We start from the raw sequence: 48598 nt of genomic DNA on the forward strand, positions 1-48598 counted from the left end.
GTCCACGGCCATCACCTTCGAGAAGGGCCACCGGATCGCCGTCCACATCACGTCTTCGAACGCGCCGCGTTTTGAAGTGAATCCCAATACCGGCGAAGCGCCGGGCAAGCAGAGCCAGACGCCGCGGGTGGCGACCAACAGCGTCTATATGGACGCGAGCCGTCCCTCGGCCCTGGTCTTGCCGGTGATCTATCCGGAGGCGAAGTAGGATTCAGGCCCGTTTTGCGGCGACGGTGGTCTCGTAGACCATGACGTCGGAAGCGTCATCGGCGTCCATGACCTTCAGCAGTTTGGCTCGGGCGCGGTTCACCCGGCTCTTGATGGTGCCGACCGCACAGCCGCAGACTTCAGCGGCCTCATCGTAGGAAAGGCCTGCCGCGCCGACCAGGATCAGCGCCTCACGGTGCTCGACGGGCAGGTGCTTCAGCGCCGCCTGCATGTCGTGCATGGCCACGCTCCAGTCCTGGGTCGGCGGCGTCTTCAACGCCCCGGCATACTCGCCGAGCTCATCGCGCACCTCGCGGCGGCGACGAATGACCTGAGTGTAATAGGTGTTGCGAAGGATCGTGAACAGCCACGCCCGAAGGTTGGTGCCTGGCTCGAACTTGTCGCGGTTGGTCCAGGCCTTGATCAAGGTGTCCTGCACCAGATCGTCGGCATCGGAACCATTGTGGGAGAGAGACCACCCGAAGGCTCGAAGAGCCGGGATCATACGCACGACGTCGTCACGCCATTTGGAGTCGTCGCTCATACGTCCCTCAATCCGCCCGCCACCTCCACTTGTGATCCAACGCCGTCAGACTCCGTCTGTTCCGGCTTGCGTCGGCGCGTGGACGACCCAATCTAAGGAACGAAGAACCGGGTTCGGCGTTTGCCGAAGCTTACGGGCGGGTTTCGCCGTGGCGCTGCCATGGCCGTTGGGCGCCCCAGTTTGCTCAGGAGTATCCCATGGCGCCGTCCGACGACGCAGGCCCTATGCCCGCACCGCTTCGCAGCGCCCTCGCCCAGCCGGCCGCGCGATATCACCGGACCCGCCAAGCCAGCGAAGACCTGGTGCGTCACCTGTCGCCCGAGGACATGGCAGCCCAGTCCATGCCCGATGCGAGCCCCGCCAAATGGCATCTGGCCCACACGAGTTGGTTCTTCGAGACCTTCCTGCTGAAGCCCAACCTGACGGGCTACCGCGCCTTCGACGCGCGCTATGCCTATCTGTTCAACTCCTACTACGAGGCGCTTGGGCCCCGTCAGCCCCGTCCCGAGCGCGGCCTGCTCACCCGGCCGTCCCGCGACGAGATACTGGCCTATCGCGCTCATGTGGATGAGGCGATGCACCGGCTGCTCTCCTCGGATATCACCGGGCTCGCCGACCTTCTGGATCTGGGCCTGGCCCATGAGGAGCAGCACCAGGAGCTGATCCTCATGGACATCCTCCACCTTTTCGCCCAGTCGCCGCTGAAGCCCGCCTATGCCCCCACCACCGCGCTGCCCGTGAGCGGGGATCCAGGGCCTGCCGGGGTGATCGCCTTCGATGGCGGCCTCGTGGAGGTTGGCCATTCAGGGACGGGATTCGCCTTCGACAACGAGGGTCCGCGCCACCAGGTCTTCCTGGCGCCCTTCAAGCTCGCCGACCGGCTGGTGAGCAATGGCGAGTGGCTGGCCTTCATGGCTGACGGCGGATACGCCAAGCCCGAACTCTGGCTCGCCGAGGGATGGGCGCAGGTCCAGGCCGAGGGGTGGAGCGCGCCGCTTTACTGGCAGCAAGGCGAGCACGGCTGGCTGGCCATGACCCTGCAGGGCCTGCGCGCCATCGCGCCTCATGCCCCTGTCACCCACATCAGCTTCTACGAGGCCGACGCCTACGCGACCTGGGCCGGAGCGCGGCTTCCCACCGAGGCCGAGTGGGAGCACGCCGGCGCGAGCCTGCCGGTGAAAGGCAACTTCATGGGCTCGGGCCAACTTGGTCCGGCCGCCGCCACGGCAGGTTTGGGGCTGCGGCAAATGTTCGGCGACGTCTGGGAATGGACCCGCAGCGCCTACGGCCCCTATCCCGGTTTCCAACCGGCGCCTGGCGCGGTGGGTGAGTACAACGGCAAATTCATGAGCGGCCAGATGGTGCTGCGCGGCGGCTGTCACGCCACGCCGCAGGGCCATATGCGGGCGACCTACCGGAACTTCTTCCATCCCGATAAGCGCTGGATGTTCTCCGGCCTGCGCCTGGCCTGGGACGGTGAACCTCGGGTGGCGATCCAGACCGATGGCAGTTTCGCCGCCGACGTATTGGCGGGCCTGGCCCGCTCTCAGAAGACAATTCCCGCCAAGTATTTCTACGACGCTGAGGGGTCGCGCCTATTCGAGGAGATTTGCGACCTGCCGGAATACTATCCCACCCGCACCGAGGCTGCTCTGCTGCGCGCCAAGGCCGGTGAGATGGCCACCGCCATTCCCACGGGCTCGGCCCTGGTGGAATTCGGTAGCGGGGCCAGCACCAAGACCCGCCTGCTGCTGGACGCCGCCCCACAGCTGGCGGTCTACGTCCCCATCGACATCAGCAAGTCCGCCCTCGACGATGCGGCCCAGGCCATCACTCGAGACTATCCGAACCTGGTGGTGGCGCCGCTGGTGGACGACTTCACCACGGCGCTGAGGCTGCCGGCCGAGGCCGATGGCTTGACCAGTGTCGGCTTCTTTCCCGGCTCCACGATCGGCAACTTCCGGCCCGATGAGGCGGTGACCTTTCTGGCCAGCGCCCGGCGGTTGCTGGGGCACGGCGCGGCGTTCCTGGTGGGCATGGACATTGTCAAGGATGAGGCGGTCCTCGTGGCCGCGTACGACGACGCCCAAGGCGTCACGGCGGCCTTCAACCTGAACCTGTTGGCCCGCATCAACTGCGAACTCGGCGGCGACTTTGACCTCACCGCCTTCCAGCACCGCGCCGTGTGGAATGCTGTCGAGAGCCGAATGGAGATGCATCTGGTCAGCCGCCGCGATCAGGTGGTCCAGGTCGCGGGGCGCACTTTCCACTTTGCCGCCGGAGAGAGCCTGCACACGGAGAACTCCTACAAGTTCACGGTCGAGAGTTTCGGCAAGTTGGCGGCGGCGGCCGGCTGGCGTCTGGAGAGCCAGTGGGAAAGCGCTGAGCCTGCCTTCGCCATGGTGCTGCTGCGGGCATAGGCGCCTCAGGTTCAGCTGAGGCTCGCCAACCTGCCGACGCGGGCGCTTTTCAAGCAAACGGCCCCGAGGGGGATCGGGGCCGTGGCTTCGTTGGGTCGAGGGTGGAGGACTTATTCCTCGAGCGGACCGCGGGTGCGACCGCCGCCGCGAGAGGATTCGCCGCCCTTGCGGCCGGCCGAGGCCGCGAGGTCACGGTCCTTGGCGAAGCTGCGTTTTTCACCCGGTACGCTCGCGCCACCTTTGCGGGCGATCTCGCGCCGGCGCTCGGGGTTCATGGCGGCGAATCCGCGACGGGACTTCGGCTTGGCGTTGGGATCGAGGTCCATGAGGTTGCTCCTGCTGTGCGGGCCTTGAGGAGATGCGGGGGCTGCATCCACTACGGTTACGCTCAGACAACCCTCAAGACGCCGGAGAGGTTGCGAGAAATCTTGCGAGCCGTTCGCGGCGTTGGGGTGGCGGAGGCTCGAATCCCGGCGGATGGCCGAAGCCCGCCATCAACAGTCTAGGAAGTCCGAACCGCGACGGCGGAGTCTAAAGCGGGAGGTTGACCCGGGACGTCAGGCCGCCGCCGGGCCGGTTGACCATGACCACGTCGCCGCCATGACCTCGAGCCACGGACCGCACCACCGCCAGGCCCAGACCGATGCCGCCGGTCTGGCGGCTGCGGGAGGGCTCGCGTCGGTAAAAGGGCTCGAACACCCGTTCGGCGTCCTCCGGGGGAATTCCCGGGCCATCATCCTCGATCTCGACATAGGCGCTGGCGGCGTCGCGATAGACTCGCGCGCGAGCCCGGCCGCCGAACTTCACTGCATTTTCCAGCAGGTTAGTGAACAGCCTGCGCAGGGCCACGGGATCGCCCTCAATGATGACCTTCTCGCCGCGCGCCACCTGGGTGTCGCTGCCGGTCTCGGCCATCTCGTCGCAGACGCTTTCCAGCAGGGAGGAAAGCTCCAAGGGCGTCCGCTCGGCAGGCCCGCTGGCGTCGCGCACGAAGGTCAGGGCCGCGGAGATCATTTCCTCCATCTGGTCCAGATCTCCCGCCATCTTGGCGCGGGTCTCCTCCGGTACGTTCTCAATGCGAAAACGCAGCCGGGTGAGGGGCGTGCGCAAGTCGTGGGCGATGGCGCCTACCATGGCGGTGCGATCCTCCACGTAGCGGCGCAGTCGATCCTGCATTTCGTTGAAGGCGCTGACCGCGACATTGATCTCCGCCGTTCCCTTCAGAGACACGGGTAGCCGGGCGCCTCGGGGATCGCGGCCAAGCTGCTCCGCCGCCTCGGCGAACAGTTGGAAGGGGTGGGTCAATCGCCGCGCGAAGATATAGGCCACCGGCGCCAGAAGGGCGGCTGAGAGCAGCAGCCAGAGCACAATGCGCAGTTGCCAAGGATCAAGCCCAAGCCGCGGGGTTGGATGTACCATGTCCCAGCGGCCGTCGGCGCGCTGCACGGCCACGTCGAAGGGGGCGATCAGGAAGTGCTCCTCCTGCGCGCCGCCGTCGCGGGCTATGCGGTCGCGGATGATGCGGAACACCCGGCGGTCGGATACGGGCAGCCGGGACGGCGCGGCGAACACGACCCGGGACTCAACGACACCCAACTCGCGGGCAAGCTCGGCGCGCATGTCGGGCACCATGCGGCCCTCCATGGTCGGCGCGGGCGCCTTGGCGACGATCTTCATTTCCAGAGGCCGCCGTTCGATCAGGGTGGGCGCCCGGCCCTTGAACGTCTGCGCCACCTCGCTCAGCCGGTAAAAGTCCGGCGCGGGAGGCGGCAGGACAAAGATCATCGTCAAGATGATCACCTGCGACGCCACGAGGGTGATGCCGATCAAGGTCAGCAGGCGGGCGAACAGCGAGGCGGTAGGCCGACCTGACCAGGGCGGCGTCATGTGCGCTTCACCTTGGCGGTGAACATGTAACCCTCGTTCCGGATCGTGCGGATCAGGTCGGTGCCGCCACCGCCGTCGTCCAGCTTGCGGCGGAGGCGGCTGATCTGAACATCGATGGCCCGGTCGAAGGCGTCGGAGTCGGGGCCGCGAGCGAAGTCCAGGAGCTGGTCACGGGTCAGCACGCGCTGCGGGCGTTCGACGAAGGCGCGCAGCAGGGAGAACTCGCCCGAGGACAGGTTGACCACCACGCCGGGAGGGGAGCGCAGTTCGCGCCGCACGAGGTCCAGCCGCCAGCCGGCGAATTCGCAGCCTGCGCCTATGTTGTTGGCCTGGCCGCGCTGCTCGGCGCGCCGCAGAACGGCGCGGACCCGCGCCAGCAGCTCCCGCGGATTGCAGGGCTTCGCCAGGTAGTCGTCGGCGCCGAGCTCCAGGCCAATGATGCGGTCTGTGTCCTCGCCTATGGCCGAGAGCATGATGATGGGAGGGCCTTCGCCGCTCAGGCGCTTGGCTATGGAGAGGCCATCTTCGCCCGGCAGCATGACGTCGAGCACGATCAGATCGACGGGGCCACGCTCCAGAGCCTGCTCCATCTCGCGAGCATCCCCGGCGGTCTCCACCAGATAACCGTGCTTGCCCAGGAAGTCAGAGACGACGTCGAGGATTCCCGGGTCGTCGTCGACCATCAGGATACGGGCGGTCGCGGGGACCTGTTCGGTGCTGGGTTCCATTCGCGCCATCTTCCGCCCTTCGCGTAACACACAGATTTCACGGCTGAAATTGGCCTAATCACCCGCAAGAACATCGTCGGCGACATAGCCGTTGGTTTTCCGTTCGATGCCGAACCGCGACATAGGTCCATGCCCGGAGACGAAGGCGACGTCGTCCCCCATCGGCCAAAGTTTTCCGGTGATGGAGTCGATCAGTTGCTGGAAATTGCCGCGCGGGAAGTCTGTGCGGCCGATGGATCCCTGGAACAGCACGTCGCCGACCTGGGCGAAGCGCGCCTCACGGTGGAAGAACACGACGTGGCCCGGCGTATGGCCGGGGCAGTGATAGACCTCGAAGCTCGTCTCCCCAAGCGTGACCACGTCGCCGTCGTCCAGCCACCGGTCGGGCGTGAAGCATTTCGCCTCAGGCATCCCCCACTTGGCGCCGCTCTCTTCCATCTGGTCGATCCAGAAGGCGTCGTCGCGATGTGGGCCTTCGATCGGGACGCCGGTGATCAACTTCAGGGCCGCCGTGCCGCCGGCGTGGTCCAGGTGCCCGTGGGTGATCCAAATCTTCTCCAGCGTTAGATCGTGGGCCGCCAGCGCCGCCAAGAGCCGGGGAATCTCGCCACCTGGATCGATGATCGCCGCCCTGTTGGTCTTCGTACACCAGACGATGGTGCAGTTCTGCGCCAGGGGGGTGACTGGGGCGATGATCGCGCGGATGGGGGAGGCGGTCTCGGACATGCCCAAGCATCGGCGCTCAGCCGACATAAGAAAAGGCCCGGGATGGGATCCCGGGCCTCTCCCTTGTCGTCGTGTCGGCTACTTCGGACCGGGCATTGGCGGCACCGAGTCCGGCGGGACGTCCGGTGACAACTCGGGCACCTCGACGATGCCCTTGGCCATGTGGCTGTTGCGGAAGCCATAGAGGAAATAGACCACCAGACCGATGGCCGCCCAGATCAAGAACATCAGCTTCGTCTCGTGCCCGAGGCTGAAGAACAAGAAGGTGCAGCCCAAGATCGCTACCGGCGCTACGAGCCAGACCGCCGGGGTCCGGAAAGGCCGCTTGCGACCGGGATCGGTTCGCCGCAGCACCATCACCGTGATCGCCACCATGGCGAAGGCGAACAGGGTGCCGGAGTTCGAGATGTCGGCCAGCACACCCACCGGGAAGAAGGCCGCGAAAGCCGAGACACAGACCCCGGTGATGATGGTGATGACGTGCGGGGTGTGGAACTTCGGGTGAATCTTGGAAAGACCCGAGGGAAGCAGTCCGTCGCGGCTCATGACGAAGAAGATGCGGGTCTGGCCGAACATCATCATCAGGATGACCGAGGGCAGGGCGAGGCCGGCGGCGAGGCCGATCAGGTTGCCGATTTGGGTCCACCCGATCTTGCGAAGGGTCCAGGCGAGCGCCTCCTTGGAGCAGACCACGTGGTCGGCGGCCAGGGTGGAGCAGGCGGCGGTCATCTCCGGGCTGCCGGGACGCAGCCCGTTGCCCGCAGCGTCAAAGACCGGCTGGGCGCCGACCGTGCCGATCACGCCAGAGGCCACCAGGATGTAGAAGATGGTGCAGATCACCAGCGAACCGATCAGGCCGATGGGCATGTTGCGTTGCGGGTTCTTTGTTTCCTCGGCCGCCGTTGAGACGGCGTCGAAGCCTACGTAGGCGAAGAAGATAGAACCGGCTGCAGCGGCCACCCCTGCAAACCCTAAGGGCGCGAAAGGTATGAAGTTTTCCGTTTTGATCACCGGAATGGCCAGGACGCAGAAGAGGGTCAAGGCCGAGACCTTCACTAGCACCAGGATCGCGTTGACGGCGGCCGACTCTCTGGTGCCGATCACCAGCAGGGCTGTCACCACCAGGGCGATGCCGGCGGCGGGCAGGTTGACGATCCCGCCATCCATCGGGCCCAGCACCAAGGCGTTGGGGATGTCGATGCTGAAGGCGTTCTCGATGAGGCCAACCACATAGCCCGACCAGCCCACGGACACCGCGCCAGCGGCGACGGCGTATTCCAGGATCAGGGCCCAGCCCACCATCCAGGCGATCATCTCGCCCATGACGGCGTAGCTGTAGGTGTAGGCGGAGCCGGAAACCGGCACCATGGCTGACATCTCGGAGTAGCAGAGCGCCGCCACGGCGCAGACGAAACCCGCGATGATGAAGGCCGCGATCATGCCGGGGCCTGCCTTCTGGGCGGCCTCGGCGGTCAGGACGAAGATGCCGGTGCCGATAATGGCCCCGACGCCCAGCATGGTGAGCTGGAAGGCTCCCAGGGAGCGGTGCAGTGATTTTTTTTCAGCGGTCGCGAGGATCGCGTCGAGCGGCTTTACACGCCACATGTTCCCTCCCAATCGCGGCGGTCCCCCCGCCGCGCGAATTAAGCTTGCGCGGAACCTGCGGTCTGCTCACCCAGCGGTCAAGCGGCAAGGCTTGGCGCGGCCCCTAGGCGCGGATAGACCCCCTGCATGCTGCCTGTTGAGGAAATCCTGCCTGCCTTGCAGGCGGCCCTGGTGCAAAACACCGCCGCCGTGCTGGTGGCGCCGCCCGGAGCGGGTAAGACGACCCTCGTTCCCCTGCGGTTGCTGGACGCCGCCTGGCTGGCGGGCGCCAAGATCATCATGCTGGAGCCTCGCCGCTTGGCCGCCCGCGCCGCCGCGGATCGGATGGCCAAGACGCTGGGCGAGCAGGTGGGGGACACCGTCGGCTATCGCGTCCGTATGCAGTCGCGGGTTTCGGCCCGGACCCGAATTGAGGTGGTGACGGAGGGGGTCTTCAGCCGGATGATTCTGAGCGACCCCACCCTTGAGGGGGTCGGCCTCGTCATCTTCGACGAATTCCACGAGCGCAGCCTCGATGCCGACCTGGGACTAGCCCTGGCGCGCGACGCCCAGGGCCTATTGCGTGATGACCTGCGCCTGCTGGTCATGTCGGCCACCCTGGACGGCGCCGCCGTCGCCCGCCTGCTGGGCGCGCCGGTCGTGGAGAGCCAGGGCCGCGCCTTCCCAGTCGACACCCGCTATCTAGGCCGCGATGACCGCCAGCGCCTGGAGGAGCGCACGGTCCGCGCCGTGGAGCGGGCGCTCGCCGAGGAAACCGGCAGTGTCCTGGTGTTCCTGCCGGGGCAGGGGGAGATCCGCCGCACCGCCGACCTGCTGGCCGAGCGCCTCCGCCGCACGGATGTGCTGATCGCGCCGCTCTACGGCGCCCTCGACCCCGCCGAGCAGGACCGCGCCATCTCGCCGGCGCCAACGGGTGTGCGCAAGGTGGTCCTGGCCACCTCCATCGCCGAGACCAGCCTGACCATCGAAGGGGTCCGGGTGGTGATCGATTCCGGCGTGGCCCGCGTGCCGCGCTTCGACCCCGCCAGCGGTCTGACCCGCCTGGCTACGGTGCGGGTCAGCCGCGCCGCCGCGGACCAGCGCCGGGGCCGGGCGGGGCGCACCGAGCCCGGCGTCGCCTACCGCCTGTGGGACGAGGCGGAGACGCGCGCCCTTCCGGCCTATGCCGACCCGGAAATCCTCGACGCCGATCTCTCGGGGCTGGCGCTGGATCTCGCTCGTTGGGGCGCCAAGGATGTGGGGACGATGGCCTTCCTGGACGCCCCGCCGATCGCGGCCTTCGCCGAGGCTCGCACCCTGCTGCGGCGGCTGGAGGCCCTGACCGAGGACGGTGTGCTGACCAAGCATGGCGAAGCACTCAGTGAAATGCCACTGGCGCCGCGCCTGGCCCACATGATCCTCAAGGCAGCCGAGACGGGGCAGGCGCCGCGCGCCGCGCGCATCGCGGCCTTGGCCACAGAGCGCAATCTCGGTGGCCGGGACGCTGACCTGCGCCACCGCCTGGCGAGTTTCGACCGCGACCGCTCGCCCCGCGCTCGCGACGCCAAGCTGCTCGCCGACCGCTGGGCCGGGATGGCTGGAAGGGCCGGGAAGGGAGCGCCCCTGGAGGACGGCCTGCTGCTGGCCTTCGCCTATCCTGAGCGCATTGCAAAGGCTCGCGGTCCCACCGGCGAGTTTCAGCTGGTCAGCGGGCGTGGCGCATTCCTCGAGGCCACCGACGCCCTGGCCCGCGAGAAGTGGCTGGCGATCGCCGAACTGGGCGGCGGCGATCGCCGTGACCGAATCCTGCTGGCCGCGCCTCTGGAAGAAGCCGAACTGATCGCAGCCTTTTCTGACCAGTTGCTTATTGAGAGCAGTCTGGAGGAGAGCGGCGGCGGTCGCCTGCGCGCCAAGCAGATCACTCGCCTGGGTCGGCTGACCTTGCGCGAGCAGATCGACGAGAACCCCGACCCCTTGCTGATCGCCGCCGCCTTGGCCGACCGGGTCCGGAATGAGGGGCTTGGCAGCCTCAACTGGGGGCCGGCCGCCGAGGCCCTGCGCGCCAGGGTCGGTTTCCTGCGCGCCTCCGGCGGCGACTGGCCCGACCTATCCGATGTGGCGCTTCTCGGAAACCTGGACGACTGGCTGGTCCCGCTGCTGCCGGGCTTGCGTTCCCTGGCCGCTCTCAAGCCCGACGCCCTCGACGGCGCCCTGCGCGCCTTGATCCCCTGGGAGCAGCAACGCCGCCTGGACGTGGCCGCCCCCCTTCGATGGACCGCGCCCACCGGCAACGCCTTCACCATTGACTACACCGCCGAGAGCGGCCCGCGTGTCGATGTCCGGGTGCAGGAGGTGTTCGGCTTGAAGGAACATCCCACCGTCGCCGGCGGCGTGGCCCTGACCTTGTCCCTGCTCTCGCCCGGCCACCGTCCGGTTCAGACCACCAAGGACCTGCCGGGATTCTGGAGGGGCTCCTGGAAGGATGTCCGCTCCGACATGCGAGGCCGCTATCCCAAGCACGTCTGGCCCGAGGACCCGGCCAACACGGCGCCGACCGCCCGTGCCAAGCCGCGGGGGACCTGAAGTCGGCGTTCTAGGCGGTGGCCGCGTAGATCATGACCCCGGTGGCCACCGACAGGTTCAGGCTGTCGGCCCGGCCACGCATCGGGATCTTGACGTTGATGTCGCAGAGGGCGGCCATCTCAGGCGTCAGGCCTTGCTGCTCGTTGCCCATGAAGACCAGCGCGGGCTTCGCGTAGGCCGCCTCGTGGTGCGCTGTGCCGGCGGTCAGCAGGGTGCCGATCACAGACCCCGGCCACCGGGCGCGCCACGCGGCGAAGGCGTCTTCCGTCGCACGCACGATCGGCACGGCGAAGATCGAGCCCATGGTGGCCCGCACCGCCTCCACTGAGAACGGATCGCAGCATTCTCCCACCAGGATCACCGCGCCACAGCCCGCCGCGTCGGCGGTGCGCACAATGGTCCCCAGATTGCCGGGGTCGCGCACCCGATGCAGGGCCACGAAGCAGGGCGCGACTCTAGGGTTCAGGCCTTCGAGCGCGGTGAACACCTGGTGGAAAACCCCCACCACCGCCTGGGGATTGTCTCGCCGCGACACCTTGGCGAGGATTTCGGGGGTGACTTCGATGACCTCGCCGCCGCCGGCCGTGGTGGCGGTGATAGCCTGGCGGAGCAGGGGGTGTCCGTCGGCCTCGCGGCCATACATCAGGATGGCGGGCGCATGGCCGGTCTCCACCGCCTCGGTGACGATCTTCAGACCCTCGGCGACGAACAGGCCGGTTTCGTCGCGTTCCTTGCGCAAATGCAGCGCACGGACAGCCTTGACCGTCGGATTGGTCAGAGAGGTGACGGCGCGATCGCTCACGGCGCCCACCGGGCGTAGAAGGACATGCCAATCTGGCGTTCGCCGTCCTGCTGCACGAGGGCCAGTTCTCCCCATTCGATGCGACCGCCGCGATTTTTCAGCTTCTCAGACAGCAGTCCGGCCAGGGCCGCGCCCGAGATACGCTCCGCATAGGCGTTGAGCAGTAGAAATTCTGCATTATCCGAAAGAAGTTCAGCACATAGGGTCGAAAGCTCAGGCAAATTGTCAAATAGCTTCCAGACCTCGCCGTCCGGGCCCCGGCCGTATTTCGGCGGATCGAGGATGATGCCCTCGTACTTTGACCCTCGCCGCACCTCGCGCTGTACGTAGCGGCGGGCATCCTCGCAGATCCAGCGGATCGGCTTGTCGGCCAGGCCCGAGGCCTCGGCGTTTTCCCGGGCCCAGCCAATGGCCTTCTTCGAGGCGTCGACATGGGTCACCGCGGCTCCTGCCGCCGCGCAGACCAGGCTGGCCACGCCGGTATAGCCGAACAGGTTCAGCACCTTGGGCTGGCCCTGGGCCGCGCGCACCTTCTGATCCAGCCACGCCCAATTGGCGGCCTGCTCAGGGAAGAAGGCCAGGTGGCGGAAGGCGGTGAATCGGGCCTTGAAGGTCACGTCCTGCCACGACAGCGGCCAGGTGTCCTTCGGCTGCTCCCGGAAACGCCAGCGGCCGGCGTCTTCCTCGTCGGTGGGATCGAACACCGCGTCGGCGCCCGCCCAGACGTCCTCGCCGAGGGACGGCGTCCAGAGGCATTGTGGTTCTGGCCGCACCACCGAATAGCGCCCGTAGCGCTCCAGCTTGCGCCCATGGCCTGAGTCCAGCAGGGCGTAGTCAGCCCAGCCGGTGGTGCGCATGACGCCGGGTGCTTCGGCGACGGTGGGGGCAGGCTTGCTCATATCCCTGGCCTTACCCGTTCCTGCGTCGCGGCGTCCAGTCGGGCCGACACCGTCTGATAGGTCGGGTATGGAAGACCGGGTATGGCGCGGGGCGCCTTGATGACGCATTGTTACAGGTCTGACTTGCGCCGGCTGGCCTTTTGGTTTCCGCTGCAAGCTGTTCGGATGACGAAAGGATTCCCGTGACGACGGCAGTGACCACAAGGCGCTCGGCGCGTAAGCCCAAGGGCGATGGCCACCTTCGGAGGGCGGAAATCCTCGAGGCTGCGGAACGCATCTTCGTCGCCGAAGGCTATGAAGGCGCAACCATACGCAAGATCGCCGACGAGGTCGGGGTTTCCTCCACAGCTCTCTACATGCACTTCCCCGACAAGGGGGGCATCCTGCTGGAGATCTGCGAGCGGACCATTATCCAGCTTCTGGAACGCAACGCCGCCATCGCCGCGAAGCCGCTGGACGCGGTCACTCGCGTCAAACAGATGCTGGATTCCTATTTGCGTTGGGGTTTCGAGCACCCGAACGCCTATCTGCTTGTGTTCGCCGGCATTCACCCCGTATCGACCGTCTGGCACGAAGGCACGGCCGACATGAGCGCGCGATGCTACGAAATCTTCAGCGGCGCGGTGCGCGAGATCGCAGCCGAGGGACGGCTGCGGACCGGCACGGGCGACAGCGCCGCCCAGGCTCTTTGGGCCGCTTGCCATGGCGTGGTGGCGCTGATGAACGGCCGCCCCAACTTCGACTGGGCGCCGGTGGACGAGGTGATCGAAGTCACCCTGGAAAGCCTGATGCACGGCCTCGTCATCGACTGATCGCGACTGTCGTCGCGTCCCTGGCCTTCGCCGGCGTCGCGCAGGCGAATCCACGCGTGCTCTCCCTGGACCAATGCGCCGACCAGTACGTCCTGGCGCTCAGCCCGCGCGAGGCGATCGTCGGGCTCTCAACCCGCGCCGACGATGCGGATTCTCGCCTGCGTGACCTGGCGCGGGGACTGCCCCTGCTCCGCACCACCCTGGAATCGACCTTGGGCGCCCGGCCGGAGCTCGTCGTCCGGTACTGGGGCGGGGATCCGCGCCTCGTCGCCCAGCTCGAGAAGCGCGGCGCGCGGGTCGTGACCATTCAGGAAGCGTCGGACTTCGGCGGGGTGCGGGCCAATGTCCGCCGGGTGGCGACCGCCATGCAGCGCCAGGCGCAGGGGGAGGCGGTGATCGCGAAGATGGACGCGCGCCTACATAGGTCCGCCGGCGCATGGCGGGGAGCCACTGCGCTCTATATCACTCCGGGCGGCTTTACCGGCGGGGAGGGGACCCTGGTGCATCAGATCCTGAAGTCCGCCGGACTGACCCCCACGCCGCCCGGACCGGGCTTCCAACCCATCTCTCTGGAGCAGATGGCGCTCAACCCGCCGCGCGCCGTGGTGTTGGGCTTTTTCAGAGACTTGATGGCCAACAATCATTGGAGCCTGGGTCGCCACCACGTGATGCGCCGACTCGCCGCCGAGCGCACGGTCGCCAGCCTGCCGGGCGCCATGCTGGGCTGCCCGGATCCGTCGGCCGCCGAGGCCGTGGAAATCCTGGCCGCCAAGGCGCCACGATGAAGTTGAATCTGGGTCTTATCGCCGCCCTGCTGGTCCTGCTGGCGCTCGGGCTGCTGCTGGGGGAGACGGCGTTTGGCGCCGCCCAGTATGCCCAGGCCTTTCGCGAGCCCTCGTCAGGCCCCGGCGAAGTGCTCTGGTCGATCCGCGCGCCCCGCGTCGTGGCCGCCGCCGTGGTGGGGGGGGGGCTGGGGCTGGCTGGAGCGGTGATGCAGGGCTTGCTCCGCAATCCCCTGGCTGACCCTGGGGTGCTGGGGGTTTCGGCGGGCGCCGGTCTCGGCGCGTCCCTGGCCATCGCCCTGGGTCTCGCCGCGGTTCCCGGCGGGACGGAGGCCGCGGCCCTGGTGGCGGCGCTGGCCACCGGCTTGCTGCTGACCGTGCTCGCCGCCCGGTTCAAGGAGCCCGAGACCCTAATCTTGTTCGGCGTGGCGCTGTCGGCCTTCGCCGGGGCGCTGACCTCGTTGATCTTCAACCTCTCGCCTTCGCCGGTGACCACGGCGGAAATCCTGTCGTGGTTGATGGGGTCGGTGGCCAACAGGAGTTGGAGCGACATCGGATGGGAACTGGCGCCCATGGCCCTTGGCGCCGGGCTCTGCGTCTACGCGGCGCGCGGGCTGGTCATGCTGACTCTGGGAGAGGAAGCCGCCGCCATGTCCGGCCTGCCAATGGGACGCCTGCGGGCCGCGGCCGTGTCCGGGGCGTCCCTGCTCACCGGAGCCGCTGTCGCCATGGCCGGCATCATCGGTTTCGTGGGCCTGGCCGCCCCTCACCTGGTCCGCGCCGGGGCCGGCGCCGATCCCGGCAAGGCCCTGGCCCCTTCGGCTCTGGCCGGCGCCATCCTGCTGACCGCCGCCGATATCGCCGCCCGCATGATCCCCACCGACCAGGAGCTGAAGCTCGGAGTCGTCACCGCCCTGTTCGGGGCCCCATTGTTCGCCCTCATCGCCTGGCGCGCTGCGCGGAGTTGGCGCGCGTGACCGCCGCCCTCTTCCTGCACGACGCCTCGGTCCGCCGCGGCGATGCCGAGGTGCTCTCGCGGGCCAACCTGAGCGTCCGGGCTGGAGAACTCGTGGGTGTCGTTGGCCCCAACGGCGCGGGGAAGACCACTCTGCTGCGCGCGGCCCTGGGCCTGGCCAAGTTGTCGTCAGGCCGCGCGGAGCTTGCGGGGCGTGACGTGGCGGGTCTCGATGACGGCTCCCGAGCGGCCCTGGCAGGTTACCTGCCTCAGGAACGCCGGGTCGGGTGGAACCTGCCGGCCTGGCGCATCGCCAGTCTCGGCGCGGTTCAGAAACCGCCGGTGCTCGCCCAGGCCGGGGCCATGGACGCCCTGGCGCGGGTGGGCCTTTCCAACGTCGCTGAGCGCGGCGTGCTGGATCTATCCGGAGGCGAGCGCGCGCGTGTGCTGCTGGCCCGTTTGCTGGTGACCGCCGCGCCCCTGCTTGTGGCCGACGAACCCGCCGCCGGACTGGATCCCGACGCTCAGCTCCTGTCCCTGGAGTTGTTCCGCCAGGAAGCCACGCGCGGCGCCGCCGTCGTCCTTACCCTGCATGACCTGGGCCTCGCCGCTCGGGCCTGCGACCGGGTGGTGGTGGTGGACTCAGGACGCATCGTCGCCGACGGGGCGCCCCGCGACGCCCTCACTTCGGACATCCTGCGAGAGGTCTTCGTCCTGGATGGCGGACTGGAAGAAACCTCGGCAGGCCTCACCCTGGCGGCGCGGAGATATCGGCCATGAGGGTGCTCGGACTACCCGGCCGTAAACCGGAAACCCTGGCCCAGATGCAGGGTCTGATCGACCGGCTGGAGATCGGTCAAACCGCAACCGTCGTGCGGCCTCACAGCTTCTGGGAACGCGCCGATGTCAGCAATCCCGATGTGTCTCCCGACGTTCTGGCGGTCGGTGGCAGCGACGCGGACCTGGTCATTTCCAAGTCGATCGGCAACCTGATCGTCATGCTGGCTCGAGACCGGCATGGGTTTGCGCCTCAGGCCTGTGTCTTCCTGGGAACGCCGCTGGCGCGGCTCGTTCCGAGGGATGGATGCCCTTGTTGGAAGAGCACTGCGCGGCGGTTCCGACGCTCTTCATTCAGCAGACCGCGGACTACAACGGCGCGTACCGCGACCTGGCCGCGGTCGTGGACAAGCACCCGCTCTGCACGGTGGTCGAGATCCCTGGCGATGACCATCGCTATGAGCATCTCGACCTCATCGCCCCGCTGATCGAAACCTGGGTGAACGAGTCCTAGTTGGGGATCGGCTGCATGCCACCGGCCGCCCGGGTCGGGGCGGGGTTCTGGGTCTCCCCCATGGCCCCGGACGGCGTATATCCCGATCCGTAGCTGCCCCGCTTCAGGTCCGCGGAGAGGGTGATCGGCGCCGTGCCGCCGTTCAGCCGGGCGCGATAGACCTGCATGCCTTCCATCACGCGCATGACGTAGTTGCGGGTTTCCGAGAAGGGGATGCATTCGATGAAGTCGATCGGGTCCGTCGCCGCTCCGCGCGGGTCCCCGCAGAAGGCTGTCCAGCTGGCGGGCCGTCCGGGTCCGGCGTTGTAAGCGGCGATGGCCATGGGGTAGGAGCCTGAGAAATTCCCCACCATCTGGCCCAGATAGCTGGAGCCGAGCCGCATATTGTACTCGGGATCGTCCAGCATGCCGGGGGAATAGCCCACCCCCATGCGTCGGGCGACGGCGGAGGCGGTGGCCGGCATCAGCTGCATCATGCCGCGCGCGCCGGCGCCCGACCGGATCATCGGGTCAAAGCCGCTCTCCTGGCGGGTGATCCCCAACACCAGAGCAGGTTCCGGGGCTCCTCCGACGTTCGGCGTCGATCGAACAGGATACCCCCGTTCGGGCAGGATGAAGCCGCGTTGGGCGGCGGCACGGACCACTTTCATGCCGGTGTCGATGTCGCCATAGCCGCGGACCATGTCCACCAGCAGGGCCTCTTCCTCAGCGGTGGGTAGGACATCGTCCAGAGTCAGGACGAAGGTTTTGAACAGGTCCTTGTTGCCGATCTCGTAGAGCATCCGAGCCGCGCGGACGGCGTCGCGACCCTCGAAGCGGTTGCGGTCTGACTGGGTGATGGCGGGGTCGCGGCCCAGATTCATCTTGTGGGCGCCGACTTTCTCACCGGCTAGCTGACCGTAGAAGGTGGTGTTGTGCTTGGAGGCCGCGCCATAGAAGCCCTGGGCGCGGTCATGCTGGCCACGGGCCTCCGCCGCCCGGCCTCGCCAGTAGAGGGCGCGGCCGCGGGTGATCGGCGAGGACCCGATCTTCTCGATGGCCGCGAAGTGACGGTCGGCGTCCTCCGGGCGCTTCAGGCGGGTCAGCGCGATCCAGCCGGCGTAGAATTCGGCCTCGGCGGCGTCGGCGCCCTCCGTCAGGCCGGTATTGGCCGCGGCCAGGTAAGCGCCCTGCGAGTCACTGTTGCGCAGCGAGGTGATGACCAGTTGGTAGCGCTCATCCCAGATCCGCGCGCCCATCTCAGGGAAGGCGATTTCGGTGGGGAAACTTCGCACCAGTCCCAAGGCCACCTGGTCCATGCCCCGGCGGCGCATATAGGCCGCACGCTCGAAGGCCAGGCCCGAAGAATTGGAGACGCTGGCCGGCAGGTTGTTCACCAGGGCGATGGCGGATGCTGAGTTCTGCCGCAGGGCCATGCGGGCCTGGGCGAGTTGAGCCTGGTCGGCGGGCAGCAGGGGGATCATATCCCGCGCGGCGGGCCCCTGGCTGCCGAAGAGAATGATGTCGGCGCGCCGGACATGATCGTCCACGGTCAGCACGTCGCCGAACCGGGCCAGCATCGAACGCTGCGGGTCAGCTTCGAACAGCTTGTTGCGCCAGGTGTTACGAATGAGGAGCGTGGCTTCCTTGTTGCGGCCGGTGGCGCGATAGGCTTGGGCCAGGGCCATGGCGCCCTCGGCGGTGGCGGGGTCCGAGCCGCCAAACCAGTCGATGGTCCGTTGCGGACTGAGGCCCCCGGTTTCCAGAAGCTTTTCGGCCGCCACCTGCCGGCGAGAGGCGCGCGGCCAGCCGGCCAGATCGCGGCGGGCTTGGTCGATCTCGAAGAAACTCAGCGAATCGGCCGCAGAATCGGCCATGGCCCAGATAGCGATCTTCTTGGCGATCGGGTCGTTGATCATGGCGATGGCGGTGCGCGCGCCGGTGACGTCGGCTCGTTTGGCCGAATCCAGCGCGCTACGCAGGGCTGCGCCGTCAGCATCCGACAATCCGCGGCGGTAGGTCACCGGCTGGGTCTGGGTCAGTTCGATGGGGGGTGGCGGTCCTTCGTAGGGCGGATGCCCCTGCGTCGGCTGTTGCGCCTCGGCCACGCCGGTCAACAGAACGGCTGCGGCTGCGGTGAAGAGTGCCTTGCGGGCTTTGGACGCCAAAACGAATATCTCCGGATCATCGAAATACGGAACAAGTCTGGTTGCGGCTTAGGGCCTGCCCGCCATATTGTCCGGCCAAATCTTGAGGCCGCAACAATAGGCCTCGCTTTCACGGCTTTTTGCAGACCATGTCCGAACCTTTGTTCAAGGGCGTCATGCCGGCCCTCGTGACGCCGTTTCGCGACGGGGCGATCGATGAGCAGGCGTTTGTCGCCCTTGTCGAACGCCAGATCGCAGGCGGTGTCCACGGCCTGGTGCCCGTCGGCACTACAGGCGAAACCGCGACGCTGAGCCACGACGAACACCGTCGGGTTGTGGAGCTTTGCGTCGCCACCGCTGCGGGGCGTGTGCCGATTATCGCCGGCGCGGGCTCCAATTCGACGGCCGAGGCCATCGAACTGGTGCGCCACGCCAAGACCGTCGGCGCCGACGCGGCCCTGGTGGTGACTCCCTATTACAATCGTCCGAGCCAGGAAGGTCTCTACGCCCATTACGCGGCGATCAACGACGCGGTGCAACTGCCGGTCCTGGTCTACAACGTACCGAGCCGCACCAGCATCGACATCGCCGACGCGACGCTTGGCCGCCTCTCCAAGCTGCCGAATATCGTCGGCATCAAGGACGCCACCGGCGACATGACCCGGGCCACCATGCAGCGCCTGCTGTGCGGTCCGGACTGGGTGATGCTCTCGGGCGATGATCCCACGGCGCTCGGCTACATGGCCCACGGGGGCCACGGCTGCATCTCGGTGTCGTCCAATGTCGCGCCGGACCTGTGCTCCGCCTTCTATAACGCCGCGCTCGGCGACGACTGGAAGACGGCGCTCTACTGGCAGGATCGCCTGCTGCTGCTGCACAAGTCGCTGTTCTCAGACGCCTCGCCGTCGCCCACCAAGTTCGCCCTGGCCCATCTGGGCCTCTGCCGGGAAGATGTCCGCCTTCCGATCACGGCCTGCTCGGAAGCCGCCCGGCAGGAGGTTCTCGCCGCGCTGCGGGAAACCGGCCTCATCTGATGGCCGGCAAGCTGATCGCCGAAAACCGTCGGGCGCGGTACGACTACTTCCTCGAAGAGACCTTCGAGGCGGGCCTCATGCTGACCGGCACGGAGGTCAAATCTCTGCGTGTCGGCCGGGCCAACATCGCGGAGTCCTACGCCTCGGTGGAAGGTCGCGAGATCGTGCTGATCAACGCCGACATCCCGCCTTATGGGCAGGCTAACCGCTTCAACCATGAGCCGCGTCGGCACCGGAAACTGCTGCTGCACAAGAAACAGATCGATAAATTGATCGGCGCGGTGCAGCGCGAGGGCCGCACCCTCATTCCGATGAAGCTCTATTGGAACGAGAAGGGTCTCGCCAAGCTGGAGATCGCGTTGGCCAAGGGCAAGCAGAACCACGACAAGCGCCAGGCCACCGCCGACCGTGACTGGCAGCGCGATAAGGCCCGGCTGCTGCGCGACCGGGGCTGATGACCGAGGCCGCTCAGATCGAGGCCATCGAGCGGGCGACCCTGGCCGCCGTCGCGCCTGACGAAGTGCTGGAGATCGAGGGCTGGCTGGTAGGGCTCGATCCCGGCTCGATCCGGCGCGCGGCCAGCGCCGTGCCCCTGCGCCATGACCTCTCCGCCGATCCGGCTGTCATCGACCAGATCGAGGCAGCCTATGCCGAGCGGGGCCTGACAGCCGCTTTCCGGATCGCCGATGGTCCCGGTCTGGAGGGCGTTCGCGCCGAATTGTCCCGTCGGGGCTACGGCTTTGAGCAGCCCACCCTGGTCAAGACCTCAGCGACCGCCGCCATAACCGCCGTCACCGATCGCCCCCCCGCCGACATCGCCGAACGCCCCGACGACGCCTGGGCCGCTGTCTTCCTGGGGGAGGGGTTCGATCCCATCGACGGCGCCTATCGGGTCAAGGCGCTTAGCCGCGCGCCGGGCGGGCGGTTCGGCATGGTGCGAGACGGTGACAAGACCATCGCTGTGGGCTGCGGATCGTTCGGCCACGGCTGGGTCAGTTTCCATGGGATGCGCACCGACCTCAGCCGCCGGGGGGAAGGTCTGGCGGGCCGCGTGCTAGCGGGTCTGGCCAACGAGGCGCTGGCTCGCGGCATCGACCGAGCCTTCCTGCAGGTGGAAGAGAAGAACGCGCCCGCCCGGGCCCTCTATCGCCGCGCGGGCTTCGAGCAGGCCTGGCGCTACTTTTACTGGAGCAAGCCCAGCTAGGCTTCGATCAGTTCGCGGGCGCGGCGGAATACCGCCTCAAACATCGCCGCCGTCAGGCGCCCGGTGTTCGTATTGAGCCGGGAGCAGTGATAGCTGTTGAGGATCATGTAGGGACCCGCCTGGAACTCGGTCCCGTGGCCGGGCGGTCCCGCCGAGGCTTTTAGTCCGAGAGCCTTCAGTACATTGCGCCGGGACACATCCCCCAAGGTGACGATCACCTTCAGTCGGGGCAGGGCGGCCAGCCGCGCGGTGAGGAACGGGCGACAGGTGTTCTCTTCGCTGGTTTCAGGCTTGTTCAGCGGCGGCGCGCAGCGCACCGCGTTGGTGATCATGCAGTCTGTCAGCTCCAGCCCATCGTCGGGCCGCGCCTGATAGACGCCGCGCGCGAAGCCGGTCTTCAGCAGGGTCTCGTACAGCATCACCCCGGCGCCATCGCCGGTGAAGGGCCGCCCCGTGCGATTGGCGCCGGTGCGGCCAGGCGCCAGGCCCGCCACCAGCAGGCGGGCGTTCTCGTCGCCGAAGGAAGGGGCGGGGCCGTTCCACCAGTCGGGATGTTCGGCGCGGTTGACCATCCGATAGGCCACCAGGCGGGGGCAGAGCGGGCAGTCCCGTGGCGGCTCGGCCACGGTGGTGGCGACGTGGGTCAAGCTTCGGCGTCCGCCTCGCGGTCGGCGCCGGTGCGGCTTTCCTGGATGAAGCGCGGCAGCCGCGAAGGACGCCCGATGATGTCGGCAAGATCGGAGAGGTCGATGAAATGGTCGGCCTGACGGCGCAGGTCGTCGCTGGCCATCGGCGGCTGGGACTTGACGGTGGAGATGACCGTCACCCGCGCGCCTTTGCGCTGGACAGCCTCCACCAGGCAGCGGAAGTCGCCGTCGCCGGAGAACAGCAGCAGGTGGTCGGCGTGGGCGGCCATTTCCAGCATGTCGACGGCGATCTCGACATCCATGTCGCCGCGCCAGCGCTTGCGCCCCTGGGCGTCGGTGTATTCCCGGGCCGGCTTCGTCACCAGGCGGAAGCCGTTATAGTCCAGCCAGTCCACCAGAGGGCGGATGGGTGAATACTCCTGATCCTCCACCAGGGCGGTGTAGTAGTAGGCGCGCACCAGGATGCCGCGCGTGCGGAATTCTTCCAGCAGCTTGCGATAGTCGATATCGAAGCCGAGCCCCTTGGCGGCGGAATACAGGTTCGCACCGTCAATGAAGAGCGCCAGCCTGTCCGTGGGGTAAAATGTCATCGGGATCGGAAATCCAAAAAGGGGGCGGGGGGCGCATGGACCTGGACGGGGCCGTCATCGTCGCGCTGGGCGGTAATATGGCCGGCGACTATGGTTCGTCCGAGGCTCTTCTTGAGGCGGCGCTCGCTCGTTTCGCCCAGGCGGGATTGCCTGTGGTTCGCCGGTCGTCCTGGTGGAGCTCTGCCGCCTGGCCGGACCCGACCGCCAACGAGTATCGCAACGGCGTCGCGGTTGTCGAGACGAAGCTGGCCCCGCTGGAAGCTCTGCATACCCTTTTTTCAATCGAAACCCAGTTTGGTCGCCTGCGGAGCGAGAAAAACGCAGCCCGGACGCTGGACCTCGATCTGATCGCCTACGGCCAGGCCGTTCAGGCCGCTGATGACCTGATCCTGCCCCATCCTCGCGCGCATGAGCGGCTGTTCGTCATGGGGCCGCTCGCGGAAATTGCGCCGAACTGGCGCCATCCGACCCTCGGAAAGACCGCGCGCGAGCTTGCGGAAGGCGCCTCGGTGGGCCTCGACGCCCGTCCGGTCTCGAAAAAGGCGCAAGGCGGGCCGATCTGACGCGCCATGCGGCGTTGCACAACGCCGTCAAACCCTCTATTTTGTTCGGTTCTACCCCCGACTTGAGGATTCCATGGCCCGCGTCACCGTCGAAGATTGCATCGAACGAGTTCCGAACCGCTTCAGCCTCGTGCTGTTGGCGGCCCACCGGGCCCGCGCCATTTCGGCCGGCTCGGCTATCCTGGTCGATCGCGACAACGACAAGAACCCCGTCGTCTCTCTGCGCGAGATCGCCGATGACGTGGTGGACGCGGAGGAACTGCGCGAGACCCTGATCGGGACCCTGCAGCGCGTTGATGAGCGTTCGGAAGCCGAGGAAGAGGCCGAAACCCTCGCCCTGCTGGCCGATCCGACGCACATGCAGATGAGCGAACTGGAATTGGTTCGCGCCCTGCAGAGCGACCGTGACGGCGGTCAGGAGGAGCGGTACTGAGCCCGGAAGGCTCAGAACCCCTCACGCTTACGGCGGCGCCTGAACCCGCCGCCGACCAAAGGACTGCGCCGCCGACTCCATCCCGGCCCCCGCGCATGCTCCGCCAGTATGAGCTGATCGAGAAGGTCCGCTCCTACGATCCGACCGCCGACGAGGCGATCCTGAATCGCGCCTATGTCTACGCCATGCGCATGCATGGCTCGCAGAAGCGCGCCTCGGGCGACCCCTACTTCGCCCACCCCATCGAGGTGGCGGGCATCCTCACCGACTACCGGCTCGACACCGCGACCATCGTCACGGCGCTGCTGCACGACGTGATCGAGGACACCCCGGTCAGCGCCCAGGACATCACCGACCTGTTCGGGAGCGAGATCAGCGAACTGGTGGAGGGGGTCACCAAGCTCACCAAGCTGGAGCTGAACAGCGAGCACACCAAGCAGGCCGAGAACCTGCGCAAGTTCATCCTGGCCATCTCCAAGGACGTCCGCGTCCTGATGGTCAAGCTGGCCGACCGCCTGCACAACATGCGGACGCTGCATTACATCAAGAGCCCGGCCAAGCGCGAGCGGATCGCCCGCGAGACCCTGGACATCTACGCCCCGCTGGCCCGTTCCATCGGCTGTCACCGCATCTGTTCGGAGCTGGAGGAGCTGGCCTTCGAGCATCTGAACCCGGTGGCCCGCGACGCCATCGGCCGTCGGTTGGAAGCCCTGCGGATCGAGCAGGGCGGGGCGGTCGCCGTGGTTTCGGCTGAAATCGCCGCCAAGCTGGAGGTGGGCGGGCTCTCCGCACGGGTCTTTGGCCGCGAGAAGAACCCCTACTCGATCTGGCGCAAGCTGCAGCGCAAGTCGATCGGCTTCTCCCAACTCTCCGACATCTACGCCTTCCGGGTGATCGTCGACTCCGAGGAGGACTGCTACCGCGCGCTCGGCGTGATCCACCGCGCCTGGCCCAGCGTGCCTGAACGGTTCAAGGATTTCATCTCCACGCCCAAGCGCAACAACTACCGCTCCATTCACTCCACCGTGGTCGGGCCGCGTGGGATGCGCATCGAGATGCAGATCCGCACCGAGGCGATGGACCGGGTGGCCGAGGAGGGTGTGGCCGCGCACTGGCGCTACAAGGACAAGTCCTACGGCTTCGACGCTGAGGCTCAGGCCGACGCCGGCGGCCGCGACCCGTTGCTGAACCTGCGCCATCTCGTCCAGGTGCTGGAGCATGGCGGTGACGTCGAGGAGCTGGTGGAACACGCCAAGCTCGAGATGTATCTCGACCAGGCCTTCGTCTTCACGCCCAAGGGCAAGCTGGTGAGCCTGCCGCGCGGCGCCATGCCGCTGGACTTCGCCTATGCGGTCCATACCGACGTCGGCGACACCTGTATCGGCGTGAAGATCAACGGCGAACTTAAGCCTTTACGGACGACTCTTCAGAACGGGGACGTGGTTGAGGTCATCCGTGGCGCCAAGCCCGTGGTGCCGCCCGACTGGCGTTCCCTGACGGTCACCGGCCGGGCCCGCTCGGCCATCCGCCGCCATATCCGCCAGACAGAAAAAGAAGAGTTCACCCGCTTGGGCCGCGCCACTGTGGAGCAGACCTTCGAGCGCGCCGGCAAGGCCCGCAAGGACGTCTCTCTGAAGCCCGCCGAGGAACGCTTCGCCGTCGCCACCGAGGACGACCTGTTCGAGATCGTCGGCCGGGGCCGCATCTCGCCGACCCAGGTGCTGGACGTGATCTTCCCCGGCTTGAAGGCCTCAGACCGCGAGGCGGCCACCGCTGTGCGCCGGATCGAGGGGGGCAAGGCGGCGCGGCTCTATGTGCGCGGCGGCGGCCTGACCCCCGGCGTCTCCCTGCACTTCGGCCAGTGCTGCACCCCGGTGCCCGGCGACCGGATCGTCGGCATCATCGAGCCGGACGGCGGCGGCCTGACGGTGCACACCATCGACTGCGCCAAGCTAGCGGAATACGAGGACAAGGAAGACCTCTGGCGCGACCTGCAATGGACGCCGGAGGCCGAGCGCAACACCGTCACCCTTTCGCGTTTGACCGCCACCATCCGCAACGCCCCGGGGGTTCTGGGGCAGGCCTGCACGGCGATCGGCGAGGCGGGCGGGAACATCGTGAACCTGCGCATGCACCGACGCCACGCCGATTTCTTCGACGTTGATGTCGATGTCGAGGTGAAGGACGCCCGCCACCTCACCCACATCGGCGCAGCTCTACGCGCCAATCCGTCCATCGAGACGGTGGAGCGGGCGAAGGGCTAAACTTCAGTCGGACCGATCTCGCGCTTCACGAGGCGCGCGCCAGGCGCGGGGCGCCCGCGTAGCGCGCGGCGTCGGCGTCCACCGTCACCCGGCGCATGTGGCGTCGCTGACCGGGATAGTCGTTCAGCGCATAGTGCCAGACCGAGCGGTTGTCCCAGAAGGCCACCGAGCCCGGAGCCCAGGCGAACCGCGTGGTGAACCGCTCACCCCGGCAATGCTCGAACAGGAAGTCCAGCAGCGGCTTTGACTCCCGCTTGCTCCAGCCCTCGATCTTCATCGTGAAGGCCGGATTGACGTAGAGCGCCTTGCGCCCGGTCTCCGGGTGGATGAGCACCATGGGGTGGATGAACTCGCCGGTCGCGCCCTCAGCCTCGGCGACGTTCATCGAGGAGCGCTTCTGGGCCGAGTGCCCGCTGGCGGAATATTCCCGACCCGCCGAGTGGACGGCGTTCAGGGTCTCCAGAGTGGCGCGCAGGCCGGGAGTCAGGGCTTCATAGGCGGCGGCCTGGCTGGCGAACAGGGTGTCGCCGCCATAGTCGGGCAGTTCCACCGCATAAAGGATGGAAGCGATGGAGGGATGCTCCAGGAAACTCATGTCGGAGTGCCAGCCGCCGCCAAAGTTCACCCGGTCCTGCGGCTCCTTGATCACCTCCATCACCTCGGGGTGATCTGGCATGCCGGCGACATAGGGATGGATGTTCATCGTCCCGAACCGGCGTCCGAAGGCCAGTTGCTGCTCGGGCGTCAGGGCCTGATCACGGAAGAATATCACCTGGTGCTCGACAAAGGCCGCCCGGATCTCGGCGATAGTGGCCTCGTCTAGGTCCTGGGAGAGGTTGACCCCGGAAATCTCGGCGCCCAGGGCGCCGGCGGTGCGGCGGATAGTCAGGTTCGGCATGGCGTTCGTCCTCCGGGCCACCTTATCGGTGATCATCCGGCGATTTCGTCACGTCCGCCGCCCGCGTTCAATCCCCGGCGCGCGCAGTTTTTTCTTTCGCGCGGGTAGGACGTCTGGTCCTCCCGCCTAGCTTTTCAGGCCGGCGACCCTTAACTCCGCGCTACGGCCCCGCTGCCAAGGATGTCGCCATGACCGCCAACGCCCTGACCTGGCGCGCCGCCCTGCTGGCGCTGGCCGTGGTGGCGGTGTGGGGAACTAATTTCGTGGTGATCAAGGTGGCGCTCGCCCACCTGCCGCCGCTGACCTTCGCGGCCCTGCGCTTCACCTTCGCCCTGCTGCCCGCGGTGTTCTTTCTCAAGAAGCCGGACGCGCCATGGCGAAATCTGGCGGCCTATGGCGTGCTGATCGGTCTTGGTCAGTTCGGCATGCTCTACCTCGCCATGCAGCACGACATCTCGCCGGGCCTCGCCTCCCTGGTGGTGCAGGTGCAGGTGTTCTTCACCATCGGCCTGTCCATGTGGCTGACCGGCGAGCGGGTGAAGCGCTTCCAGATCGCGGCCCTGGTTCTGGCCACCGGCGGCCTGGCGGTGATCCTGATGCACACCGACGGCTCCACCACCCCGCTGGGCCTGGGTCTGGTGCTGATTGCGGCTGCGAGTTGGGCCGGCGGCAACATGGTGCAGCGCTCCACCCCCGGCGTGAATTCCCTGGCCTATGTGGTCTGGGCCAGCTTGTTTTCGATCCCGCCGCTGCTGATCCTGGCCCTGGTGTTCGAGGGGCCCGAGCGGATGCTGATAGGGGTACAGAACGCCGACATTGGAACCTGGGGTGCGGTGCTGTGGCAGTCGGTGGGCAACACCCTGTTCGGCTACGCGGCCTGGGGCTGGCTGCTGGCCAGGTATCCTGCGGCGACCATCTCGCCCCTGGCCTTCTTCGTGCCGGTGTTCGGCATGGCCGCCTCGGCGGCTCTGCTGGGAGAACCAATGCAGGACTGGAAGCTCATGGCGGCCGGCCTGGTCCTGGGCGGTCTGGCGCTGAATATGTTCTGGCCGATGCTGCGCAGGCGCCAGGTTCAGGCCTCGTAGGCGTATATCCGGTAGGGGACCTCGATCCCTTGTGGCTTGGAAAACTTCATCGTGTCCTCGACGAAGTGGAAGCCCAGCCGCTTCAGGACGGCGCCGGATGCCGGGTTCTCCGCATTGTGCCCGGCGACGATCCGCCTCAGGCCCGCGGTCTGGACCGCGAAGTCCATCAGGGCGGCGGCGGCCTCGCGAGCAAAGCCCTGACCCCAATAGGGTTCATCGAACCAGTAACCTATCTCGCCGGATGTCCCGTCGATGTCGTCGATGTCGGCGGTTCCGATCATCACGCCGTCCAGCAGCACGGCGAAGCGGTAGGCGGTCCCCGCCGCCCACTCCTGGCCGTGCAGGTCCGCCCACTCGACCATGGCCGCCTCGGTGGCCGGCCAGGGGGCCAGGCGCAGCATGCGGGTGACGTTCCAGTTGGACTGGATCTGCGCCATGCGCGGGGCGTCGCCGGCCTCAGTGGGGCGCATCACCAGTCGGGGCGTGGTCAAACGGATGTCGCGGCTCAGCATGGATTGCGTCTCGTCCTCCACCATCCCAGATGACAGCCTGACGTGGCTTCGCTATGCCGCGTCAAGGAGGCGCCATCATGAACACCGAACAGGTCCTGGAAGAATTCCGCGCGTCGGGCGCCCTGCGTGAGGGGCACTTCGTGCTCTCCAGCGGCCTGCATTCCGGTGTCTTCCTGCAGAAGAACCTGGTCTTCCAGTATCCCGACCGCACTGAGCGGCTGTGCAAGGCGCTGGCGGCGAAGATCATCGAGGCGGTCGGCCCGGTCGATCTGTGCATTTCCCCGGCGGTCGGTGGCATCATTCCGGGCTACGAGACCGCCCGCGCCCTGGGCGTGCCTTCGATGTATGTCGAGCGGGAAGGGGGCGGCTTCAAGCTACGCCGCGCCTTCTCGATTCCCCCCGGGGCCCGCATCGCCATGGTGGAGGATATCGTCTCCACTGGCCTGTCCTCGCGCGAGTGCGTCGAGGCCATCAAGGCGGCCGGCGGCAATGTTGTGGTGGCCGCGGCCATCGTCGACCGTTCGGGCGGCAAGGCTGATCCCGGCGCGCCCTTCGTGGCGCTCGCCCGCCTGAATGTCCCTGCCTATCCCGCCGACCAGCTGCCGCCTGAACTGGCGGCGATCCCGGTGGAAGACCCGGGCAGCCGGAGACTGCACGGATGAACCGTCTGCGCCTGGGCGTGAACATCGACCATGTGGCCACCATCCGGAACGCCCGGGGGGCCACCTATCCCGATCCGATGCGGGCCGCCGAGATGGCCATGGCCGCCGGCGCCGACGGCATCACCGCCCATCTGCGGGAAGATCGCCGGCATATCTCCGACGCCGACATGGACGCCTTGGCCCTCATCACCCGCAAGCGGGGCATCCCGCTGAACTTCGAGATGGCGGTGACCGCCGAGATGGAGGCCATCTGCCTGGCCCACGTCCCCCACGCCGCGTGCCTGGTGCCCGAGCGCCGGGAAGAGGTGACCACTGAGGGCGGCCTCGACGTCGTGAAGGGTCACAACGCCATCGCGCCGACGGTACGTCGCTTCGTGGAGGCGGGGATCCGGGTCTCCTGCTTCGTCGACGCCGACCTCGACCAGGTGACGGCCGCCAAGTCGGTCGGCGCCCAGGTGGTGGAGCTGACCACCGGCCCCTATTGTGACGCCGTCCGCGACCGCTCCCCTGACGCGCCGCGCCTGCTGGAAAAACTCCGCGCCACGGCGGCTGAGGCGCACCGGATCGGGCTGGAGGTCCATGCCGGCCACGGGATGGACTACGAGACCGCCAAGCCCATCGCCTCGATCCCTGAACTGATGGAGCTGAACATCGGCCACTTCCTGATCGGAGAGGCGATTTTCGTGGGTCTGGCCCCGGCTATCCAGCGGATGCGCGCCCTGATGGACGAAGCCCGCGCCGAGCGCGCGGCATGATCCTCGGCATTGGCTCGGACCTGTCTGACATCCGCCGCATCCAGGGCAGCCTCGACCGGTTCGGGGAGCGGTTCACCCACCGCATCTTCACCGAGATCGAACGCGCCCGGTCGGAGCGCAAGCCGGACAAGGCGTCGAGCTACGCTAAGCGCTTCGCCGCCAAGGAGGCCTGCGCCAAGGCGCTGGGCACCGGCATGCGGGCCGGCGTCTTCTGGCGCGACATGGGGGTCGTCAACATGCGTTCAGGCCAGCCCACCATGGCGCTGACCAACGGCGCCCTGGCCCGCCTGGAGAAGATGGTCCCCGCCGGCCACAGGCCGGTGATCCACCTGTCTCTCACCGATGACCACCCCTACGCCCAGGCCTTCGTGATCATCGAGGCCGTGCCGCTCTGATCGGCTTACGTCCGCCACCCGCGGAGGCTGGGAGCCGGGGGCGACCTTGGTGCAAGGCCAAGGGCGCTGCGGTCCCACCGAGGTCTGTGCTAGGCTGAGGCGCATGACGGGGGTCTACAGAGCATCGCGACGCAGGGTCGCGCACGGCCAGCGGTGGTGGTTCGGTCTTGTGGCCCTGCTGCTCGGTTTGGTCCTGCCTCAGGCGCGCGGGCCGGATGAGAAGGCGCCAGCCGACCGATCGGTTCAGCAGTCGGTGGCCGCCCAGGCCGCGCCTGAACTCTCGGCGCGGATCAAGGCCCTGGGTCGCGGGTTCGATGGCCGCGTGGGTATCGCCATCCGCGACGTCGATGAGGGCTGGACCGTCGCCTTCGACGGCGACAGCAAATATCCGCAGCAAAGCGTCTCCAAGCTTTGGGTGGCGCTCGCCGCCCTCGACGCGGTGGACAAGGGCCAAATGGCGCTTGGCGACACCTTGGTTGTCCGCAAGGACGATCTCAGCATCTTCCACCAGCCCTTGCGCAAGCACGTCGGCGACAACGGATATCCGGTCACGGTGGTGGAGTTGATCCGCGGCGCCATCGCCCAGAGCGACAACGCCGCAAATGACGTCCTGGTGGGCCATGTGGGCGGACAGGCGGCGGTGCAGGCGATCCTGGATCGCCACAGGCTCAAGGGTGTCTGGGCAAGTCCGCCGGAGAAGGACATGCAGACCCGGATCGCAGGCCTCGACTGGAAGCCGGAATATTCCTTCAAGCATACCTTCTGGGAGGAGCGCGACACCCTGTCGCCGGAGGCGCGTTCGGTGAATCTCGCCGCCTACCTGCAGGATCCCTATGACGCCGCCACACCGGTAGGTCTCGCCACGGGCCTGGCGCGGCTCAAGCGCGGTGAGCTCCTGTCACCGGCCTCCACCGAGCTGCTGCTGGGGATCATGGGCGAGACCGCCACGGGCCCGAGCCGCCTGCCGGCGGGGCTCAGCCGCGGCTGGACCCTGGCGCACAAGACCGGCACCGGCCAGGTCTGGGGCGCCGTCGCCACCGGGTTCAACGATGTGGGGATCATGACCGCGCCCGACGGCCACAGCTATGCGGTCGCCGTGATGATCGCCCAGACCCGCCGCCCGGTTCCCGAACGCCAGGACCTGATGGCCGCCGTGGCCCGCGCGGTGGTGGCGCACCACGACAAGGAAGCCACCCGATGAAGGCGCTCTGGATCGCCGCCGCCCTGTTGTTGTCGAGCTGCGCCACGGCGCCGTCTGACCTGCTGGCCAAGGTGCAGAACGACATCAAGGATGACATGCCCCCTGTGCGCCCGGCCGGACGGCTGTTCGCTCCGGTGGTGATCTCCCATGATGGCGTTCGCGACTGGCATGTCGACTTCGAGCGGCAGGGCATGGCGTGGTGCGGCACCGGCGGCTGCACCCATAAGCTCTTCGTCAGTCGGTCGGGGGGCGGCTACGTCCTGGCTTTCGACGAACAGGTTCGCGAGCTGGCGCTCCGCCACACGCCCAAGGCTACGATCCTCGACCTCGAAATCCACGGCACGCATTGCGGGCTGGCCGGTGTGAATGAGTGCCGCCGCAGCTTCCTGTGGGACGAGGCGCAGGGCCGCTTCGGGGAGCAGCCCAATGCTCACGGCGACGGGCGGCTTGCGGGACCGCTGTTTCAGACGCTTCCCGTCGCAGAAGGCGACTATCCGCTCGCCGTCGTTGACGCCCTGCGCGACCTGGCGGACTCCTGCGCGACCCTTGGCGGAAAATACGAGGGCGCTTTGGCGTCCAGGTCGCCGGATGTGACCGGGGATGGCGAGGTCGACTGGATCGTCGGCTCCGAGTACGGCGGATGCCTCAAGCGCGACGCGGAGGGGCAGGCGACGCCGCTCGCCGACTCAGGCCTGCGGATCGTCAGCGGCGACGTCGTGGTCCTGACGCGGGAGGGGCCGGTCTATGCCGTCGATGTCGCCAGCACCCCGGCCACCTTCATCGGTATCGCGACCTCGGAAGACTGCGGTGGCTACGACCAGCAAGGCTGCATGGAAACGCGCTACAGCTGGGATGCCGCCGCCGGTCGACTGGTCGCCGGGCCGGCGGTTCGAGGACCGTCTCTCCGGCTGGAGTAGGCGCACGGGCTCTGCGACCCATTCGCCTGGATAAAGAGTTCACGGGCGCGACTCTTGCCGCTGGGCTATGCAGCGGTTAGCTACAGGGCCTCAATACCCCGGTCCGCCCGATGTTCGGAACCCATCTATGACTGAAGACGTGCACAGCGCGGACAGCTCCGACAAGTCCGGAGCCCTGAACGAGGTCGTCGAGATCGTGAAAACGGTCGTCTACGCCCTGCTGATCGCGCTGTTCCTGCGGGTGCTGTTCTTCCAGCCCTTCACGATTCCGTCCGCTTCGATGGACCCGACGCTCCTCGAGGGCGACTACATCATCGTGTCGAAATATTCCTACGGCTATTCGAAGAACTCGATCCCCTTCAGCCCACCGATCTTCAAGGGCCGCATCTTCGAGAAGACGCCGGACCGTGGCGACATCATCGTGTTCAAGCTGCCCCGCGACGGCCACATCGACTACATCAAGCGCCTGGTGGGCCTGCCCGGCGATCGGATTCAAGTGACCGGCGGCGTGCTTCACATCAACGGCAAGGCCGTGCCGCGCAGGCCGCTGCCCCCGGTGATGGTGGATTCCGGCTACGGCTTCACGCGCAATGTCGAGCGCTACGAAGAGACGTTCCCCAACGGGAAGAAGTTCATCACCTACGATTTCGGCCCCGATGGCGATGTGGACAACACCGGCGTCTACGTGGTGCCCGAGGGCAACTACTTCTTCATGGGCGACAACCGCGACAACTCCCTCGACAGCCGGGTCCCCTCCGAGATCGGCGTCGGCTACGTCCCCGCCGAGAACCTAGTGGGCAAGGCCCGGATCATCATGCTGTCCTGGAACAAGGGCGCTTCGCTCTTCAAGCCCTGGACCTGGGTCCTGGACGCGCGGCCAAGCCGGTTCTTCAACGTCCTGAAATGAACAAGCGCGAAGTCGCGGTCTCCGAACTCGAGGCCCGCATAGGCCACGTGTTCCAGGACCGGGAGCTTCTCGAGCGGGCCCTTACCCACGCCAGTGTCGGCGACGGCGCCACCAAGGTGCGCCATAACGAGCGGCTGGAGTTCCTGGGCGACCGGGTGCTGAACCTGCTGGCCGCCGAGGCCCTGATGGACCGCAACGGCGAGGCCCGCGAGGGCGAGATGAGCCGGTTGATGGCCACCCTGGTCAACTACCACGCCTGCGCCATTGTCGCGCGCCAGGTCGGTCTGCCCGATGCTCTGCGGCTGGCGGCCAGCGCCACCAAGATCGGCGCCCGCGAAAACGACACCGTGCTGGGCGACGCGTGCGAAGCGCTCATCGCTGCGCTATACATCGACGGCGGAATGGACGCGGCGCGGACCTTCTTCCAGACCTTCTGGGCGCCGCAGTTCGAAACCCTCGACGAGCCGCGCAACAAGGATTCCAAGACCCGGTTGCAGGAGTGGGCCCAGGCCCAGGGCCTGGCGCTGCCGGCCTACAGCCTGGTCTCCCGGACCGGCGCCGACCACGCCCCCGTCTTCACCGTCCAGGTGGCGATCGAGGGCTACGAAACACAGGCGGCCCAGGGCCGCTCGAAACAAGAGGCCGAAAAGGCCGCAGCTCAGGTGATGTTGTTGAAACACGAGACCGCCCAATGACCCGCGCAGGTTTTGTCGCCGTGATCGGCGCGCCCAACGCCGGCAAGTCCACCCTGACCAACCGCATGGTGGGCGCCAAGGTCTCGATCGTGACCCAGAAGGTTCAGACCACCCGCTTCCCGGTGCGCGGCGTGGCCATGGAGGGTGAGACCCAGATCATCCTGGTGGACACGCCCGGCATCTTTACCCCGCGCCGCCGGCTGGACCGCGCCATGGTCCGCTCGGCCTGGGGCGGAACCGAGGACGCCGACGCCGTGGTTCATCTGGTGGACGCCGCCGCCGAGATCGCGGTCAACGAGGGCAAGGGCAAGGCCGCCGACCGCCGCGGCATGGCCGACGTCGACACCATCGTCGAGGGCCTGGAGGCCGCCGGAAAACAGGTGATCCTGGCGCTCAACAAGATCGACGGCGTCAAGCGCGAGAACCTGCTGGCCATCTCGCAAAGGCTTTTCGAAACCGGCGTCTACACCGAGGTCTTCATGATCTCGGCCGCCACGGGCGCGGGGGTCGAAGACCTCACCAAGCGTCTCGTCGAGCTAATGCCTGAGGGGCCGTGGCTCTATCCCGCCGACCAGACCGCCGACCTGCCGGTTCGCCTGCTGGCCGCCGAGATCACCCGGGAGAAGATCTACCTGCGCGTCCACGAGGAACTGCCCTATGCGGCGGCCGTGGAGACCACCTCCTTTGAGGAGCGCAAGGACGGCTCCCTGCGCATCGAACAGACCATCTATGTCGAACGCGACAGCCAGCGCCCCATCGTGCTCGGCGCGAACGGCCAGACCCTGAAGTGGATCGGCCAGAAGTCCCGCGAGGAACTGACCACCCTGCTGGACAAGACCGTCCACCTGTTCCTGACAGTGAAGGTCGACGAACGCTGGGCCGACAAGCGCGAGTTCTACGGCGACGTGGGTTTGGACTTCGATGTCTAAGATCCTCCCCCAGGCCGCAGGCCGATGTGGGGGAGGTGGCAGGCAGCGTAGCTGGCTGACGGAGGGGGATCGACGTAGTCGACCTCTTCGGCCCTCAAACAAGAGTCAAAGTCCCCCTCAGGCGCTTCGCGCCAGCTCCCCCGGGAGGGGAGCATCTGGGCTCGTACGCGTCTGATGGAATTCGAAGACGACGCCTTCGTGCTCTCGGCCAGGCCCCATGGGGAATCCGGGGCCATTGTCGAGTTCCTGACCGCCGCCCACGGCCGTTATGCCGCCCATGTGCCGGGCGGCGCGTCGCGGCGCATCAAGCCGTTCCTGCAGCCCGGCGCACGGACGGTGATGTCGTATCGCGCACGGGTCTCCGATCAACTGGGCTCAGCTTCGGTGGAGCCGGTGGGGGAGGGGCCGTCGGCCCTGTTCGACGACGCCCTCGCCCTCGCGGGACTATCAGCGGCCGCCGCCGTGGCCGCCGCGGCCCTGCCGGAGCGTGAACCGCATCCGGGCGCCTTCTACGCCTTCGAGGCCCTGACGGATTCCCTCATCCATCCAGACATCTGGCCGGCCATCTTCGTGCGGTTCGAGGCGGGACTGTTGCAGGACCTGGGCTTTGGCCTGGACCTCTCCAAGTGCGCCGCCACGGGCGCACTGGACAACCTGATCTATGTCAGCCCCCGCACCGGCCGGGCGGTCTGCGCCGAGGCCGGCGAGCCCTATAAGGACAAGCTCCTGCACCTGCCGCCCTTCCTGCTCTCGGCCCAGGGCGGCATTCAGCCCGGCGACGTCCGCGCCGGCCTGGATCTCACCGCCCACTTCCTGCAGGCCTTCGTGTTCAATCCCCTGAACCGGCCGTTGCCCCAGGCCAGGCTCTGGCTTGTGGACCGTCTATCTGACGCAGACCGGCTCTAGAGACGCGAGCGCCGCGGGCCGCTAGAATCACCGCCCAAACGAGTTCGCGATTCTCCCATGTCCAAACACACCCCACCGCCCTTCGAGGGCGACGGCGACCGCATCATCGACGAGCCGCTGTCGGAGGCCCTGTCGCGGCGGTATCTCGCCTATGCGCTCTCCACCATCACCGGCCGGGCGCTGCCTGATGTCCGCGACGGCCTGAAGCCCGTGCACCGGCGACTGATGTACGCCATGCGCATGCTGCGGCTGGACCCCACCACCACCGCCAAGAAGTGCGCCCGCGTCGTCGGCGACGTCATCGGCAAGTATCACCCGCACGGCGACGTGGCCGTCTATGAGGCCCTGGTCCGCCTGGCCCAGGACTTCGCCCAGCGCTATCCGCTGGTGGATGGCCAGGGGAACTTCGGCAATATCGACGGCGATAACGCCGCGGCCATGCGCTACACCGAGTGCAAGCTGACCGTCGCCGCCCAGTTGCTGCTGGACGGGATCGACGAGGACGCGGTGGACTTCCGCTCCACCTATGACGGCGAGGACGAGGAGCCCGTCGTCCTGCCGGCCGGCTTCCCCAACCTGCTGGCCAACGGTTCCTCCGGCATCGCCGTGGGCATGGCCACCTCGATCCCGCCGCACAACGCCGCCGAGCTGATCGACGCCTGCCTGGTTCTGTTGAGCAACCGCGAAGCCACCACCCTGGACCTGCTGGAGCACGTCCAGGGCCCGGACTTCCCCACCGGCGGCGTGATCGTCGAGCCCAAGGCCTCGATGGCCGAGACCTACGAGACGGGCCGGGGCGGCGTCCGCGTCCGCGCCCGCTGGTCCAAGGAGGACAATGGCCGCGGGACCTACCAGATCGTCATCACCGAGATTCCGTATCAGGTGAAGAAGGCCGACCTGGTGGAACAGCTCGCAGGCCTCATCGAGCTCAAGAAGGCCCCGCTGCTGGGGGACGTGCGCGACGAGAGCGCCGAGGACGTGCGCCTGATCCTTGAGCCCAAGAGCCGCAACGTCGAGCCCGAGGTGCTGATGGAGAGCCTGTTCAAGCTCTCCGACCTGGAGACCCGTTTCCCGGTCAACATGAACGTCCTGGACGCCCGGGGCACGCCCGGCGTCATGAGCCTGAAGCGCTGCCTGCAGTCCTTCCTGGATCACCGCCGCGAGGTGCTGGTCCGCCGCGCCCGCTTCCGCCTGGCGAAGATCGAGGCCCGGCTGCACATCCTCGACGGGATGGTCATCGCCTTCCTCAATCTGGATGAGGTGATCCGCATCGTCCGCTACGAGGACGAACCCAAGGCCAAGCTGATCGAGGCCTTCGAGCTTTCTGACATCCAGGCCGACGCCATCCTCAACACCCGCCTGCGCCAATTGGCCCGGCTGGAGGAGATGGAGCTGCGCCGCGAGCATGCCGAGCTGGCCGAGGAGCGCGACGGCCTGGTGAAGATGCTGGCCGACGACAAGCAGCAGTGGAAGCTGGTGGGCGTTGGTCTGAAGGACGTGCGCGCCATCCTCGGCCCCGACACCACCCTTGGCCGCCGCCGCTCGACCTTCGACACCGCCCCCGTGGTGGACGCCGACGCCGCCATCGAGGCCATGATCGTGCGCGAGCCGATCACCGTGATCCTCTCCGAACGCGGCTGGATCCGCGCGGCCAAGGGCCGGGTGGAGGACCCCTCGGAGCTGAAGTTCAAGGAAGGCGACAAGCTGGGCTTCCTGGTCCCGGCCGAGACCACCGACAAGCTGCTGATCTTCGCCTCCGACGGCCGCTTCTTCACGGTCGGCTGCGACAAGCTGCCCTCGGCCCGTGGCCATGGCGAGCCCCTTCGGCTGATGCTGGACCTCGACGACAAGACGGACATCATCGACATCTTCCCCTTCAAGGCGGGCGCCAAGCGGGTGATCGCCTCGAAGGAGGGCTACGGCTTCGTCATGCCGGAAGAGGAGGCCATCTCCGCCCGCCGCGCCGGCAAGCAGGTGCTGAATGTGGGCGCCAAGGGCGCGGCCTTCGCCATGCCGGCCACCGGCGACCACCTGGGGGTCATCGGCGACAACGGCAAGATCCTGATCTTCCCGCTCGCCGAACTGCCGGAAATGCCGCGCGGTAAGGGCGTGAAGCTGCAGACCTACCGCGAGGGCGGCCTGCGCGACGCCATCGTCTTCAACGAGACCGACGGCGCGACCTGGATCGACGGGGCCGGCCGCACGCGGGTCTGGGCGGAGTGGAAGGACTGGCTCGCGCGGCGCGCCGCCGCCGGCAAGCTGGCGCCGAAAGGCTTCCCGACGAGCAAGCGGTTCAAGCCGAAGTAGCCGGTGATGGTGGATCCCAAGATCGCCGGGCGGATGCAGCCCTACTTGATGGCGGGCGAGCGCCTTACCTGGACCGGCCAGCCTCCGGCGGGGCTAATGCTCGGAGCTCGAGACCTGTTCCTCATCCCCTTCAGCATGATGTGGGGCGGGTTCGCCATTTTCTGGGAAAGCAATGTGCTGCGGTCAGGCGCGCCGGGGTTCTTCGCGCTTTGGGGCGTTCCCTTCGTCCTCATCGGTCTCTACCTGATTTTCGGACGGTTCTTTGTGGACGCTTGGGTCCGAGGCCGGACCTCGTACGCCCTGACCAACGGGCGAGCGCTTGTTCTCCGTTCGGTGTTCGGCGAGCGGCTACTTACGACCAACCTCAACGGCTCAGTAGAGGTGCGGGATCGCAGGGGCGAGCGTGGGACCTTGGGCTTTAGCCGACAAGACTTCGGCGATCTCCTGAACGCGATGCGCGGATTCTCGATCTGGATGCCCAGTCTCGATGATCGGGTTCAATTCCTGAAGATCGACAGGGTGATGGACGTTTATCGCCTGGCCGCAGGACGCCCCTGACGCTCGCCTCACCTTGACTTTCGACCCCCCTCATGCGCCCTTCCGCGCCTTGATTTTCTAGAGCTTTGGCGACCATGCATCCCCACCGTTCCCATACCTGCGGCGCCCTCCGATCGGCGGACACGGGTCAGAATGTCCGCCTGTCGGGCTGGATCCACCGCAAGCGCGACCACGGCGGGTTGATGTTCATCGACCTGCGCGACCACTACGGCCTGACCCAACTGGTGATCAGCCCCGAGACCCCCGGCTTCGACCGCGTCGAGCGCCTGCGCGCCGAGAGCGTGATCCGGGTGGACGGCGTGGTTCTGGCCCGCTCGGCCGACACCATCAATCCGAACCTGCCCACCGGCGAAGTCGAGATCCGCGTGTCGTCCATCGACGTGATCTCCGAGGCCGCCGAACTTCCGTTGCCGGTGTTTGGTGAGCCGGACTATCCCGAAGAGCTCCGGCTGAAGCACCGCTATGTCGACCTGCGCCGCGAGACCCTGCACAAGAACATCGTCCTGCGCTCCAAGGTCATTCACTCGATCCGCAACCGCATGATCGGCCAGGGTTTCCTGGAGTTTCAGACCCCGATCCTGACGGCCTCGTCGCCGGAAGGCGCGCGCGACTTCCTGGTGCCCTCGCGTTTGCACCCGTCCAAGTTCTACGCGTTGCCGCAGGCGCCCCAGCAGTTCAAGCAACTGCTGATGGTGGCCGGTTTCGACCGCTACTTCCAGATCGCGCCCTGTTTCCGCGACGAGGATCTGCGCGCCGACCGCAGCCTGGAATTCTACCAGCTCGACGTGGAGATGAGCTTCGTCACCCAGGACGACGTCTTCGCGGCCATTGAGCCGGTGATGCACGGCGTCTTTGAAGAGTTCGCCGACGGCAAGAGCGTCACGCCCTATCCGTTCCCGCGCGTCCCCTATCGTGACTCCATCGCCTGGTACGGCACCGACAAGCCCGACCTGCGCAACCCCATCAAGATGGCCGACGTCTCCGAGCGTTTCCGCGGCGGCGGATTTGGCCTGTTCGCCCGCATCCTGGAAGACAAGAAGAACGCCGTCTGGGCGATCCCGGCTCCCAAGGGCGGCTCCAGAGCCTTCTGCGACCGCATGAACTCCTGGGCTCAGGGCGAGGGCCAGCCGGGCCTGGGCTACATCTTCTGGAGCGAGGACCAGGGCGCCTGGGGCGGCCCCATCGCCAAGAACCTGGGGGCTGAGGCCACCGAGGCGCTGATGGCCGAGATCGGCCTGGGGCAGGGCGACGCGGCCTTCTTCGTGGCGGGCGATCCGAAGGGCTTCTACAAGTTCGCGGGCTCGGCCCGCACCAAGGTCGGGACCGACCTGAAGCTGATCGACGAGGACCGCTTCGAGTTCGTCTGGATCGTCGACTTCCCGATGTTCGAGATGAACGAGGAGACGAACCACGTCGACTTCTCGCACAACCCCTTCTCCATGCCGCAGGGTGAGATGGAGGCCCTGGAGACCAAGGACCCCTTGGACATCCTCGCCTACCAGTACGACATCGTCTGCAACGGCTATGAGCTCTGCTCCGGCGCGGTCCGCAACCACCTGCCGGAGCTGATGCTGAAGGCCTTCGACATCGCCGGCTATGGCCCGAGCGTGGTCGAGGAGCAGTTCGGCGGCATGCTCAACGCCTTCCGACATGGCGCGCCCCCGCACGGCGGCCTGGCCCCCGGCATCGACCGCATCGTCATGCTGCTGGCCGGCCAGACGGCCATCCGCGAGGTCATCGCCTTCCCGTTGAACCAGCAGGGCCAGGACCTGCTGATGAACGCGCCGTCGGAAGTCGACGAGAAGCAGCTCAAGGAACTTCACATCCGCCTGGCGCCGCCGATCAAGGTCTAGGCGCGGGCTCCAGGGCGGCGATCGCCTCGCGGATCAGCCGCAGGTCGCCCTCGATGTCGAAGTCTTCGGACCAGGTCGCGCCCATGCGGACGATGACCAGGTCCTGGCTGGGCATAACATAGATGCGTTGGCCCAGGCGGCCGGACGCGAAATAGGCGTCGCGGGGCATGCCGCCGCGCACCCGGCCGCGCGCATTGGCGTTCTCGCTGTCGTTGGTCCAGAGGCCGGCGCCGTAGTCCGATCCCAGGGTCGCGCGGGTCGAATAGGCCACCCAGCCCTCCGGCAGGATGCGGCGCCCGTCCGCGACCCCGTCGTGCAGGTACAGCAGTCCCAGCCGCGCCCAGTCGCGCGCCGGCGCCAGCATGCGGGTGGAGCCGATGGGGGTTCCCGCCGCGTCGGTCTCGAACACCACCCCGCGCATGCCCAGCGGATCGAACAGTTCGCGCCGGGCGAAGTTGAGCACATCGGCTCTTGATCCGCCGACCTGCTGGCGGACGATGGCGGCGGCGATCAGAGTGTTGGGGCTGGCATACTCAAAGCGTTCGCCGGGCTTGGCTTTCAACTGGCGGCTCGCGGCATAGGCGGCCATGTCGGGCTCGATGAACATCATCCGCGAGGTGGGGTCGAAGCCTGTATCACGCTCCTCGACCCGCAGGCCGCTGGTCATCCGCAGCAGGTTGTCCAGGGTGATGGCGCGTCGGGGATCGCCGTCCTTCCAGGCGGCCACCGGCGCCGGCGCCGTCACATCCAGTCTTCCGTGGCGCACCAGGACGCCCACCAGGGCGTTGATGGCCGTCTTGCTGGCGGAGTATCCGAGCAGCGGGGTGTCGACGGCGACGCCCGGCGCATAACGTTCGGCGACGATCTTCCCGTGCTGGACGATCACCACCGCCCGGACCCAGCGGTGCGGAGGATGGGCGGGCTCGACGAAGACATGATCGAGGGCGGCGATCAGGGCGGGATTGTCGGTTTGCACGGGTGAAGGCCCGGCCAAGGCGTCTCGTCTCAGGCTCGGCGGTGTCACGACGACCGCCGGCTTCGGCGATTCGCCATAGGTGAGGCGGCAACCTGCTGCGCCGCGATAGGTGGCGCGGCTGGCGAACAGCCCGGCCCAGGTCGCATCGACGGCTCTATGGGTGCGATCGATTTTGTGACGCAGCAGGGGGCCCAGCAGGCGCAGGCCGGGATTTGGAGCGAGGCTCTGGGCGTAGACCAGGTCGGCTGGCAGACCGGAGACGAAGACCTCGGAACACAGGGTCAGGGCGACATTGCCGGTGGCCACCTGCAGGGCGCGGTCGGGTCGGAAGGCCAGCGCGGTGACGATAAGCAGGATCGCCACGACGGCTCGGATCATGGCCCGGCGGGACATGGCCTCAGTCGGCGCTGATCAGGTAGCGCGGGTCGCTGGGTGGGGTCGGCGGCGTGGGCGGCCGCGCCAAGTTGCGCGGCGCCACCGGCGGTGTGGGCGCCGTCGGCCGCCAGCCGGTCCAGCGCACCGAGCCGCCATGGCAGCCACGGGCCACGAGGCCCGACGGCAGTTTCGTCGAGTTGTCGGCGCAGGCCTCGTCGAGTTGGTCCTGGTCCAGGTTGCGGGCCTTCGACAGATCGACGCCGTACAGCATGGTGCGGCGCAGGCTGGCGTTGCGGAAATCGGCGCCGGCGAACATCGCCCCTGACAGGACTGCTGAATCCAGATTGGTGTCGCGGAACGAGGCGCGCTCGAAACGGCCGCCTGCGAGCACCGCCCCCTGCATGGAGGCGTCGCGGAAGCTGACCCCACGCGCGTCGGTCTTGCTGAAATTGGCGCCGGTCAGTTCGCTGTCATTGAGTTGAGCGCCGCTCATGGTCGCCTTGCCGAAATTGGCGCCCTGGGCCTGCACGTCGCGCAGGTCGGCGTTCGAGAGATTGGCGGCGCTGAAGCTGACACCCTTGGCCTGGACGTCCCGCAGCTTGGCGTCGGAGAGGTTGGCCGAGCCAAAATTGGCGCCGACCATCTGAGATTCCGACAGATCGGCGCGCGACAGGTCGGCGCCGGCGAAGTTCGCGCCATAGAAGCGGGCCTCACGCAGGTCCGAGCCCACCAGGGCCGCGCCGGCGAAGTTGGCGCCGTTGAACTGCGCGCCGGTCAGCTTGCGGCCCGACAGTTCGCATTTGGCGCAGGCGCCGCCGAACGAGACCAGCTTGGCCACTTCCTTGTCACCGGCCATTGCATTGGGGGCGAGCGCCATCACGGCCAGGAACGCGGCCAGCGGGGCGATGCGGGTCAGGGCGGTGCGGAAAGAGCCGAGCATGACCAAAACATGTGCCTGCGCAGGGGGCTGTGGGCTACTTAAATCGCGGTAATTCTTGAGAGATTAGCATCCGGGCACACGCAGGCCGGGTGGCAGCTGGGTCGAGCCATCACCGCAGGCGCGGTTGAGTTGAGCTTGGGAAAGGCCCCGCGCCCGATCCATCTCGGCGCCGGACAGGTTGGTCCCGTCCAGTCGCGCGCCGCGGAAATTGGCGCCCTGCAGATAGGTCCCGACGAAACTCGCGTGGGTCAGGTCCGCGCCGGCGAAATTGGCGCTGGAGAATACGCCACCATAGGCGTTGACGTCCCGCAGGTCCGCGCCGCCGAAATTGGTGCGATTCATCACCGAGAGGCTGAGGTCCGACTGCCGCAGCCGCGCGCCGGCGAAGTTCCGGCCCCTGATCTCCAGACCCGAAAAATCGGCCTGAAACAGGTTGCACTTGGGGCAGCTGGCCCCTTTGCGCGAGGCGGCGATCTGGCCAGAGTTCTGGGCCTGAGCGGGCAGGGCGGCCAGAAGCGCCATCAGGCTGAGCAGGGCGAGCGGTTTCATCTGCGGCGACTTGAGGCTCCGGCGAACGACCCCTTCTGCCTAGGGCAGAAAGCTTACGGTCCGGTGACCATGCCGGTTCAACCCGTGCGGTCGTTGTCCTGGGGACCAGCGCGGACACCGCAGGATTCGCAGATCAGGCTGGCGCCCTTGCGCACCACGGCTAGGTCCCCGCAGGCCGCGCAGACGTCGGCCTCCAGGCGCGCGGCCCGCGCATTGGCGCTGGGCAGGAACACAAGGTTGTCGGGCGTCGCGCCGCGGGCGAAGCCGCGGGAGATGAAGTGGGAGGCCGGGATATTCTCCGGCTCTGGCTCGCCCTCATCCTGGCCGCGCCCCAGGCCGTCGGCGTTCAACTCCCCGTCGGCGTTGGCCAGCTCATCTCGGCCCAGATACGAAATGCCGAGTTCGCGGAACAGGTAGTCGAGGATCGAGGTGGCCGAGCGCACCGAGTCGTTGCCGGTCACCGGTCCGGCCGGCTCGAACCGGGTGAACACGAAGGCGTCGACGAACTCCTCCAGCGGCACGCCGTACTGCAGGCCGATGGAGATGCCGATGGCGAAGTTGTTCATCAGCGATCGGAAGGCCGCGCCCTCCTTGTGCATGTCGATGAAGATCTCGCCCAACTCGCCGTCGTCGTACTCTCCGGTATGCAGATAGACCTTGTGGCCGCCAACGGCCGCCTTCTGGATATAGCCCTTGCGACGGTCGGGAAGCTTGCGCCGGGTGCGGTCTCGCTCGACGATGCGCTCGACGATCCGTTCTTCGGGTGGCGGCGCGGGACGCTCGGCTTCGCGGGCGGCGCGCGCCGGGGCCTCGGCCGCCTTGGGCAGGTCGAGGAAGAAGCTCAGCGGGGGATCGGACCGGCGAATGCGCACGGCCGCGACCTGGGCCTGGGCGGCCTCGGCCAGCATGGCCTGGGCGTCGGCCGGCGCGGTGTCCCACTCCAGCTCGATCTCGGCGATGGCAGGCAGGTCCAGGGCCGGCTGCACGGTGGCCAGCATGGCGAAATAGGGGGTCGGCCCCAGGTCCTCGGCGGTGAGAAAGACCTGGCGCTGGTCGACCGTCAGGAAGGGCGCGTCGGTGAGCGCCCCCCCGCCCAGGACGTGAGCCTCGGCGGCCGCGATCTCATCCTCGCTGAAACCGGCCAGCTTCAGGGTGTCGAACTCGGGATCGGCCAGGGCGGCGTCGCTGGCGCCCAGCACGTCTGACAGGAAGCCTGCCTCCACCACCGAGGGAGAGAAGGCGTCGCGCAAACGGGCGGCGAAGGGCAGGGCGGCCTCGGCCGCGGCGATCTCGTGTTCGGTGAAGCCGCGCGCCTTGAGCGCCGTGTGATCGACCCCGGGCGCCTCGGAGAGGTCCAGGCGGCCGATCAGGAATGCGCGGGCGGCGGGCACATCTGCGCCCAGCGCGGTCAGGCCCTGTAGGGCGGCTTCCGAGAGCACCCGGGTCAAGGCCCCGTCCTCGGTCTCAGCGACGGTGACCGGACCCAGCCACGGCGCGGCGGACGTGGAAGCCCCGCCCAGGCGCAGGGCGAGGTCGGGGTCGTCAAAGACCGCCAGACCGCCGGTTAGCGGGATGTCGGCCATGGCGGTCCGGGCGCGCTGATAAACCTCGCGCACGGCGAGGCGTCCGGCGTTCGAATCATAGGCCAGGCCCTGGGCCGCCAGCCAGTCGGCGACTCCGCCCAGTCCCAGCGCCACCGGCCCCCCGAATGCGGCCAACGCGATGGCGGCCAGGCCCACGGTGTCGTCGAAACCCTCGCCGTCGAAGTCGGCCCCGGTCCCGAAGGCCAGCAAGTCCACCGCGCCGCGTGTCGAGGCCCAGGTCTCCGCGATCCGTGGCGCTGACTCGGTGGCGAAAGCGGCGACCACGACACCGGTTTCCCAGGCGGCCGCGGCCAGGGCCATGTCGTTCTCGGCGAGGCTGACCGGAATGGCGGCGATCAGGCCAGGGCCATCACCGCTCTCGAACTGGGCCTGGGCCGACCACAGGTCTTCCCCGGCGCGAGCCAGGGTCATGGCGTCCAGGATCATGACATCGGTGGCGCCGGCGCCACGGGCGGCCTCGGCGGCGCGGGCGAGGCTGAGATTGGATTGCGGATCGGCGCAGGCGGCGGGGTCGCCCGCGCAGCGTTGGATGGAGTCCATCACCCCTTGCAGGCGCTGGGCCAGGGCCGAGGCGGCGGCGCGCGCGGAGACCCGGCCCCGGCGGCGCGCCCGCAGTGTGGCCAGGGCCTTGACGTAGTCGGCGTCGTGGGCGGCGATGACGCCGGGCGCATCGAGGGCGCGTGGCTCGGCTATGGCCAGCCGCCCGGCCAGCAGGGCGGCGCCCAGATCGCGGCGGAAGGCGGCGCGGGTTCGGGCGTCCGGCAGCAGGGCCAAGCCGCCGGCCTGTTCGGCGATGATCTCGGCCTTGCGGAAGATGGCGGCGGGCAGATCGGCCTCGCCATCGGCCCAGTCCAGCCAGGCCTCGACTCGCGCGTCGGTCCAGGCAGCTGGCGCCAGGACCTCGACCACGCTGTCGGCGCGCTCAAGAGGCCTGCGTTCGATCCGGCCTGGTTCGCTTCGCAATGGTTTGTCTCCCACGGGCCCAAGGTTAGGCGCCCGAGGCGCTTGTCGCAACAGATGTTGTGGTCGCAGGCCAGTTCTCAACAACATCTTGCGGTGATCGCACCGCTGGACGGTCGGATGGCCCCCGCCTATAGTCCGCCCGCCTCCCAACCCCGTTGGATCTTCAAAAACGTGCTCAAGTCGATCTTTACCTGGTGGAACGGCGCCACGCTCGGCGCGCTCTTCACCGTCTGGCGCCGTGGCGTGCTCGTCGGCTCCGACGACATGGGTAACAAGTACTACCAGGCCAAGGACGACAGCGATTCCTACGACAAGGGTCGTCTGCGCCGCTGGGTGACCTATTCGGGCTATGCCGAGGCCTCCAAGGTGTCGCCCGACTGGCACGGCTGGCTTCATCACACCTTCGAGGAACCGCCGACCAAGGAGCCGCTGAAGCGGCAGGCCTGGGAGAAGGATCACCTTCCCAACATGACCGGCACCATCAACGCCTGGCGGCCCAAGGGCTCCATCAGCCGTGGTGGGGAGCGCCAGAAGGCGACCGGCGACTACGAGGCCTGGCGGCCGGAATAGTGGCCCGGCGTCTTCTTCTTAGCCTGACGGCCGGCTTCAGCGTCCTGGTGGCGGCTGGCTTCGTGGCCGCGCAGACCGCGCCTGTCGCCCCGACCGCGCCGGTTCCGACGCCTGCGCCCGTCGCGCCGTCCCCCTTGCCCGCGGCCAACCAGCCGCAGCCGGCCGAGGAAGCGCCGCCCGCCATCGTGCCCGTCCCGACGCCCGTCTCCACCCCGCCGGTCCAGGCCTCTGAGGTCGCCCCGGCGACGCCGCCCAAGGCGCAGGCCGTGGATAAGCCCGCCGAGAGCACGATCAAGCGCGCCCGCTACGATGTCGCGATCATCCAGGCCCTGGACAAGGTCAGCGCCGAGACGGTGCGCTTCGAGGCCGCCGTCGGCCAGCCGGTGCGCTACAAAACCCTGGTCTTCACGGTAAAGGCTTGCGAACAGGCGGCCGCCGATGAGCCGCAGGAAGACGCGATCGCCTATATGACCGTGGACTCCCAGCCCCGCGCCGCGCCGGGTAAGCCGACCCCGCCGGCGCGTCAGGCCTTCAAGGGCTGGATGTACTCGTCGTCACCGGGCCTGCACCCGCTTCAGCACCCGGTCTACGACGCCTGGCTGATCACCTGCAGGACCGCCACCCCCGTCGTGGCCGCCGGCAGCCGCTGAAATTCACCTTCGGCGCCCAGCGCCTTGCCGAGCCGTCGGCGGTATGCGGCGCGGGATATCTCCTGCGTCCCGAACTGCGCCAGGTGCTCCGTCATGAACTGAGCGTCCAGCAGGACAAAGCCTCCGGCGATCAGGCGCGCCACCAGATGCACCAGCGCCACCTTGGAGGCGTCGGTGCGGGTGGAGAACATGCTCTCGCCAAAGAAGGCCCCGGCGAGAGACACGCCGTAGAGTCCTCCCACCATCTCATCGCCTGCCCAGCACTCGACGCTGTGGGCATGGCCGATCGCGAACAGGTCGGCGTAGAGGCTCTCGATGGGTCCGTTGATCCAGGTTTCCGTGCGCCCGGGCCGGGCGGCGGCGCAGGCGGTCACGACCTCGGAGAACGCCGTGTCGATCCGCACCTCGAAGGGATCGCGCCGCACGGTGCGCGCCAGGCGCTGGGCGACGTGGAAGTCGGCGAGGGGAATCACCCCACGCCGTTCGGGATCGATCAGGAAGACCGCGTCGTCGTCCCGGGCGTCGGCCATGGGAAAGACCCCACGGGCGTAGCAGTCCAGCAGCTCGGCAGGGCCGAACGTCGTCATGGCGCCACCGCGCGCGGCGTCAGGCCGAAAGCTCCGCCTGCGACTTCATCCAGCGTTCCAGCCAGTGGATGTCGTAGGTTCCCGAAATGATGTCGGGCTGGTGGATCAGTTCCTGGAAAAGCGGGATCGAGGTCTCGATGCCCCCCACCACCATCTCGCCCAGGCAGCGGTTCAGGCGCGCCAGGCACTCCTCGCGGTCGCGGCCGTGCACGATGAGCTTGCCCACTAGGCTGTCGTAGTCGGGCGGGATCGTGTAGCCGGCATAGAGGGCGCTATCGAGACGAACGCCCAGGCCGCCGGGGGCGTGGAAGTCGGTGACCAGGCCGGGCGAAGGCGCGAAGGTCTTCGGGTTCTCGGCGTTGATCCGGCACTCGATGGCGTGGCCCTCGAACACGATGTCCTCCTGGCGGAACGAGAGCGGCAGGCCCGCGGCGATGCGAATCTGTTCGCGCACCAGGTCGATGCCAGTGATGGCCTCGGTGATCGGGTGCTCCACCTGCAGGCGGGTGTTCATCTCGATGAAGAAGAACTCGCCGTTCTCGTACAGGAACTCGATGGTGCCGACGCCGAGATAGCCGATGGCCTTGATCGCATCGACCACCACCTTGCCGATCTTGGCGCGGCCGGCGGCGTCGATGACGGGTGAGGGGGCCTCTTCCAGCACCTTCTGGTGACGCCGCTGCAGGGAACAGTCGCGTTCCCCCAGGTGGCAGACATTGCCGAAGCTGTCGGCGATCACCTGGATCTCGATGTGGCGCGGGGTCTGGAGGTAGCGTTCCATATAGACCGCGTCGTCGCCGAAGGAGGCGCGGGCCTCGGCCCGGGCGGTGGAGACGGCCTCGGCCAGGTCTTCCATCGTCTCGGCGACCTTCATGCCGCGCCCGCCACCGCCGGCGGCGGCCTTGATCAGGACGGGGAATCCGATCTGCCTGGCGGCGGCGAAGGCCTCCTCCTCGGTCGTCACGGCGCCGTCGGAACCGGGAACCACGGGGATACCCGCGTCCTTCACCGCCTGCTTGGCGGTGATCTTGTCACCCATCATCAGGATGTGCTCGGCCTTGGGGCCGATGAAGGTGAAGCCGTGCGCCGTGACGATCTCGGCGAAGCGGGCGTTCTCCGACAGGAAGCCGTAGCCCGGATGGATCGCCTGGGCGCCGGTGATCTCCGCCGCCGCGATGATCGAGGGTATGTTCAGGTAGGACTTGGCCGCCGAGCGCGGGCCGATGCAGACGCTTTCGTCGGCCAGCCGCACCCACATGGCGCCGGCGTCGGCCTCGGAGTGGACCGCCACCGTCGAGATGCCCATTTCCTTGCAGGCCCGATGGATCCGCAGGGCGATCTCGCCCCGGTTGGCGATGAGGATTTTCTCGAACATCGCGCTTACTCGATGACGACGAGGGGTTCGCCGAACTCCACGGGGTCGCCGTCGCCCACCAGGATTTCCACCACCTTGCCCGCCTTGGTGGCCGGGATCGGGTTCATGGTCTTCATGGCCTCGATGATCATCAGGGTCTGGCCGGCCGTGACCGTGTCGCCGACCTTCACGAAGGCCGGGGCGTCGGGCGAGGGCTGCATGTAGACGGTGCCGACCATGGGTGACTTCACCAGGACACCCGCATTGCGGGAGGTGGCCGGGGTCTCGGCGGCGGTTCCGGCGGGGGCTGCTGTGGCGGCGGGGGCGGCGGCGACCGGCGCGGCGGCCATGGGGGCCTGCTGCACGTAC

Annotated in this window: 50 protein-coding genes; 29 read left to right on the forward strand and 21 right to left on the reverse strand. The window is 67.7% G+C overall.

The window, feature by feature from the left end; translation table 11 throughout:
• Positions 1 to 208 (forward strand): CocE/NonD family hydrolase C-terminal non-catalytic domain-containing protein (locus AAC997_RS05815; protein ID WP_340644742.1); only part of this gene is annotated, 208 nt, incomplete at its 5' end.
• Between the two features lie 3 nt (positions 209 to 211).
• Here the strand turns inward: AAC997_RS05815 and AAC997_RS05820 are convergent.
• The gene (locus tag AAC997_RS05820; RefSeq protein WP_340644743.1) at positions 212 to 751 is read right to left on the reverse strand and encodes a sigma-70 family RNA polymerase sigma factor; all 540 of its coding nucleotides are present in this window, start codon (positions 749 to 751) and stop codon (positions 212 to 214) included.
• A gap of 224 nt (positions 752 to 975) precedes the next feature.
• Here AAC997_RS05820 and egtB point away from each other — a divergent pair, with 224 nt between their 5' ends.
• Complete coding sequence (gene egtB / locus AAC997_RS05825) at positions 976 to 3171, forward strand: ergothioneine biosynthesis protein EgtB (protein WP_340644790.1); 2196 nt, start codon at positions 976 to 978, stop codon at positions 3169 to 3171.
• Positions 3172 to 3281: 110 nt separating this feature from the next.
• On the opposite strand, the gene AAC997_RS05830 is transcribed toward egtB, so the two are convergent.
• From AAC997_RS05830 to AAC997_RS05850, 5 genes are all read right to left on the reverse strand, one after another.
• Positions 3282 to 3497, reverse strand: coding sequence for a general stress protein (locus tag AAC997_RS05830; RefSeq protein WP_340644744.1), 216 nt, complete (start codon positions 3495 to 3497; stop codon positions 3282 to 3284).
• Between the two features lie 205 nt (positions 3498 to 3702).
• Positions 3703 to 5058, reverse strand: a complete 1356-nt coding sequence (locus AAC997_RS05835) for a HAMP domain-containing sensor histidine kinase (protein ID WP_340644745.1) — start codon at positions 5056 to 5058, stop codon at positions 3703 to 3705.
• Positions 5055 to 5786: a response regulator gene (locus tag AAC997_RS05840; protein WP_340644746.1), complete on the reverse strand. Its 732-nt coding sequence runs from the start codon at positions 5784 to 5786 to the stop codon at positions 5055 to 5057. The genes AAC997_RS05835 and AAC997_RS05840 overlap by 4 nt, the downstream gene beginning before the upstream one ends.
• A 54-nt stretch (positions 5787 to 5840) precedes the next feature.
• Positions 5841 to 6512 carry an MBL fold metallo-hydrolase gene (locus AAC997_RS05845; RefSeq protein WP_340644747.1) on the reverse strand — a complete coding sequence of 224 codons (672 nt, stop codon included), beginning with the start codon at positions 6510 to 6512 and terminating at the stop codon, positions 5841 to 5843.
• Between the two features lie 78 nt (positions 6513 to 6590).
• Complete coding sequence (locus AAC997_RS05850; RefSeq protein WP_340644748.1) at positions 6591 to 8117, reverse strand: amino acid permease; 1527 nt, start codon at positions 8115 to 8117, stop codon at positions 6591 to 6593.
• A 126-nt stretch (positions 8118 to 8243) separates the two neighbouring features.
• On the opposite strand from AAC997_RS05850, the gene hrpB reads away from it, so the two are divergent.
• The gene (gene hrpB / locus AAC997_RS05855; RefSeq protein WP_340644749.1) at positions 8244 to 10679 is read left to right on the forward strand and encodes an ATP-dependent helicase HrpB; all 2436 of its coding nucleotides are present in this window, start codon (positions 8244 to 8246) and stop codon (positions 10677 to 10679) included.
• A gap of 10 nt (positions 10680 to 10689) precedes the next feature.
• Here the strand turns inward: hrpB and AAC997_RS05860 are convergent, their stop codons facing one another.
• Both AAC997_RS05860 and AAC997_RS05865 read right to left on the reverse strand, forming a co-directional pair.
• Complete coding sequence (locus tag AAC997_RS05860) at positions 10690 to 11481, reverse strand: RNA methyltransferase (RefSeq protein ID WP_340644750.1); 792 nt, start codon at positions 11479 to 11481, stop codon at positions 10690 to 10692.
• The gene (locus AAC997_RS05865) at positions 11478 to 12380 is read right to left on the reverse strand and encodes a class I SAM-dependent methyltransferase (RefSeq protein WP_340644751.1); all 903 of its coding nucleotides are present in this window, start codon (positions 12378 to 12380) and stop codon (positions 11478 to 11480) included. The genes AAC997_RS05860 and AAC997_RS05865 overlap by 4 nt, the downstream gene beginning before the upstream one ends.
• Positions 12381 to 12562: 182 nt before the next feature.
• On the opposite strand from AAC997_RS05865, the gene AAC997_RS05870 reads away from it, so the two are divergent.
• Genes AAC997_RS05870 through AAC997_RS05885 form a run of 4 tightly spaced genes read left to right on the forward strand, consistent with a single transcriptional unit; the run spans position 12563 to position 15709 of the window.
• Positions 12563 to 13192 (forward strand): TetR/AcrR family transcriptional regulator, encoded by a 630-nt coding sequence (locus AAC997_RS05870; RefSeq protein ID WP_340644752.1) that lies wholly within the window; start codon positions 12563 to 12565, stop codon positions 13190 to 13192.
• Positions 13193 to 13248: 56 nt separating this feature from the next.
• Positions 13249 to 13977, forward strand: a complete 729-nt coding sequence (locus tag AAC997_RS05875; RefSeq protein ID WP_340644753.1) for an ABC transporter substrate-binding protein — start codon at positions 13249 to 13251, stop codon at positions 13975 to 13977.
• A complete protein-coding gene (locus AAC997_RS05880) occupies positions 13974 to 14951 on the forward strand; it encodes an iron ABC transporter permease (protein WP_340644754.1) in 978 nt (325 codons plus the stop codon). Before AAC997_RS05875 ends, AAC997_RS05880 begins: the two co-directional genes overlap by 4 nt.
• On the forward strand, positions 14948 to 15709 hold the full coding sequence (locus AAC997_RS05885) for an ABC transporter ATP-binding protein (protein WP_340644755.1): 762 nt from the start codon (positions 14948 to 14950) through the stop codon (positions 15707 to 15709). Before AAC997_RS05880 ends, AAC997_RS05885 begins: the two co-directional genes overlap by 4 nt.
• Positions 15710 to 15720: 11 nt before the next feature.
• On the opposite strand, the gene AAC997_RS05890 is transcribed toward AAC997_RS05885, so the two are convergent.
• Positions 15721 to 15948 carry a hypothetical protein gene (locus AAC997_RS05890; RefSeq protein ID WP_340644756.1) on the reverse strand — a complete coding sequence of 76 codons (228 nt, stop codon included), beginning with the start codon at positions 15946 to 15948 and terminating at the stop codon, positions 15721 to 15723.
• Positions 15949 to 16013: 65 nt separating this feature from the next.
• Here AAC997_RS05890 and AAC997_RS05895 point away from each other — a divergent pair, with 65 nt between their 5' ends.
• On the forward strand, positions 16014 to 16220 hold the full coding sequence (locus tag AAC997_RS05895; protein WP_340644757.1) for a hypothetical protein: 207 nt from the start codon (positions 16014 to 16016) through the stop codon (positions 16218 to 16220).
• Here the strand turns inward: AAC997_RS05895 and AAC997_RS05900 are convergent.
• Positions 16217 to 18367 carry a lytic transglycosylase domain-containing protein gene (locus AAC997_RS05900; RefSeq protein WP_340644758.1) on the reverse strand — a complete coding sequence of 717 codons (2151 nt, stop codon included), beginning with the start codon at positions 18365 to 18367 and terminating at the stop codon, positions 16217 to 16219. The two genes, AAC997_RS05895 and AAC997_RS05900, sit on opposite strands and share 4 nt — an antisense overlap.
• Positions 18368 to 18495: 128 nt before the next feature.
• Between AAC997_RS05900 and dapA the strand changes: the two genes are divergently transcribed.
• The 3 genes from dapA to AAC997_RS05915 are packed head-to-tail and all read left to right on the forward strand — an operon-like array spanning position 18496 to position 20584.
• Positions 18496 to 19380, forward strand: a complete 885-nt coding sequence (gene dapA, locus AAC997_RS05905; protein ID WP_340644759.1) for a 4-hydroxy-tetrahydrodipicolinate synthase — start codon at positions 18496 to 18498, stop codon at positions 19378 to 19380.
• Complete coding sequence (gene smpB / locus AAC997_RS05910; RefSeq protein ID WP_340644760.1) at positions 19380 to 19835, forward strand: SsrA-binding protein SmpB; 456 nt, start codon at positions 19380 to 19382, stop codon at positions 19833 to 19835. Before dapA ends, smpB begins: the two co-directional genes overlap by 1 nt.
• Entirely contained in the window at positions 19835 to 20584 is a 750-nt protein-coding gene (locus tag AAC997_RS05915; protein ID WP_340644761.1) for a GNAT family N-acetyltransferase, read from the forward strand. The genes smpB and AAC997_RS05915 overlap by 1 nt, the downstream gene beginning before the upstream one ends.
• Here the strand turns inward: AAC997_RS05915 and AAC997_RS05920 are convergent.
• Both AAC997_RS05920 and AAC997_RS05925 read right to left on the reverse strand, forming a co-directional pair.
• Complete coding sequence (locus AAC997_RS05920) at positions 20581 to 21231, reverse strand: uracil-DNA glycosylase (RefSeq protein WP_340644762.1); 651 nt, start codon at positions 21229 to 21231, stop codon at positions 20581 to 20583. The genes AAC997_RS05915 and AAC997_RS05920 overlap by 4 nt on opposite strands.
• The gene (locus AAC997_RS05925) at positions 21228 to 21821 is read right to left on the reverse strand and encodes an NYN domain-containing protein (protein ID WP_340644763.1); all 594 of its coding nucleotides are present in this window, start codon (positions 21819 to 21821) and stop codon (positions 21228 to 21230) included. The genes AAC997_RS05920 and AAC997_RS05925 overlap by 4 nt, the downstream gene beginning before the upstream one ends.
• A gap of 35 nt (positions 21822 to 21856) precedes the next feature.
• On the opposite strand from AAC997_RS05925, the gene folK reads away from it, so the two are divergent.
• From folK to AAC997_RS05940, 3 genes are all read left to right on the forward strand, one after another.
• Positions 21857 to 22384, forward strand: a complete 528-nt coding sequence (gene folK / locus AAC997_RS05930) for a 2-amino-4-hydroxy-6-hydroxymethyldihydropteridine diphosphokinase (protein ID WP_340644764.1) — start codon at positions 21857 to 21859, stop codon at positions 22382 to 22384.
• 73 nt (positions 22385 to 22457) lie between these two features.
• Positions 22458 to 22817, forward strand: a complete 360-nt coding sequence (gene rpoZ, locus AAC997_RS05935) for a DNA-directed RNA polymerase subunit omega (protein WP_215340105.1) — start codon at positions 22458 to 22460, stop codon at positions 22815 to 22817.
• A gap of 95 nt (positions 22818 to 22912) precedes the next feature.
• The gene (locus AAC997_RS05940; protein WP_340644765.1) at positions 22913 to 25081 is read left to right on the forward strand and encodes a bifunctional (p)ppGpp synthetase/guanosine-3',5'-bis(diphosphate) 3'-pyrophosphohydrolase; all 2169 of its coding nucleotides are present in this window, start codon (positions 22913 to 22915) and stop codon (positions 25079 to 25081) included.
• A 25-nt stretch (positions 25082 to 25106) separates the two neighbouring features.
• Here the strand turns inward: AAC997_RS05940 and AAC997_RS05945 are convergent, their stop codons facing one another.
• Positions 25107 to 25979, reverse strand: coding sequence for a TauD/TfdA family dioxygenase (locus tag AAC997_RS05945; protein ID WP_340644766.1), 873 nt, complete (start codon positions 25977 to 25979; stop codon positions 25107 to 25109).
• Between the two features lie 188 nt (positions 25980 to 26167).
• Between AAC997_RS05945 and AAC997_RS05950 the strand changes: the two genes are divergently transcribed.
• A complete protein-coding gene (locus AAC997_RS05950; RefSeq protein ID WP_340644767.1) occupies positions 26168 to 27064 on the forward strand; it encodes an EamA family transporter in 897 nt (298 codons plus the stop codon).
• Here AAC997_RS05950 and AAC997_RS05955 read toward each other — a convergent pair.
• On the reverse strand, positions 27052 to 27576 hold the full coding sequence (locus tag AAC997_RS05955) for a GNAT family N-acetyltransferase (RefSeq protein WP_340644768.1): 525 nt from the start codon (positions 27574 to 27576) through the stop codon (positions 27052 to 27054). The genes AAC997_RS05950 and AAC997_RS05955 overlap by 13 nt on opposite strands.
• 77 nt (positions 27577 to 27653) lie before the next feature.
• On the opposite strand from AAC997_RS05955, the gene pyrE reads away from it, so the two are divergent.
• From pyrE to aspS, 12 genes are all read left to right on the forward strand, one after another.
• Positions 27654 to 28238, forward strand: coding sequence for an orotate phosphoribosyltransferase (gene pyrE / locus AAC997_RS05960; RefSeq protein ID WP_340644769.1), 585 nt, complete (start codon positions 27654 to 27656; stop codon positions 28236 to 28238).
• On the forward strand, positions 28235 to 28993 hold the full coding sequence (locus tag AAC997_RS05965) for a pyridoxine 5'-phosphate synthase (protein ID WP_340644770.1): 759 nt from the start codon (positions 28235 to 28237) through the stop codon (positions 28991 to 28993). The genes pyrE and AAC997_RS05965 overlap by 4 nt, the downstream gene beginning before the upstream one ends.
• Positions 28990 to 29388, forward strand: a complete 399-nt coding sequence (gene acpS / locus AAC997_RS05970) for a holo-ACP synthase (protein WP_340644771.1) — start codon at positions 28990 to 28992, stop codon at positions 29386 to 29388. Before AAC997_RS05965 ends, acpS begins: the two co-directional genes overlap by 4 nt.
• 103 nt (positions 29389 to 29491) lie before the next feature.
• Positions 29492 to 30589 (forward strand): class A beta-lactamase, encoded by a 1098-nt coding sequence (bla, locus tag AAC997_RS05975; protein ID WP_340644772.1) that lies wholly within the window; start codon positions 29492 to 29494, stop codon positions 30587 to 30589.
• Entirely contained in the window at positions 30586 to 31506 is a 921-nt protein-coding gene (locus AAC997_RS05980; RefSeq protein WP_340644773.1) for a hypothetical protein, read from the forward strand. The genes bla and AAC997_RS05980 overlap by 4 nt, the downstream gene beginning before the upstream one ends.
• Before the next feature lie 127 nt (positions 31507 to 31633).
• Complete coding sequence (gene lepB, locus AAC997_RS05985) at positions 31634 to 32413, forward strand: signal peptidase I (RefSeq protein ID WP_340644774.1); 780 nt, start codon at positions 31634 to 31636, stop codon at positions 32411 to 32413.
• The gene (rnc, locus tag AAC997_RS05990; protein WP_340644775.1) at positions 32410 to 33108 is read left to right on the forward strand and encodes a ribonuclease III; all 699 of its coding nucleotides are present in this window, start codon (positions 32410 to 32412) and stop codon (positions 33106 to 33108) included. The genes lepB and rnc overlap by 4 nt, the downstream gene beginning before the upstream one ends.
• Positions 33105 to 34037: a GTPase Era gene (era, locus tag AAC997_RS05995; RefSeq protein ID WP_340644776.1), complete on the forward strand. Its 933-nt coding sequence runs from the start codon at positions 33105 to 33107 to the stop codon at positions 34035 to 34037. The genes rnc and era overlap by 4 nt, the downstream gene beginning before the upstream one ends.
• A 174-nt stretch (positions 34038 to 34211) precedes the next feature.
• Positions 34212 to 34943, forward strand: a complete 732-nt coding sequence (recO, locus tag AAC997_RS06000; RefSeq protein ID WP_340644777.1) for a DNA repair protein RecO — start codon at positions 34212 to 34214, stop codon at positions 34941 to 34943.
• Between the two features lie 57 nt (positions 34944 to 35000).
• A complete protein-coding gene (gene parC / locus AAC997_RS06005) occupies positions 35001 to 37250 on the forward strand; it encodes a DNA topoisomerase IV subunit A (RefSeq protein WP_340644778.1) in 2250 nt (749 codons plus the stop codon).
• A gap of 6 nt (positions 37251 to 37256) precedes the next feature.
• Complete coding sequence (locus AAC997_RS06010; protein ID WP_340644779.1) at positions 37257 to 37808, forward strand: hypothetical protein; 552 nt, start codon at positions 37257 to 37259, stop codon at positions 37806 to 37808.
• Between the two features lie 65 nt (positions 37809 to 37873).
• The gene (aspS, locus tag AAC997_RS06015) at positions 37874 to 39661 is read left to right on the forward strand and encodes an aspartate--tRNA ligase (protein WP_340644780.1); all 1788 of its coding nucleotides are present in this window, start codon (positions 37874 to 37876) and stop codon (positions 39659 to 39661) included.
• Here the strand turns inward: aspS and AAC997_RS06020 are convergent.
• The 4 genes from AAC997_RS06020 to AAC997_RS06035 all read right to left on the reverse strand — a co-directional run bounded on the left by AAC997_RS06020 (position 39651) and on the right by AAC997_RS06035 (position 45068).
• Complete coding sequence (locus AAC997_RS06020) at positions 39651 to 41030, reverse strand: serine hydrolase (RefSeq protein WP_340644781.1); 1380 nt, start codon at positions 41028 to 41030, stop codon at positions 39651 to 39653. The two genes, aspS and AAC997_RS06020, sit on opposite strands and share 11 nt — an antisense overlap.
• A 4-nt stretch (positions 41031 to 41034) precedes the next feature.
• Positions 41035 to 41952, reverse strand: coding sequence for a pentapeptide repeat-containing protein (locus AAC997_RS06025; protein ID WP_340644782.1), 918 nt, complete (start codon positions 41950 to 41952; stop codon positions 41035 to 41037).
• 63 nt (positions 41953 to 42015) lie between these two features.
• Positions 42016 to 42501, reverse strand: a complete 486-nt coding sequence (locus AAC997_RS06030) for a pentapeptide repeat-containing protein (RefSeq protein ID WP_340644783.1) — start codon at positions 42499 to 42501, stop codon at positions 42016 to 42018.
• 77 nt (positions 42502 to 42578) lie between these two features.
• The gene (locus AAC997_RS06035; RefSeq protein ID WP_340644784.1) at positions 42579 to 45068 is read right to left on the reverse strand and encodes a ribonucleotide reductase; all 2490 of its coding nucleotides are present in this window, start codon (positions 45066 to 45068) and stop codon (positions 42579 to 42581) included.
• Between the two features lie 171 nt (positions 45069 to 45239).
• Between AAC997_RS06035 and AAC997_RS06040 the strand changes: the two genes are divergently transcribed.
• The gene (locus tag AAC997_RS06040) at positions 45240 to 45638 is read left to right on the forward strand and encodes an NADH:ubiquinone oxidoreductase subunit NDUFA12 (RefSeq protein WP_340644785.1); all 399 of its coding nucleotides are present in this window, start codon (positions 45240 to 45242) and stop codon (positions 45636 to 45638) included.
• Positions 45638 to 46288, forward strand: a complete 651-nt coding sequence (locus AAC997_RS06045) for a DUF2155 domain-containing protein (RefSeq protein WP_340644786.1) — start codon at positions 45638 to 45640, stop codon at positions 46286 to 46288. The genes AAC997_RS06040 and AAC997_RS06045 overlap by 1 nt, the downstream gene beginning before the upstream one ends.
• On the opposite strand, the gene aat is transcribed toward AAC997_RS06045, so the two are convergent.
• From aat to accB, 3 genes are all read right to left on the reverse strand, one after another.
• On the reverse strand, positions 46225 to 46875 hold the full coding sequence (gene aat, locus AAC997_RS06050) for a leucyl/phenylalanyl-tRNA--protein transferase (RefSeq protein ID WP_340644787.1): 651 nt from the start codon (positions 46873 to 46875) through the stop codon (positions 46225 to 46227). The two genes, AAC997_RS06045 and aat, sit on opposite strands and share 64 nt — an antisense overlap.
• Before the next feature lie 19 nt (positions 46876 to 46894).
• On the reverse strand, positions 46895 to 48250 hold the full coding sequence (accC, locus tag AAC997_RS06055; RefSeq protein WP_340644788.1) for an acetyl-CoA carboxylase biotin carboxylase subunit: 1356 nt from the start codon (positions 48248 to 48250) through the stop codon (positions 46895 to 46897).
• 5 nt (positions 48251 to 48255) lie between these two features.
• Positions 48256 to 48598: acetyl-CoA carboxylase biotin carboxyl carrier protein (accB, locus tag AAC997_RS06060; protein WP_340644789.1), on the reverse strand; the 343-nt coding region annotated here is incomplete at its 5' end.

The organism is Phenylobacterium sp., assembly GCF_037968635.1.
Taxonomy (GTDB): domain Bacteria; phylum Pseudomonadota; class Alphaproteobacteria; order Caulobacterales; family Caulobacteraceae; genus Phenylobacterium.

Bases quoted from the DNA above. Each gene is read 5' to 3' on its own strand.
- AAC997_RS05820 (WP_340644743.1), bottom strand. From the start codon at position 751: ATGAGCGACGACTCCAAATGGCGTGACGACGTCGTGCGTATGATCCCG.
- egtB (WP_340644790.1), top strand. From the start codon at position 976: ATGCCCGCACCGCTTCGCAGCGCCCTCGCCCAGCCGGCCGCGCGATAT.
- AAC997_RS05830 (WP_340644744.1), bottom strand. From the start codon at position 3,497: ATGGACCTCGATCCCAACGCCAAGCCGAAGTCCCGTCGCGGATTCGCC.
- AAC997_RS05835 (WP_340644745.1), bottom strand. From the start codon at position 5,058: ATGACGCCGCCCTGGTCAGGTCGGCCTACCGCCTCGCTGTTCGCCCGC.
- AAC997_RS05840 (WP_340644746.1), bottom strand. From the start codon at position 5,786: ATGGAACCCAGCACCGAACAGGTCCCCGCGACCGCCCGTATCCTGATG.
- AAC997_RS05845 (WP_340644747.1), bottom strand. From the start codon at position 6,512: ATGTCCGAGACCGCCTCCCCCATCCGCGCGATCATCGCCCCAGTCACC.
- AAC997_RS05850 (WP_340644748.1), bottom strand. From the start codon at position 8,117: ATGTGGCGTGTAAAGCCGCTCGACGCGATCCTCGCGACCGCTGAAAAA.
- hrpB (WP_340644749.1), top strand. From the start codon at position 8,244: ATGCTGCCTGTTGAGGAAATCCTGCCTGCCTTGCAGGCGGCCCTGGTG.
- AAC997_RS05865 (WP_340644751.1), bottom strand. From the start codon at position 12,380: ATGAGCAAGCCTGCCCCCACCGTCGCCGAAGCACCCGGCGTCATGCGC.
- AAC997_RS05880 (WP_340644754.1), top strand. From the start codon at position 13,974: ATGAAGTTGAATCTGGGTCTTATCGCCGCCCTGCTGGTCCTGCTGGCG.
- AAC997_RS05890 (WP_340644756.1), bottom strand. From the start codon at position 15,948: ATGCCGGTCTCGAGCCAGCATGACGATCAGGTTGCCGATCGACTTGGA.
- AAC997_RS05895 (WP_340644757.1), top strand. From the start codon at position 16,014: ATGCCCTTGTTGGAAGAGCACTGCGCGGCGGTTCCGACGCTCTTCATT.
- dapA (WP_340644759.1), top strand. From the start codon at position 18,496: ATGTCCGAACCTTTGTTCAAGGGCGTCATGCCGGCCCTCGTGACGCCG.
- smpB (WP_340644760.1), top strand. From the start codon at position 19,380: ATGGCCGGCAAGCTGATCGCCGAAAACCGTCGGGCGCGGTACGACTAC.
- AAC997_RS05915 (WP_340644761.1), top strand. From the start codon at position 19,835: ATGACCGAGGCCGCTCAGATCGAGGCCATCGAGCGGGCGACCCTGGCC.
- AAC997_RS05925 (WP_340644763.1), bottom strand. From the start codon at position 21,821: ATGACATTTTACCCCACGGACAGGCTGGCGCTCTTCATTGACGGTGCG.
- folK (WP_340644764.1), top strand. From the start codon at position 21,857: ATGGACCTGGACGGGGCCGTCATCGTCGCGCTGGGCGGTAATATGGCC.
- rpoZ (WP_215340105.1), top strand. From the start codon at position 22,458: ATGGCCCGCGTCACCGTCGAAGATTGCATCGAACGAGTTCCGAACCGC.
- AAC997_RS05940 (WP_340644765.1), top strand. From the start codon at position 22,913: ATGCTCCGCCAGTATGAGCTGATCGAGAAGGTCCGCTCCTACGATCCG.
- AAC997_RS05945 (WP_340644766.1), bottom strand. From the start codon at position 25,979: ATGCCGAACCTGACTATCCGCCGCACCGCCGGCGCCCTGGGCGCCGAG.
- AAC997_RS05950 (WP_340644767.1), top strand. From the start codon at position 26,168: ATGACCGCCAACGCCCTGACCTGGCGCGCCGCCCTGCTGGCGCTGGCC.
- AAC997_RS05955 (WP_340644768.1), bottom strand. From the start codon at position 27,576: ATGCTGAGCCGCGACATCCGTTTGACCACGCCCCGACTGGTGATGCGC.
- pyrE (WP_340644769.1), top strand. From the start codon at position 27,654: ATGAACACCGAACAGGTCCTGGAAGAATTCCGCGCGTCGGGCGCCCTG.
- AAC997_RS05965 (WP_340644770.1), top strand. From the start codon at position 28,235: ATGAACCGTCTGCGCCTGGGCGTGAACATCGACCATGTGGCCACCATC.
- acpS (WP_340644771.1), top strand. From the start codon at position 28,990: ATGATCCTCGGCATTGGCTCGGACCTGTCTGACATCCGCCGCATCCAG.
- bla (WP_340644772.1), top strand. From the start codon at position 29,492: ATGACGGGGGTCTACAGAGCATCGCGACGCAGGGTCGCGCACGGCCAG.
- AAC997_RS05980 (WP_340644773.1), top strand. From the start codon at position 30,586: ATGAAGGCGCTCTGGATCGCCGCCGCCCTGTTGTTGTCGAGCTGCGCC.
- lepB (WP_340644774.1), top strand. From the start codon at position 31,634: ATGACTGAAGACGTGCACAGCGCGGACAGCTCCGACAAGTCCGGAGCC.
- rnc (WP_340644775.1), top strand. From the start codon at position 32,410: ATGAACAAGCGCGAAGTCGCGGTCTCCGAACTCGAGGCCCGCATAGGC.
- era (WP_340644776.1), top strand. From the start codon at position 33,105: ATGACCCGCGCAGGTTTTGTCGCCGTGATCGGCGCGCCCAACGCCGGC.
- recO (WP_340644777.1), top strand. From the start codon at position 34,212: ATGGAATTCGAAGACGACGCCTTCGTGCTCTCGGCCAGGCCCCATGGG.
- parC (WP_340644778.1), top strand. From the start codon at position 35,001: ATGTCCAAACACACCCCACCGCCCTTCGAGGGCGACGGCGACCGCATC.
- AAC997_RS06010 (WP_340644779.1), top strand. From the start codon at position 37,257: ATGGTGGATCCCAAGATCGCCGGGCGGATGCAGCCCTACTTGATGGCG.
- AAC997_RS06020 (WP_340644781.1), bottom strand. From the start codon at position 41,030: ATGTCCCGCCGGGCCATGATCCGAGCCGTCGTGGCGATCCTGCTTATC.
- AAC997_RS06025 (WP_340644782.1), bottom strand. From the start codon at position 41,952: ATGCTCGGCTCTTTCCGCACCGCCCTGACCCGCATCGCCCCGCTGGCC.
- AAC997_RS06030 (WP_340644783.1), bottom strand. From the start codon at position 42,501: ATGAAACCGCTCGCCCTGCTCAGCCTGATGGCGCTTCTGGCCGCCCTG.
- aat (WP_340644787.1), bottom strand. From the start codon at position 46,875: ATGACGACGTTCGGCCCTGCCGAGCTGCTGGACTGCTACGCCCGTGGG.
- accC (WP_340644788.1), bottom strand. From the start codon at position 48,250: ATGTTCGAGAAAATCCTCATCGCCAACCGGGGCGAGATCGCCCTGCGG.